The organism is Paraflavitalea sp. CAU 1676 (assembly GCF_029223285.1).
Lineage (GTDB): Bacteria > Bacteroidota > Bacteroidia > Chitinophagales > Chitinophagaceae > Paraflavitalea.
This window is the reverse complement of the sequence record NZ_JARHUJ010000010.1, coordinates 230,686-288,356: the sequence shown is the minus strand read 5'-3', so window position 1 is coordinate 288,356 and position 57,671 is coordinate 230,686. Positions and strand designations below refer to the sequence as shown.

46 protein-coding genes are annotated in these 57,671 nt (G+C 49.8%); 21 read left to right on the top strand and 25 right to left on the bottom strand.

The features are described from left to right. Positions 1–475 precede the first annotated feature (475 nt). Both P2H89_RS30295 and P2H89_RS30290 read left to right on the top strand, forming a co-directional pair. The gene (locus tag P2H89_RS30295; protein WP_275834283.1) at positions 476–919 is read left to right on the top strand and encodes a YqgE/AlgH family protein; all 444 of its coding nucleotides are present in this window, start codon (positions 476–478) and stop codon (positions 917–919) included. A 117-nt stretch (positions 920–1,036) separates the two neighbouring features. Then, entirely contained in the window at positions 1,037–1,198 is a 162-nt protein-coding gene (locus tag P2H89_RS30290) for a hypothetical protein (protein ID WP_275834281.1), read from the top strand. Positions 1,199–1,277: 79 nt separating this feature from the next. Here the strand turns inward: P2H89_RS30290 and P2H89_RS30285 are convergent, their stop codons facing one another. Then, positions 1,278–3,101: a delta-60 repeat domain-containing protein gene (locus tag P2H89_RS30285; protein ID WP_275834279.1), complete on the bottom strand. Its 1,824-nt coding sequence runs from the start codon at positions 3,099–3,101 to the stop codon at positions 1,278–1,280. 324 nt (positions 3,102–3,425) lie between these two features. On the opposite strand from P2H89_RS30285, the gene P2H89_RS30280 reads away from it, so the two are divergent. Beyond that, entirely contained in the window at positions 3,426–3,785 is a 360-nt protein-coding gene (locus tag P2H89_RS30280) for a hypothetical protein (protein WP_275834277.1), read from the top strand. Positions 3,786–3,988: 203 nt separating this feature from the next. After that, on the top strand, positions 3,989–5,197 hold the full coding sequence (locus tag P2H89_RS30275; RefSeq protein ID WP_275834275.1) for a DUF4476 domain-containing protein: 1,209 nt from the start codon (positions 3,989–3,991) through the stop codon (positions 5,195–5,197). A gap of 78 nt (positions 5,198–5,275) precedes the next feature. Here the strand turns inward: P2H89_RS30275 and P2H89_RS30270 are convergent, their stop codons facing one another. Both P2H89_RS30270 and P2H89_RS30265 read right to left on the bottom strand, forming a co-directional pair. Then, positions 5,276–6,355 carry a ketoacyl-ACP synthase III gene (locus P2H89_RS30270; RefSeq protein WP_275834272.1) on the bottom strand — a complete coding sequence of 360 codons (1,080 nt, stop codon included), beginning with the start codon at positions 6,353–6,355 and terminating at the stop codon, positions 5,276–5,278. Between the two features lie 276 nt (positions 6,356–6,631). Continuing rightward, positions 6,632–7,735 (bottom strand): alpha/beta hydrolase, encoded by a 1,104-nt coding sequence (locus P2H89_RS30265; RefSeq protein ID WP_275834270.1) that lies wholly within the window; start codon positions 7,733–7,735, stop codon positions 6,632–6,634. Between the two features lies 1 nt (position 7,736). Here P2H89_RS30265 and P2H89_RS30260 point away from each other — a divergent pair, with 1 nt between their 5' ends. The 4 genes from P2H89_RS30260 to P2H89_RS30245 all read left to right on the top strand — a co-directional run bounded on the left by P2H89_RS30260 (position 7,737) and on the right by P2H89_RS30245 (position 10,361). Next, positions 7,737–7,958, top strand: coding sequence for a hypothetical protein (locus P2H89_RS30260; protein WP_275834268.1), 222 nt, complete (start codon positions 7,737–7,739; stop codon positions 7,956–7,958). An 87-nt stretch (positions 7,959–8,045) separates the two neighbouring features. Continuing rightward, complete coding sequence (locus tag P2H89_RS30255; protein ID WP_275834266.1) at positions 8,046–9,272, top strand: aminotransferase class I/II-fold pyridoxal phosphate-dependent enzyme; 1,227 nt, start codon at positions 8,046–8,048, stop codon at positions 9,270–9,272. Between the two features lie 113 nt (positions 9,273–9,385). Beyond that, a complete protein-coding gene (locus tag P2H89_RS30250) occupies positions 9,386–9,613 on the top strand; it encodes a hypothetical protein (protein ID WP_275834264.1) in 228 nt (75 codons plus the stop codon). A 13-nt stretch (positions 9,614–9,626) separates the two neighbouring features. Beyond that, entirely contained in the window at positions 9,627–10,361 is a 735-nt protein-coding gene (locus P2H89_RS30245) for an MBL fold metallo-hydrolase (protein WP_275834262.1), read from the top strand. A 7-nt stretch (positions 10,362–10,368) separates the two neighbouring features. On the opposite strand, the gene P2H89_RS30240 is transcribed toward P2H89_RS30245, so the two are convergent. From P2H89_RS30240 to P2H89_RS30210, 7 genes are all read right to left on the bottom strand, one after another. Then, positions 10,369–12,492, bottom strand: a complete 2,124-nt coding sequence (locus P2H89_RS30240; protein WP_275834260.1) for a family 43 glycosylhydrolase — start codon at positions 12,490–12,492, stop codon at positions 10,369–10,371. Between the two features lie 42 nt (positions 12,493–12,534). Next, positions 12,535–15,663 (bottom strand): glycoside hydrolase family 2 TIM barrel-domain containing protein, encoded by a 3,129-nt coding sequence (locus tag P2H89_RS30235; protein WP_275834258.1) that lies wholly within the window; start codon positions 15,661–15,663, stop codon positions 12,535–12,537. A 144-nt stretch (positions 15,664–15,807) separates the two neighbouring features. Then, positions 15,808–20,058, bottom strand: a complete 4,251-nt coding sequence (locus tag P2H89_RS30230; RefSeq protein ID WP_275834256.1) for a two-component regulator propeller domain-containing protein — start codon at positions 20,056–20,058, stop codon at positions 15,808–15,810. Positions 20,059–20,094: 36 nt separating this feature from the next. Then, the gene (locus P2H89_RS30225) at positions 20,095–21,282 is read right to left on the bottom strand and encodes a glycoside hydrolase family 88 protein (RefSeq protein ID WP_275834254.1); all 1,188 of its coding nucleotides are present in this window, start codon (positions 21,280–21,282) and stop codon (positions 20,095–20,097) included. A 398-nt stretch (positions 21,283–21,680) separates the two neighbouring features. After that, positions 21,681–22,028, bottom strand: coding sequence for a DUF3024 domain-containing protein (locus P2H89_RS30220; RefSeq protein ID WP_275834252.1), 348 nt, complete (start codon positions 22,026–22,028; stop codon positions 21,681–21,683). A 2-nt stretch (positions 22,029–22,030) separates the two neighbouring features. Further along, positions 22,031–23,086 carry a nucleotidyl transferase AbiEii/AbiGii toxin family protein gene (locus tag P2H89_RS30215; RefSeq protein ID WP_275834250.1) on the bottom strand — a complete coding sequence of 352 codons (1,056 nt, stop codon included), beginning with the start codon at positions 23,084–23,086 and terminating at the stop codon, positions 22,031–22,033. 6 nt (positions 23,087–23,092) lie between these two features. Further along, positions 23,093–23,695, bottom strand: coding sequence for a hypothetical protein (locus P2H89_RS30210; RefSeq protein ID WP_275834248.1), 603 nt, complete (start codon positions 23,693–23,695; stop codon positions 23,093–23,095). 133 nt (positions 23,696–23,828) lie between these two features. Between P2H89_RS30210 and P2H89_RS30205 the strand changes: the two genes are divergently transcribed. The 3 genes from P2H89_RS30205 (at position 23,829) to P2H89_RS30195 (ending at position 26,864) form a co-directional block, all read left to right on the top strand. After that, entirely contained in the window at positions 23,829–24,698 is an 870-nt protein-coding gene (locus P2H89_RS30205) for a hypothetical protein (protein ID WP_275834246.1), read from the top strand. Positions 24,699–24,971: 273 nt separating this feature from the next. Continuing rightward, entirely contained in the window at positions 24,972–25,649 is a 678-nt protein-coding gene (locus P2H89_RS30200) for a DUF2625 domain-containing protein (protein ID WP_275834243.1), read from the top strand. 687 nt (positions 25,650–26,336) lie between these two features. Beyond that, positions 26,337–26,864 carry a hypothetical protein gene (locus P2H89_RS30195; RefSeq protein WP_275834241.1) on the top strand — a complete coding sequence of 176 codons (528 nt, stop codon included), beginning with the start codon at positions 26,337–26,339 and terminating at the stop codon, positions 26,862–26,864. Positions 26,865–26,878: 14 nt separating this feature from the next. Here P2H89_RS30195 and P2H89_RS30190 read toward each other — a convergent pair whose 3' ends face one another. After that, a complete protein-coding gene (locus tag P2H89_RS30190) occupies positions 26,879–29,248 on the bottom strand; it encodes an ABC transporter permease (protein WP_275834238.1) in 2,370 nt (789 codons plus the stop codon). Between the two features lie 351 nt (positions 29,249–29,599). On the opposite strand from P2H89_RS30190, the gene P2H89_RS30185 reads away from it, so the two are divergent. The 4 genes from P2H89_RS30185 (at position 29,600) to P2H89_RS30170 (ending at position 32,078) form a co-directional block, all read left to right on the top strand. Then, positions 29,600–30,208, top strand: a complete 609-nt coding sequence (locus tag P2H89_RS30185) for a hypothetical protein (RefSeq protein WP_275834236.1) — start codon at positions 29,600–29,602, stop codon at positions 30,206–30,208. A 59-nt stretch (positions 30,209–30,267) separates the two neighbouring features. Next, on the top strand, positions 30,268–31,101 hold the full coding sequence (locus tag P2H89_RS30180) for a VanW family protein (protein ID WP_275834234.1): 834 nt from the start codon (positions 30,268–30,270) through the stop codon (positions 31,099–31,101). Positions 31,102–31,184: 83 nt separating this feature from the next. Further along, the gene (locus P2H89_RS30175; protein ID WP_275834231.1) at positions 31,185–31,562 is read left to right on the top strand and encodes a hypothetical protein; all 378 of its coding nucleotides are present in this window, start codon (positions 31,185–31,187) and stop codon (positions 31,560–31,562) included. A gap of 54 nt (positions 31,563–31,616) precedes the next feature. After that, positions 31,617–32,078 carry a hypothetical protein gene (locus P2H89_RS30170; protein ID WP_275834229.1) on the top strand — a complete coding sequence of 154 codons (462 nt, stop codon included), beginning with the start codon at positions 31,617–31,619 and terminating at the stop codon, positions 32,076–32,078. Between the two features lie 737 nt (positions 32,079–32,815). Here the strand turns inward: P2H89_RS30170 and P2H89_RS30165 are convergent. Further along, positions 32,816–33,406 carry an NUDIX domain-containing protein gene (locus P2H89_RS30165; RefSeq protein ID WP_275834227.1) on the bottom strand — a complete coding sequence of 197 codons (591 nt, stop codon included), beginning with the start codon at positions 33,404–33,406 and terminating at the stop codon, positions 32,816–32,818. A 103-nt stretch (positions 33,407–33,509) separates the two neighbouring features. Here P2H89_RS30165 and P2H89_RS30160 point away from each other — a divergent pair, with 103 nt between their 5' ends. Further along, a complete protein-coding gene (locus tag P2H89_RS30160) occupies positions 33,510–34,100 on the top strand; it encodes a CPCC family cysteine-rich protein (protein WP_275834226.1) in 591 nt (196 codons plus the stop codon). A 53-nt stretch (positions 34,101–34,153) separates the two neighbouring features. Here P2H89_RS30160 and P2H89_RS30155 read toward each other — a convergent pair whose 3' ends face one another. Next, complete coding sequence (locus P2H89_RS30155) at positions 34,154–36,352, bottom strand: choice-of-anchor tandem repeat GloVer-containing protein (protein WP_275834225.1); 2,199 nt, start codon at positions 36,350–36,352, stop codon at positions 34,154–34,156. A gap of 1,032 nt (positions 36,353–37,384) precedes the next feature. On the opposite strand from P2H89_RS30155, the gene P2H89_RS30150 reads away from it, so the two are divergent. Beyond that, positions 37,385–38,926, top strand: a complete 1,542-nt coding sequence (locus tag P2H89_RS30150) for a glycoside hydrolase 43 family protein (RefSeq protein WP_275834223.1) — start codon at positions 37,385–37,387, stop codon at positions 38,924–38,926. Between the two features lie 192 nt (positions 38,927–39,118). Here the strand turns inward: P2H89_RS30150 and P2H89_RS30145 are convergent, their stop codons facing one another. Beyond that, a complete protein-coding gene (locus P2H89_RS30145) occupies positions 39,119–39,724 on the bottom strand; it encodes a hypothetical protein (RefSeq protein WP_275834221.1) in 606 nt (201 codons plus the stop codon). Positions 39,725–40,373: 649 nt separating this feature from the next. Between P2H89_RS30145 and P2H89_RS30140 the strand changes: the two genes are divergently transcribed. From P2H89_RS30140 to P2H89_RS30130, 3 genes are all read left to right on the top strand, one after another. Then, positions 40,374–41,168 carry an AraC family transcriptional regulator gene (locus P2H89_RS30140; protein ID WP_275834219.1) on the top strand — a complete coding sequence of 265 codons (795 nt, stop codon included), beginning with the start codon at positions 40,374–40,376 and terminating at the stop codon, positions 41,166–41,168. Between the two features lie 54 nt (positions 41,169–41,222). Next, on the top strand, positions 41,223–42,302 hold the full coding sequence (locus tag P2H89_RS30135) for a hypothetical protein (protein WP_275834218.1): 1,080 nt from the start codon (positions 41,223–41,225) through the stop codon (positions 42,300–42,302). A gap of 345 nt (positions 42,303–42,647) precedes the next feature. Beyond that, complete coding sequence (locus P2H89_RS30130) at positions 42,648–43,076, top strand: organic hydroperoxide resistance protein (RefSeq protein ID WP_275834216.1); 429 nt, start codon at positions 42,648–42,650, stop codon at positions 43,074–43,076. 192 nt (positions 43,077–43,268) lie between these two features. Here P2H89_RS30130 and P2H89_RS30125 read toward each other — a convergent pair whose 3' ends face one another. From P2H89_RS30125 to P2H89_RS30090, 8 genes are all read right to left on the bottom strand, one after another. Further along, positions 43,269–44,351, bottom strand: a complete 1,083-nt coding sequence (locus tag P2H89_RS30125; protein WP_275834214.1) for a nitronate monooxygenase — start codon at positions 44,349–44,351, stop codon at positions 43,269–43,271. Between the two features lie 63 nt (positions 44,352–44,414). After that, the gene (locus P2H89_RS30120) at positions 44,415–45,155 is read right to left on the bottom strand and encodes an SDR family oxidoreductase (RefSeq protein WP_275834212.1); all 741 of its coding nucleotides are present in this window, start codon (positions 45,153–45,155) and stop codon (positions 44,415–44,417) included. Between the two features lie 6 nt (positions 45,156–45,161). Beyond that, positions 45,162–45,380, bottom strand: coding sequence for a 4-oxalocrotonate tautomerase family protein (locus tag P2H89_RS30115; RefSeq protein WP_275834210.1), 219 nt, complete (start codon positions 45,378–45,380; stop codon positions 45,162–45,164). A 25-nt stretch (positions 45,381–45,405) separates the two neighbouring features. Then, positions 45,406–45,924, bottom strand: a complete 519-nt coding sequence (locus P2H89_RS30110) for a YceI family protein (protein WP_275834208.1) — start codon at positions 45,922–45,924, stop codon at positions 45,406–45,408. Between the two features lie 107 nt (positions 45,925–46,031). After that, complete coding sequence (locus P2H89_RS30105; RefSeq protein ID WP_275834206.1) at positions 46,032–46,604, bottom strand: Crp/Fnr family transcriptional regulator; 573 nt, start codon at positions 46,602–46,604, stop codon at positions 46,032–46,034. A gap of 163 nt (positions 46,605–46,767) precedes the next feature. Then, positions 46,768–47,895: a hypothetical protein gene (locus tag P2H89_RS30100; protein ID WP_275834204.1), complete on the bottom strand. Its 1,128-nt coding sequence runs from the start codon at positions 47,893–47,895 to the stop codon at positions 46,768–46,770. A gap of 163 nt (positions 47,896–48,058) precedes the next feature. Beyond that, positions 48,059–48,454 (bottom strand): hypothetical protein, encoded by a 396-nt coding sequence (locus P2H89_RS30095; RefSeq protein WP_275834202.1) that lies wholly within the window; start codon positions 48,452–48,454, stop codon positions 48,059–48,061. A gap of 82 nt (positions 48,455–48,536) precedes the next feature. Continuing rightward, the gene (locus P2H89_RS30090; RefSeq protein ID WP_275834200.1) at positions 48,537–49,412 is read right to left on the bottom strand and encodes a hypothetical protein; all 876 of its coding nucleotides are present in this window, start codon (positions 49,410–49,412) and stop codon (positions 48,537–48,539) included. A 322-nt stretch (positions 49,413–49,734) separates the two neighbouring features. Here P2H89_RS30090 and P2H89_RS30085 point away from each other — a divergent pair, with 322 nt between their 5' ends. Continuing rightward, on the top strand, positions 49,735–50,286 hold the full coding sequence (locus tag P2H89_RS30085; RefSeq protein WP_275834198.1) for a hypothetical protein: 552 nt from the start codon (positions 49,735–49,737) through the stop codon (positions 50,284–50,286). An 83-nt stretch (positions 50,287–50,369) separates the two neighbouring features. Here the strand turns inward: P2H89_RS30085 and P2H89_RS30080 are convergent, their stop codons facing one another. From P2H89_RS30080 to P2H89_RS30070, 3 genes are all read right to left on the bottom strand, one after another. Continuing rightward, the gene (locus P2H89_RS30080) at positions 50,370–53,687 is read right to left on the bottom strand and encodes a M60 family metallopeptidase (RefSeq protein WP_275834196.1); all 3,318 of its coding nucleotides are present in this window, start codon (positions 53,685–53,687) and stop codon (positions 50,370–50,372) included. A 256-nt stretch (positions 53,688–53,943) separates the two neighbouring features. After that, on the bottom strand, positions 53,944–56,271 hold the full coding sequence (locus P2H89_RS30075) for a TonB-dependent receptor (RefSeq protein WP_275834194.1): 2,328 nt from the start codon (positions 56,269–56,271) through the stop codon (positions 53,944–53,946). A gap of 27 nt (positions 56,272–56,298) precedes the next feature. Continuing rightward, the gene (locus P2H89_RS30070; RefSeq protein WP_275834192.1) at positions 56,299–57,483 is read right to left on the bottom strand and encodes a PepSY-associated TM helix domain-containing protein; all 1,185 of its coding nucleotides are present in this window, start codon (positions 57,481–57,483) and stop codon (positions 56,299–56,301) included. Between the last annotated feature and the right edge of the window lie 188 nt (positions 57,484–57,671).

Sequence of the window (57,671 nt, the reverse complement as noted above, 5' to 3'; positions counted from 1 at the left end):
TTTTTTGAATTATGCCTACTCTTTTAAGGCTTTTCGGCATCCGCCTGTCGACATCTTTATACAGCAGCAGGCAATACGGGGCCTGCCCATTTATAATTGAACAATAAATGCATTCCAGGGCATGATTTGCCCGGACAATACTATCAAAGCTGCTTGCTAATCAAAAAAACGCTAATCAGAGAATGCGTATCAGAGGAACCATCCGCTGATCATGATGAAGTTGGTTGGGATCAAATCGTTGCCTTAAACAAGTGAGTGAGTTACAAGAATTGAAGTAACAGGTAGTAAAGCTAAAACATATTACCGATATGCACAACCGGCTTACCGATGAATTATTTTTGAACACTTCGTGCAAAGGACACTGATAGTAGCATTGCTCCAGATTTCCAGTATCGCAAAGCGTGAGCCAATCTTAAGCCCGACCTAAAACCAGGAAATAATCGAATTACGTAATACTACGTTAACTTTACAAACTATGAAGCCCGGCATTTTTTTACAGAGCACTGACTTATTGATCGACACTTTTTTTGACAAAGCGCTAATATTTATTACCGAGTACAACGAAAAGGGCGCCATGGGCTTTGTGGTCAATAAGGAGTTTGCCAGAAAGTTTAATGAACTCGAAGAGTTTAAGCACAACATACCCTATCCACTTTATGAAGGCGGCCCGGTAGACCAGGAACACTTGTTCTTCCTTCATCGCAGACCCGACCTGATCAAGGGTGGAGAACTGGTATCGGGCAACACCTATGTGGGCGGCGACTTCCAGGAAGCCGCAAAGCTCATCAGTAACAGGACGCTTACCCAAAAAGACCTCAGGCTCTTTATCGGCTATTGCGGATGGGATCACCAGGAGCTGGAGGCTGAAATTGCTGAAGGAAGCTGGATAGTACTGGAAGAGGCCAGTTTATTCGACTAAAGACTGCAGACACCCCTTATCCCGGCAGGCGCGCCTGAAATGGCCTCTTCCTGCCCGAAATTCCGATCCGGCGCGAATCTCCACTTATTTGCGTAACTTTAAAGGAATGCCAAAACTATGAACAATAAATTCATTTACTGGATCCCGGTAGTTGGTTTTATCGTCTGCATTGCCCGGTACGAGCAGGAAAACGATATGAGCCTGGGTTGGGCCTACTACCAGGCTGCCATGGTCATCGGTTTTATTTCCCTTGTTTCTATTGTCACCTACAATTCCTGAACAACGCCCGTATCCGGCCATAAAGTTAGTAATCCCGGCTACGAGGAGCCGGGATTACCAAACATACAAACCCTCACTATTATGGAATATGGTTCAGCTTTGACACCATTACTACATTGCCGGCGCGATCCCTTACCCGCAGCACCAATGGCTGGCTACCGATAGCCGGCATATCGAACTGGTTGACTTGCACACCTGCGTCGATACTGCGCTGCCATGCTCGCAAAAGAGCGCCCTTCAGATCATACATCTCTATTGAGCATACTGTTGGTTTCGACAAGTTGGATCGGAGGGATAAAACGTTACTGACAGGATTGGGATAAGCCATGAAGGAACCGACAGCACTACCCGACACATTCACGCGCATCAGATTCGAGTAAACCCGTCCTCCTTTTCCTTCGATCAGGATGCGGTAATACACTACACCCTCAGTTGATGATGCATCTTTGAAAGCATATTGACCCGAAACGCCGCCGTAGGAGGAAAGGATGTTTTTGTTTAAGGCATTAAAGTGAATGCCGTCAACACTTTTTTCGATGGTCACTACGGAGAGAGGATCAATACCGTTGGCAGACCAGGTGATTGACACGCCATCGCGGACCGGATTGGCCTTGCCGTTTACCTGCCTGCCATCCAATGTCATCTCTGCTACGAGGCGCATAATGGCGCCCTGGTATTCCAATTGATACGTTTTAAAGTAACCACCAGCCACGATCTTCTCTTCGCCCGAAGGCTGCTTTTGTAGCCTTACTTCAAATACACAATCATTAAATCCGGCGCCGAAGGTGGTGGAGGCATCTACCGAACCATTGGCATCCAGCTTCACGATATGGCCGCAAGGGATATCATTAAACTTCGTAAAGTTGCCACCGGCAATTATAGAGCCATCAGTCATCACCTTCACACTCCTCACTTCAGTACCCTGGTCATAGACAGAGAACCCGTCCGAAAATCCTTTTCCAGTATTAAAACCCATATCTAATGTTCCATCCAGGTTAAAGCGCGCCAGCCCTCCTCTATTGACATTATTAACTTGTTTAAAATACCCGCCTGCCAACAGCTTACCATCGGAATTCAGGAAAAGGGAAGTAACGGAACTATGTGGTCTGTTCCATTCTGTAGGTCCTATTTGATAGCTATTATCCAGGGTACCATTCGGGTTCAGGCGAGCCAGACGGCACTTCCTGATTCCATCCACTTCATAAAACTCCCCCCCTATATACAATTTATCAAGGGCTTTATCGTACACCATATCATAGATCATGTCACCGGGCATGGTAACCCTGGGCTTATACGACTCATCTAATTTTCCATCCGTGATGCCATCCAGATAAAGACTAACAACACAACCCATGGGTTTTCCATTGAACTCCGAAAAATCGCCGCCAATAAAGATCCTTCGCTGGCTGACTGTTGTTGGCTCCTTTACTTCAATCGCCCATACACGCACCGTTCCTAATGAAGAGGTACCGCCGATGCCACCCAATGGATCAAAAGTTGGATCCAATGAACCATCCGTGTTCAGACGGGCGATCCCCCTTCTACCTACTCCGTTCACCGTCGTAAATGATCCGCCGATCAGTATCTTCTGATCGAATTGTTGAACTTCGATATCATCGACACGACCATCTAGAGTGATCTTTTTGAAAGACATATCGAGGGTCCCATCGGGATTGAGGCGACCACCATAACTGATCGAAACTCCACCGCCCGTACCTGGCCCGTTGTAGTATGTATTGTCTCCGAAGAACAGGATCTTATTATCAGCCTGCAGTGCCACACAACGCGTGCTGGAGTTAGCCGTCGTGTCGTTGTTGTTGAAAGTCATATCCCGTGTAAGAAATTGTGCAATACCGGGCACACCTGGCAATAACAAAGCCAGCAAGACATAAATTGTCTTCATATGTATGGATTTAGGTGAGATGAAACAACACCACCATCAGCGGTATCATTTCGCCACCAAAATACAGCGGCTTTCAACCGGCCGCTACTGAATTCGCACGAAGACGCAAATCCGAAGAGATAACTGTCACATATGTGTAGTGAAATACAATTCGTCCCAAACAATAAATCATCACGTTCGGCGATCTACTATATCATTATTAGCCCAGGTACGTAATTATCCTATCGTAACTCATCAAAGGGCGATCGAAAAAAGAAAGTTTTCTTAACATATCGTTGCTTGCGGGGTTGCACTATTCTTATTATATTGTATATACCTACCTATATGAATACCATACAACATTCCAAACCCGAATTCGATAAGCACGGCATCTGGAACCTGTCCTACGTGCTGGTAACTGCCGGCCTCTTCCTGTTCCTGCTCAGCGTATCAGAATTCTACCTTGTCGCCTTCAGTGATGCTGGCAATGCCTATCCCTGGGGACCCATCAATGAAAACCCCTGGTACTACCGTACCTCCACCACTTATTCAGCCTACCAGTTCATTTGTGCTTTCCTGTCTCTCACATTAAGCGTTGTAACGCTGCGGGCAACCATCCGCAAAAACCAACCGCTTACCGTCAAAGGCCTGGTAACCATTGCCTGTTTCTTCCTCGCCAGCCTGGTCAGCGCCAACATCCAATAATATTTAAGCTTTTTTTTACACCCTGTCAGCAATGTTTTAACCGCGACTGAACTGTCATATACCGGCAACGAACTACTCCCCACGCTGTTTCAACTGACACAACCTGCCACCAGCAAGGATTCACCTCACTTACTGTAACACATTGCTTATTGCAAAACCTGCGTTAGATAGGTAGTTTGACATTATCATTTAATACAAATCTTATGAATGCAAAAGCTCTACTCAGCATCCTGTTGCTATTTGCAACCCCTTTACTGGCGCAGGAATCTTTTCTGCTGAACATCAAAACAGAAGACAGATCGAAGTTCACTGTGTACGTCAATGACGTGGCTCAAAACAGCCGGCCTGTCAACGCGCTCGACTGCCCGATGCGCCCCGGCAAAGCCATCGTGAAGGTTGTATTCGTCGACCCCTCCATACCGCCTGTGATCCAGGAAATGGATTGCCAGGAAGCGCCGCCACCACTCACGCTCCGCAAAAAGAACAAGAGATACATCATGGACGGCTTTCCTGCAGTTGCCCTGAATGTTGGCGTGGGCATACAGCTCAATACCAATGTGGAAGTGGTCGAATCGTACAGCAGCTCCAGCAGTTCTTCAGGCAGGGGCAACGGCAACAACAATGGCAATAATCGCCCCCCACGCGATTCCGATAACGACAACCATCCTTACCCACCCAGGCAAAATCCTTACCTGCCCAACGGCACCCTTTGCCAGTCGCCTACCCTTTCGGAAGTGGCCTTCCTCAATATCAAAAAGAAGATCAGCGACGAATATTACTCCTACTCCAAGGCCAAAGTGGCACTGCAGATCATCGAGAGCCACTGCCTGCTGGCAGAACAGGTAGCGGCGATCGTGAAAATGATCAGCGCTTATACCAGCGAGCAATTCGAAGTAGCGAAGAACGGCTACCTCCACATGTACAATACGGAGGACTTTGACATTGTGATCGACGCGGTGGGTAGCAAGGATCACCAAAAGAAATTGCGCGAGTTTGCAGCCACCACCGGCGGTACCCGTCAACCCGCGCCTCATCCCCACCCTTTTCCGGAAACGGATGACAGACCCCGCAACCCCAGACCCGGCCCCTCCATCCCCCGCTGCGAACAATCGAGCTGCAGGGGTTTTTCCATGAACAACCAGGACTTTGACCAGGCACTGGAATCCATCCGCACCAGTACATTTGAAGATACCAAGCTGGAACAGGCAAAACTCATTACCCGCAACAACTGCCTCTCAGTAGCGCAGATAAGGTCGATCATACGCCTCTTTACTTTCGAGGAGTCTAAACTGGATTATGCGAAGTTCGCTTACAACAAATCGCACGACAGAAAGAACTTCTACCTGGTAAACCAGGAGTTTACTTTCGATATGAGTAAAACGGAGCTCACCGAATACATGAACAGGAATTAGTATCTACGCAAGGCCATAAATGAAAAAGCCCGGAGCCATTCAATGCTCCGGGCTTTTCTATCTATTAATATAATCAGGTTAATCTATCCATTGGTAACAAACGGCATTGATGTTCATGCCCGCTCCCACCGAAGCAAACAATACGATATCGCCCGTTTTGAGTTCGTGCTGCTCGTAATTACCTTTCTTCACCAGGTCGAGCAAGGTGGGGATCGTTGCCACGGAACTATTGCCCAGGTATTGAATGCACATGGGCATTACCGCAGCCGGAGCCTTGAGATCGTAGAGTTTATAAAAAGCGTCTAAGATAGCTTCATCCATCTTTTCATTGGCCTGGTGAATAAAGACCTTCTTCACGTCGCCGATCGATACACCGGCCTGGTCAATACATGCCTTCATCGCCAGCGGTACATGTTTCAAAGCATATTCATATACTTTACGGCCTTTCATCTTGAGCAGCTTCGCATCTTCGTCGTAAGCCGGATTGTTTGAAGCGCCCATGTACAAATAGCCCACTTCTTCTTTGCAATGACTGGCCGACTGGCACGACAAAATACCCCCGGCTGCGTTCTCTTTCAATTCCAGTATCACGGCACCGGCGCCGTCGCTGAAGATCATACTGTCCCTGTCGAACGGATCATACACCCGTGAGAGGGTTTCGGCACCAATGATCAGTGCTTTTTTAGCCATGCCCGATTTAAAGAAGGCCTCTGCCTGGATAACGGCCATGATCCAGCCGGGGCAGCCAAAGAGAATATCGAAAGCAATACAACCGGGATTTACAATACCCAATACTGATTTTACCCGGCTAGCCAGGGCCGGCACCATGTCTGACTGCTGTCCCGCACCCGCAACATCTCCGAAATTATGTGCTACGATCACGAGGTCGAGCGTTTCCGGATCTACCCCGCTATCCTCTATCGCCAGTCTGGCAGCAATAGCCGCCATGTCGGAAGTTTTTAACGTCTCATCGGCATACCGCCTCTCCTGGATGCCGGTAATGGCCTGAAATTTATCGATGATCACCTGCTTCCCGTTCTTGATTGGCTGGTGATCTTCACCATAAAAATCCTGTTCCAGGAAATCACTATTGGGTTTAATGACTGCCGGTAAATAACTCCCACATCCCGTAATAACTGAACGCTTCCCGAAACTCATAGTCAAATGGATTTACAACTATTTGATCAGCCTTTGATACCCTGCTTTGCAGGGCCCAGCGGCTGTACCAGCTTTAAAAGTGATAAAATATGATAGCCTTGAGGACAGAGATGGTTTGATAAGGGCAGCAAAACGCATCAGCATAACCTGACTGGCATTTCATTGATGACCAAACTGCCTCCTTGCAGTTTTACCCCGAAAAATTAAGGTATTTGCACCACAAAACTACTTAATTCCCAAAGAAATCCACCCGTGAGGGGGCCTAATCGGCTCCGGCTAGGGATTCTTTAACTTTTTGCTCAATCGCATGAACAAATTGTACTCTTTACTCAACACTTCCTGGTTGAAACCGTGGGCTGCATGGGGCAATAGGAAATACTCCTTTGCTGGCGCCTTGATACGGTTGAACCAGGCTTTGGTAACGGATGCGGGCGTCAAAAGGTCATGCACACCCTGTATCAGGTAAACAGGCACCTTAAATTCCAACTGATCGACGGAAAATTGGATCCCCGCACGCATGGCGGGCACACCCAATACCTGGTCGCCTACAAAATTCACAAAGGAATAGTCATCACCGTCACTCCGGTGCAGGCTGTCTGCTGTACCCGTATAGCCCGGCGCCTCTACAAACCAACCGGGCGGAGGCGGCGTTGAGCTGGCTGCTTCATACTTTTTAACCACCCGCCAAAGTCTTCCCACATCACGTGCCCTGCTATAAGGTGGTTTACCAAGCGCACGCAACACCGACAGGGCAGCGGTATCACCTTTCTGCTGCGCCATTTGCCAAACTGTATCGTACAAGCGTCTGTCATCCCGCGGGTCCACTACCTGCGAATGCCCCACATAGGCATAAAAGAGATCGGGCCGGCGGCTGGCGATGGTAACGCCCAGCACCGAACCCCAGGAGGTACCGAACAGGAAGATCTTTTGTTTTTTAAGATGCTCTATCAGGTATTCCGCCAATGCGATACCGTCTTTCGCCAGCTGGTCGATGGACAACGGGTTGGCCTTTAAAAAGGCAGGCGTCAATTCTTCCGGCGCCATTTTGCCATAGGTCTTTCCCGCGCCACGCTGGTCCCACTGCACCAGCAGAAAATCTTTCTCCCAATCCTTTAAGAGAACATCCGCATAGGGGCTCATCGTACTGCCCGGCCCGCCATGCAGGAATAAGATAACCGGCCTGGCTGGATTCCCTTTGATCGTAACCCATTGCTCCATGCCATTGATCGTTACGAAACGGGCTTCCTCCACCTTGTTTTTTGAAACAGTATCCTGGAAGGGGCGGTGACCGGTTGTTTCACCAATGGCGTTTGCAGCCACTAACAGCGCCCCCATCGAAAGCATCGCACTAGTGCAGAAAGAAAGAAATCTGATATGCATAATGGTGATAATGATAATGCCGTGTAGTTGCCAGGCGGCCGCGAAGGTAAGATTTCCCGCCATTCAGGCCACCCCTGCAGTAGCCCGGTTTGCAAGGTTTATCGAAAACGCTATCTTTGCTCCGCACACTATGCGGCCCGATTATCCATACAAACGTTTCCCCGACAACAGGAATAGCTACATCTTCCTGGTGCTCGCATTGGCCGAGAACAGCCTCCATTAGATCTCTCCTTTTACGGTCTCAAATCTTGCGCCGGCAGTCTCCAACAAAACTGCCTTGCGTATCATTCATTCATCCAACAATTATTTTATGCAACTCTCCCAACTGGCTGAGAACCTGCCCGGTTCTGGCATTCTGGCTATCAGTGCAAAGATCAAACAAATGATCGCCGATGGTAATAAGGTCGACAATTTCACCGTGGGCGATTTCGATCCCCAACTCTTCCCCATTCCTGCTGTGCTGGAAGAAGGCATCGTGCAAGCCTACCGGGAGCATTTTACCAATTATCCAGCTGCAGAAGGCAATGCCGACCTGCGCAAGGCCATCGCTCAATTCATCAGGCAACATCAGTCGCTGGACTATACGACCGACGAAATACTGGTTGGCTCAGGAGGCCGTCCGCTCATTTACGCACTTTACCGCGCTATTGTCGACAAAGGAGAAAAAGTGATCTACCCCGTACCGGGATGGAACAATCAATACTATGCGCAATTTGTAGAAGCGGAGCATTGCCCCGTAGAAACCTCGGCCGATAATTATTTCATGCCAACGGCCAACGATCTGCGCCCACATTTGAAAGGCGCTACCTTGCTGGCCCTTTGTTCGCCACAGAACCCTACCGGCACCTGCTTTACCCGCGAAGGATTGCTCGACATATGCGAACTCGTACTGGAGGAAAACAACCGCCGGGCACCGGGTGAAAAAAAGCTCTATGTATTCTTTGATCAGATGTATAGCCTGTTGCTGCATGGCAACACGCTGCATCACGATCCGGTGAGCCTGTTGCCAGCTATGCGTCCCTATACCATTTACCTCGACGCCATCAGCAAAGGATTTGCTGCCACCGGCGTGCGGGTGGGCTGGGCATTCGGACCGGCACCGGTACTCTCCAAAATGAAAGCCATCCTCTCACACGTGGGCGCCTGGGCGCCCATGGCCGAACAAAAGGCAGTGGCCAGCTTCCTGCCACAAACAACAGCCGTCGACGAATACCTCAACAACTTCCGCCAGGAGATCAACCTGCGCCTGAAAGCGCTTTACAAAGGCTTTAAGAGCATGAAAGAAAGCGGCCTGCCCGTAGATGCCATCGAGCCACAGGCAGCCATCTACCTTACCGTAAAGATCGATTTACCCGATGCCCATTCCCTGTTGCTGAATAAAGCAGGGATCGGCATACTGCCGTTTGCCGTGTTTGGCGCGCCAGCCGGTTCCCCCTGGTACCGCATCAGTGTAGGCACTTTCGATATCAGCCGGACTGATGAGGTCATTACCAGGCTGGAAAACGCACTCGTAGAAGAAATGGCCCTGGCACACTAAGATCATCGCCCACCTATAGCTAAAGCTCTGCCGGCAGGCAGGGCTTTTTTATTATAGCCAGATGCCCTACCTTGCGCCCTCTGATACACTAATCAACACGTTCCAACCAACCCATGAGCAACGAAACAGCAGCACAAGTAGCGGCGCTAAAGGCATTCTTCGAGCAGCAACAATTCCCCAAATCCGTCGTCATAGGTCCGGCAGAAACCATCACCGATATACCCAAGTTTCTCGATAGCCATTTCCATATGATCGAATCTTACGACGACCCTAAGAAGTTCGACGTATTTCTGTTGCGTTTGATAAAACTGAAAGAGAAGCTGTCGCAGGCTGGGCAATAAATACACGCAGCCGATGAAGATCATACCGCTGAACGAAGGCGTTTATACAGTCGACAAGCAAAAGGTATTTACCACCTTATACGAAGGCGATGCTTATTCGCCGGCCAGCAAACACCTCAAAATGTCGGTGTGCCCCTTCCTGGTTGAAATTGGTAACGAACTCATCCTGCTCGATACAGGCATTGGATTTTTCCAGGATCAGCAGCCTTTCATTCACTACTACCTGGGCAGGCATGGCTACGATCCCCACGATATCACAAAAGTGCTACTCTCCCACCTCCACAAAGACCATATCGACGGCGTCGGTTATGATAAAGACGGTCGCTTCATGTCCAACTTCCCGCAGGCCGCTATCTATCTCCAACAGCGCGAACTCGAGTTTGCCTATACCCAACCAGCTAATCCCTCTTTCAGCAAAACCACGCTCGACGGTTTATCGAAACTGCCCAACCTCCATTTTCTACATGAAGACCAGGGTTACATCACAGAACACATCCGCTTCGAATTAACAGGCGGGCATACGCCCTTCCATCAAGTGTTCTGGATACAGGACCAGGACGAGATGGCCTTCTATGGTGCCGATAACCTTCCGCAAAAAGGCTACCTCAAATATCCCTTTGCTTATAAAAGCGATTATGATGGCAAGAAAGCCATGTCGCAGCGCCTTCAATGGCAACAAAAAGCCCAGGCGGAGCACTGGGCGATCTTGTTTTACCACGATATCAAAAACAATGTCGTTAAATACTGAGCTTCCGTTATAAGGTTGGTTTAACTGGCTCGATACTTCCGTCCGGGTTAAATACCAGTTTATCGATACACACTTCGCGGTTGTAGCCCGCCGCGCGGCCCCAATTGATACCATGGGGATAGTTGAACCGGTGATAGATCATGTACCATTCGTCTTTACCCGGTACCTGCAATACAGAGTTGTGCCCTGTTCCATAAATACCCTGCGCTGCATCCTTCGCCAGCACCAGGTTATTCTCCGGTAAGCGGATAGGACCCAGTGGTGCATCTGCCATTCCATAACGAACGCGGTAATCGGCATCGCGGGTATCGTTCTCCGACCAGAAGAAGTAATATTTACCATTCCGGTAAGCGACTTCGGTTCCTTCCCGGAAAGTTGATCCAGGTTTCAGGATGGTGAGCGTTGCTGCTTTCACAGAAACCATGTCTTCATTCAATTCCACACCAGCCATATAGCCATTGCCCCAATAGAGATAAGACTTGCCGGTTTGCGGATCGGTAAACACATCGGGATCGATCTCCTGTCCGCCTTTGATGCCTTCGGGCCTGCGGTCGATGAGGGGTTTGCCCAGATCGCGGAACGGACCGGCAGGGTCATCTGCTACAGCCACACCGATCTTCTGTGCGGCTGTGAAATAATAAAAGTATTTGTACACGCCGCCGATCTTCTTTTCGATGATGCAGGGCGCCCAGGCATTGCGCTTTGCCCAACTTACATCCTTGTTGAGGTCGAGGATCACGCCTTCGTCTTTCCAATGCACCAGGTCGGTGGAAGAAAAAGTTTTGAAATACGTGCCCGACCAGTTGGTAAACCCATCGCTGGTAGGATACAGATAGTATTTGCCATTCTTGTGCGAATAAATGATCTCCGGATCGGCATAATAACCTTCCAGCACCGGGTTCTTTCTCTCCTGTACTGCCACAGAAAAAGTCTGCTTGCCGCGTCCTTTAATATCAACTGTAATCTGCTGCGCACCGGCCCCATAGTTGGCCGCCTTCGGGCTAACCGTTACGCCCGGGTATTGCAGAAACTGTGGGTCGAAGGCATTCAGCGCTGTGCCTACGCGTACCGGCAAGGCAATTCTTTGTTGCGTAGTATCGTAAGCAATATTGCGTGCTTTGATAACAGGCGCTGTGGAGCCTAGCAATACGTCTTCATAAGGCAGCCATTTCGCCGTCAGGCGCTCCATTTCTTTGGCTGTTACGGAGATCACTGTTCCATGCCGGGGATGAAAGTTCATCGACACATCCTGATCGATCACCGCAAAATGCTCCAGATCGGCCGAACGAGTAAACTGATACTTTCCTTTCGTATACAGATCATACATGAGGATATAGCCACTGTTGTCGTTTAGCTTGAAAACACCCGATCCTTCTACAGGGTCGGTGGTTTGCTGTACAAAACGGTCACGCAGCACATACCCTTCCGTCAGTTTATCCGATGTAGCGATCTTTAGCCCTGCACCGGCATCTTCTGTTTTAAAGAACAGGTGAAACTTACCGTCCTTCTCCACAATATCTCCATCGATGCAGGCCCCGCCTGATGGATTGAAGAACAACTGACGTGGCGCGGATTCGAGGTCCGTAAAATCTTTGTTGGCATAGGCATAATAAATCTTATCGGCATCCTTTCCATGCTTCATGGAAAAGTAGATCATGTACTTGCCTGCCTTGGCATCGTAGATCGTTTGAGGCGCCCACACGCGCAGTAAACTATCATTGCCCGGAAATCTGGTTTGGATATTCACTACACTCGATGTCCAGTTGACCAGGTCGGTGGACTTCAACAATACCATGGCACGGTTCGAGCTCCAGCCCTTGGCCGATACCATATCAGTTACCACCATATAGAAGGTCTTGCCATCTTTACCGCGCAGGATATGCGGATCACGCACCCCGCCGGTACTGCTGATCGTCTTCGACAACAACACCGGCCGGTCACTGTTCAGCGCCCGGTAGCGGTAACCATCCGTACTGATCGCAAAACGGATCGCTTCTTCATCTCCGCTGTTGCCGGTAAAATACACAAACAGGTATCCCACATAGGGCGCTGTTTTCTTTTGGGCCGACACACCCATCATCATCAAACAGGCAGCGGCTAGCGCAACACATTTCTTCCTCCAACTATTCATCGTTAAGACTCTTTACAGTGAAAAAGATAATCAGTCCGATTGTTATCGACCGGTTCCTCCGATCAAACTGATCGTATAGCTATAGCTGTATTGCTTAGCCAGCAGGCGGTATTGCTCGTGCGGCAAAGCTCCCCAGCTATCGTCACCACCCACGCCCCGTTGTGCCAGGTCGATGTGAAGGTACACCTGTCTGGATGGCGGCAGATCGGTAGGATGTTGCTGTTTCTTGGTAAGGCCTGGATCAAGGTCTTCTACCGAATGATGCGTGGCGCTGAAGCAAAGTGGCTGCTCACCGGCAACACGGATGCCTACGCCGTTATCGGCCGTCAGGGTCAACCAGCGCGCATCGGTCTTATAACCGCTTTCCTGCGGACGAATATAGCCTGCATAATATTGGTTCACCACTTTGTCGCTGTACACACCGAGGAGTGCCGCTTCCTTGCGGTCGCTATAGTTCTCCCAGGGTCCGCGGCCATAGTAGCGCAGGTCTTCAAAACGGCCGGGCAACTGCAGGCGCATACCAAACCGTGGTAGCTCGGGCAATTCACGTCCCGTCATATCGATCGAAGCAGTAACCTTGATGGCGCCATCCGGCTGCACCAGGTATTCTACGGCATAAGGCACCTGGATAGCTGTCAACATATATTCAACTTTGATGCGTACACCTTCGGCATTTTGCTCGCCCACCGTAACGCGCTGTACGGCGCGGTTGATGTGTGCGGAACGCCAGATGCCCAGGGCTGCCGGCATATTATTGCCAAAATCATTATCAGTAGGGGCACGCCAGAAATATGGCTCCAGGTTTTGCACAGGCACCCGCTCCTTGTTCCAGGCATAGGCAACGATACGACCATTGCGCGTATCGATCTCGCCACTCACGGCACCCGCCGTAAACTTTAACAGATTGCCATTGCGTTCCGTCTTCAGGTCACCACTGGCAGCAGCCTTGCGTGCAAAATAATTGCCGGCTACTACAAACTGCTCACGCGCCACTTCATGGCCTGCCGGCACCAGCGCAGTAGCCTGGCGCGTATAGGCCAATACATTGCACAGTATCTCTCCGCCTGTTGTATCGAATGAAGGTATTTGTATATCCTGTTGGGTATGCGGTAACGCATTCACAGCGAGCTTACCCGATGCGACCTTTACGCCATCGCGCAATACTTCATACACGATCTCATATTCCTCCAACCCTGTAAAATCAAAACCATTGCGTACGGAGATGATACCCTTTTTAATATCTTTTGCAGTGAAGCGAATGTTCTGGTATCCTTTCTTTACTTCGTACAAGCCGGGGTCGGGTGTTCTGTCGGAAGAGAGCAAACCATCTGCTACGCCGTTCTCGTCGTGCTGCCAATAGAAAGCACCGAGGTCGCCGCCATAAGCCCAGAAGGTGCGGCCGTTGGCATCGCGGGTACGCAGTCCCTGGTCAACCCAATCCCAGATAAAGCCGCCCTGCATGTGCGGACTGCTATTGATGATATCCCAGTAAGCACTGAAATTGCCATTGCTGTTGCCCATGGCATGCGAAAACTCGCACATGATATAAGGCCTCTTTTTGTCCTTGGCATCAGCATACCGTTTCATGTGCTGTACGCGTGGATACATGGGACATACAATGTCGGTATTCCAATCTTCACCAGCCTGCTCAAATTGCACGGGGCGTGTATCATCCCGTTCCTTCATCCAACGGTATCCATCGTGAAATACTTTTCCATTACCGCACTCATTCCCCATCGACCAAATGATCACCGAAGGATGGTTCTTATCGCGCTCTACCAGCCTTTGCATACGATCCATATGGGCTGGCGCCCATTCGGGCAGATAGGCAGGATGGCGTGTAGTATCGAACCAGGCCTGGAAGGTGGCTCCCATGCCGTGTGTTTCGATGTTGGCTTCATCCACTACATACAAGCCATATTTATCGCACAATTTGATCCAATAAGGATCGTTGGGGTAATGCGAGGTACGCACGGCATTGATGTTGAATTGCTTCATGAGGCGGATATCGGTGAGCATGGTCGACTCCAACGGCACATGCCCTTCCACATCATCGTGCTCATGCCTGTTCACCCCTTTTACCATTACAGCAACACCATTCACCAGCAGTTGAGCATTTTTGATCTCCACTTTACGGAAACCCACTTTAGCACCTGTATAGGTAACGGGCGCTCCATCGGCCGTCTTTAAGGTGATGATACAATCGTACAGGTTCGGTTTCTCGGCACTCCATGTCAACACGCGGGGTACCACGCCCTTTACGGAGATGGTCTTTAAGCTATCGCCGCCCGCAGGCACTTTCTGCGTTTGGGTAAATACTGTTTTGCCCTGGGCGTCGAGTAAGGTTACCGTTACATCGCCGGCAGGAGCGGCAGCGCCGGCAAACCTACGCAATACAATATCGCCATTGAATACCCCCTGCGTGTATTTATCATCGAGGCCGGCTTTCAGGAAAAAGTCCCAAACCGATACGGCAGGCACACTATACAGACAAACATCTCGCTCGATGCCGCTCAGGCGCCAAAAGTCCTGGTCTTCGAGGTAACTGCCATCGTGCCAACGAAACACCTGCACGGCAATTGTATTTACACCGCTTTTGAGATAGGGAGTAATATTGAACTCGGCCGGCGATTTCGCCGCCTTCGACATACCTACTTCTTTCCCATTCACGTACACGAAGGCACAACCACTGATGGAGCCGAAATGCAACAGCACGGGCTTGCCCTGCCATTGCTCCGGCACGGTAAAGGTGCGTCGGTAAGTGCCCACGGGATTGTCTGCGCCAATACGGGGCGGCGTTTTTGGATGCGGATAAACGATATTGGTATAAATGGGAATCCCGAATCCCTTCATCTCCCAGTTGGACGGTACGGGGATCTCGCTCCAGCGGCTATCGTCGTAACCGGGTTGGTAAAAGTCTTTCGGGCGATTTTCGTGCCGGTCTACATACGAGAACTTCCAGCTACCGTTGAGCGATTGGTAGAAGCCCGACCTGCTGTAATCATCAGCCACCACGTCTGCAGGTGAGCTGAAGAGCATAAAACTGGCGTGTGGCTTTTCCTTGTTCCGTTCGTACAGTGACGGATTCTCCCAGTCGTTGTTGAGTTGCTGGGCCATCACCGTTTGGGTACCGATCAATGCTGCCAGGCAGCACCATGTTTTCATTTTCATTCCTGCGCGTTTTAATTACCTCCACCTGCAAAATAAAGATTGAACGTCCCGGGGGGCGGGGCAAATCAAGAATAAAGGGGGGCATTCCGGGAAATCACCCGTCAGCTAACCAATTGAATCAGGAAGGATTATGAAAAGCACTCCTTACTCCTCGCCATCATCTGTAGCGGCAGCCCTGCCGCCACCTTTGCGATAGGCTTTTACATACTCTGAGGGGCGCATGCCAAAGAGTTTAAAGAATTGCTCGCGGAAATATTTCATGTCGTTGAAGCCGGCATCGAAGGCGGCTTCGTTGATATTGTAATTGGTTTCGATGAGGGTCTTGGCCACCTTCCGCAGGCGGATGAAGCGGATGAAGGCGCTGGGCGACTGGCCCGAGATGGACTTTACCTTCTTATAGAGGTTCGACTGACCCATGTTCAGTTCCGTGGCCAGCATCTTGATGCCAAAGTCGGGATTGTCGAGGTGGGCTTCCACCACGGCGATACAGTTATCTAGAAAGCGCTGGTATTCGGGCGCCACTTTATAGGTGGTTTTGCCGAGGGTCACTTCGTTGAAGAAATACTTTTGCAACGAGGTACGGCTTTTCAGTATGTTCAATACCCGGGCCATCAGCAACTCGTTGTCGAAAGGCTTCATGATATAGTCATCGGCCCCGCCTTCGAGCCCTTCCAGTTTGGTTTCCTGGGCTTCGTTGCCGGTGAGGAGGATGATGGGTATATGGCTTAGCCCGGCGTCATCTTTCATGGCGGTGCAGAATTCGATGCCCGTCATGCCGTCCATATTCACGTCGCTGATGATGATATCGGGCACGTGCTGACCGGCGAGTTTGAGGCCATCCAGGGCATTATCGGCCTGGTACACCACGAACTTATCCGCAAACAATTGGGCGAGGTAACCCCTTACCTGACCGTCATCATCCACGAGCAGTATCGACTTTTTCTCGTTGAGCAGGGCATCCAGCTCCTGGGCTTTGCTACGTTGTACCGGCACTTTCGCGGCATCAGTGGGAGCAACAGCGGCTACCCCCTTTGACTCCACTTCCACTGCGGTGTTCTTTTCCTCTACCAGCTCTTTGAAGATCGTTGGCTCGGCGGGCTGATCGTCCACGATAAGCTCATCGCCAAAATGCGTGCGGCCTTTCAGCAGTTCGATATAGAAAGTAGATCCTTTTCCCTCTTCGCTCTTGTACCAGATCTTCCCTTGCAGGCTTTCGACGAAATGCCTTACGAGGAAAAGCCCGATACCGAAACCAGCTTTCACCGGAACACCTCTCTTTTGCACCTGGTAAAAACGATCAAAGAGTTTATCCCCTACATCTGCCGGAATGCCATAACCGGTATCCTGTACGGAGGCAAGGGCCGCATCGGCGCCATCTTTCACGGTCACAGTAATGGTGCCACCGGGCGGTGTATATTTAAAAGCATTGGAGAGCAGGTTGAAGAAAGCGATCTCCAGTTTCTCGCGGTCGGCATATATTTCAAGATGGTCTACGGCCGGCTGAAACTGGTATTGAATATTGGCCGCCAGGGCATGTTGTTCGAAAGCGAGGTACACTTCACGACAAAGGGCTACGAGGTCGAGCTTCACGATGCGAAGGCGATCGGCCCCGGCTTCTGCCTTACGGAAAAGCAATAGTTGATCAACAAGGCTCAGCAATCTTCTTGCATTGCGGTATACCAGCCTGAGGCCCGTAAGGTCTTTCTTTTTCGCATCGGGTTGCAGCAAAAGTTCTTTGATCGGGTTGATGATGAGGCTGATCGGCGTGCGGAATTCGTGCGATATATTGGTGAAGAAGGCGAGCCGGCGGTCATTGATCTCCTGCTCTTTCTCCGTGACGACCTTTTCCATGGCGCGCTCGGCAGCCTGGGTTTGCAATACGGCCTCTGTGCGTTCACGCTCGGCTTTTTCTTTGCTGGCATTGGCTTTGGCGAGGGCCACTTCGTAATGGAGGCGCGATTGGTTGGCGCGGTACCGTTGGTACAGGATGATGGCACTGATCACCAGGGCCGCATACAATCCGTAGGCCCACCAACTGCGGTACCAAGGCGGCAATACGGTAACGAGCATCCTGAACTCGTTGCCAGTCCAGGCGCCACTGGCGTCGGTAGCTTTGATACGCAGGGTATATTTTCCTTCGTTGAGTTTGGTATAGGTGGCGGTGCGCAATTTGCCACTGTAGTTCCAGTCTTTATCCCAGCCTTCGAGGAAGTAAGCGTAGGATATTTTATAGGGGGCAGCAAATTCCAGGGCTGCAAAATCGACCGACAAAGCTCCATCACTATAAGGCATTTCGATGGAGCGGATGCGTCCATCTTCCGTGGTCCGGATATACTGGCCGGCCTGCGACAGGGGCAGGTTGTTGATGCGTATGCGGGTAAGCAATACGGGGGCGGCTTTGCGGGTAGCACTCACCAGTTGCGGGTTGAATATATTGAAGCCATGTATGCCGCCAAACAACATTTCGCCCGAAGAGAGTTTCAACGCGGCGGCATAGAGGAATTGATTGCTTTGTAATCCATCGTCCTGGAAATAGTTCGTGAATACGCCCTTCGCTACATTAAACTGTGAGAGGCCATAGAAGGTGCTCATCCACAGGTTGCCTTGTTTGTCCTCGAGAATGTTGAGCACGGCATTATTGGCCAGGCCATCGTTTACGGTGTAGCGCTTACGTAACTGACCGCTGTGGCGATCGAAGAGGATGAGGCCACCTCCTTCGGCGCCGAGCCAACAATTACCCGGCTTGTCTTCATAAATGGCACGCACGGGTTTACCGATCTCGTACCGGATATGTTTTTTACCAGCCCGATCTATGCGGATGAGGTCATGCGCCGTGCCACCCCACAGGGTACCCTGGCGATCTTCGAAGATCGACAGCAGATCTTTGATCTCCTGGCTAAATACCTCGAAGCGATCGCTGGCGGGATCATAATAATACAGGCTGCCGTCGCCGAAGGTGGTGGCCCACAAGCGATGCTGACTGTCTTCATACATGACCCATACGTTTACGTTCTCTACGCCGGTTTGGGTATTGATGCAGGGGTATTGTTGAAAGGTGCGCGTGGCTGCATTGAAACGGTTGATGCCGCCGCCGAAGGTGGAGATCCAGATATTGCCCGAGCGGTCTTTCAGGATACTGCTCACCTGGTTGTGGCTCAGTGTGCCGGGCCGGCCGGGTTCATGGCGGTAATGATAGAAGCGGTTGGCTGCACGATCCCAGGTGCTGATGCCGCCGCCATCGGTGCCGATCCAGATCTTATCGGGGTTCTCCTGGAGAAAACAGGCGGCAAAATTGCTGACAAGGCTATTGGGGTTAAAAGGTTCGTGTGCGTAGGTGCGAAAGAAGGAAGGTGTGGGCGCTATGATATTGATGCCGCCATTGAGCGAGCCCATCCATTTTCGGCCTTCGCGGTCTTCGAAGATGGCTGAAACGGTTTCGGCCGAGAGCTGCCAGGGTTCATCGCCGGGCCGCACGTGCTGCACGGTGTGTTTTCTCGTATCGGCAATGGTAAGTCCGCCGCTCTTGGTGCCGATCCATAATTTTCCATCGGCTGCGATGGCTAAACTGAAGATTGAATTCGACAACAGCTGACTATCTTCTTCAGTATACATCAACTGCAAACTGTCGCTTGCTACGCTATACCGATACACCCCCATCGTAGAGCCAATCCAGATATTACCATCGCGATCGGGTTCGATACAGGAAGCCTTATCAAGCTTCTCCAGTACAGGTATGATCTTTTGTTGTGCTTTATCAAAATAACAGAGGCCGATGGCTGCGATGAACAGCCATACTTTATCATTGCGATCCACTTTAACAGACACCACGTTGAACCAGCTGGTGGCTCTGCCGTTGCGCTGAATGGAGATCTGACGGGCTTCGGACTCGCCTTTGCTTTGCGCCATGAGTCCGCCGCCGTTGGTACCAATGTACACGGCGCCTTCGCGGTCAACGGCGATGGAGTTGACGTTGCTGCTGATGCGCAATCGCTCGCCGCTGGCGGCTTGTTTATAAAAAGCCGGCTTAAAGCGACCAGTAATATTGCTGTAGATGCCGATACCCTGGCCGGTGCCTACCCAAATATTGTGATCGTTGTCTTCATTGATGGCATAGATAAAATTGTGTGGAAGGGAGTTGCTGTCTTCTAGGCTATTGCGGAAGATGCGGAACTCATAGCCATCGTAGCGGTTGAGCCCGTCGTAGGTGCCAAACCAAAGGAAGCCGTTGTGGTCCTGGAAAATGCAGCGTACGGAGTTGTTGGATAATCCTTTTTCGATACCCATGCGGGCTATACGCATGGTATCGGCCGGAAAAGTGGAGAGGCTGGTGATCAGCAAGGTGAACACCAGGACTATACGCGACAACAATGCACTGATATGAACAAATCCAGTCAACCGAATTGATTAAAGTGACAGGTTCTTTCCAGAACGCTAACGCAAGTTGCTTACCAGCCGGTGCATTTCGCAGGCGGCGAGCAGAAAGGCGCCAACGCCAAAGTTAGCGGTTGAGCGCATATCAACCACCTGGCCGGGAATGGCCCTTTCCCCGATGGGTTGCACATACCCAATCCGGCCGTCGGGCTGCAGCGCAGTGTTCGTGAGGTACCTCCACGAACGTTGAACGGCAGGCAGGTAGGTGGCTTTGTCGAGGAGACCGTGGTTGATGCCCCACCCGAAACCGTAGGTAAAGAACGCGGTGCCGCTGGTTTCGGGACCGGGCGCGTGTTGGGGATCGAGCATGCTGCGCGTCCAGTAGCCTTCGGGCTGCTGGGCGGCTTTGATGGCGGTGGCCATTGCTTTGAAACGATCGATGTATTCCTGGCGGTAGGGCGCGTTGGCGGGCAGGTCGTGGATCACTTTGGCGAGTCCGGCAAATACCCAGCCGTCGCCGCGGGCCCAGAAGTCTTTACCGCCGTTGGCGCTTTTATGTTTGGGGAATACGTATTTGGCGTCGCGGTAATAGAGTTGAGCGGCGGAGTCGTACATAATGCTGTTGGCATAGGTAAGGTACTCATGCAGCTTCTCCAAATATTGGATGTTGCCGGTAGCCTTATAGAGTTTGGTCATTACGGGCATTACCATGTAAAGGCCGTCGGCCCACCACCAGTAATCGTTGCGTGGTGTGCTCATTTCGTATTCCATCACTTCGCGGGCGCGGGCTATCTTTTTGTCGTCTTTAACGGCGTCGAGGTTGTACAGATCTATATAGGTTTGGAAGCAGATCTGCCAGTCGCCGAAGAGAACGAAGTCGTCGGTTTCGCCGTAGCTGTATTTCCAGCGACTACGATCGGTGCTTTTGGCGCCCATCCATTGGTTTTGGATGGCCCAGCGTTCGGAATAGTTTTTATAGGCTGTGTCTTGGGTGAGGCGGTAGGCTTCCATGTTGCCGGTGTGGTAGGCGGCATTGTCCCAGAAGGCGTTGCCGGGGTTGGGCTTTTGCGCCTGCCAGTAGTTGTTGGCCTGGCGAATGATGGCCACTACGGAGTCTTTGGCCGGCAGGCCAGACTGGCTTTGCCCTCCTTTCTGCGAGCGGCACGCGGGCAGCAGGAGTGAAAGCATTACTACACTGGGAATAATGGAATTACGGATCGTATGGCAAATTACAGGCGTCGTGTTCATAGTGGCGAATATCAGCGCGCCAAATGTATGGATATTTGTCGATATGACATTTAATCGAATATCATCTGGCGTATTATACAATGGGGCATGACAGGAGTAAATATCTTTTAGATTGCTAAAACAAAGCCTGTTGAGGAACAGGCGCCAGCTTTCCCTCCGCTTTTGGTGTAAGAGGCACTGTTTCAAAAGTTGTGCTATTTGTACGGGACCGGTACGGGAGCGGTACGGAACGGGTACGGGAGCGCTACGGGCCGGGTATCCACCACAAACTTAACACTGAAAATGCCCGGCTGACAGGTTTTGCTGGATGTATTTGGAGGCATGTCAGGTAATGTCATGACATAATATGACTTAACATGACATGGGTAACGAAATGGTATAGAGAGTGGGTCCTCTCCTTACCCCTTAAAACAATGGTATTTGTCTTCTTCTACGAGGCTGATGAATTCGTGGAGGTCAGCTACTTCGGGCATTGGCTCGTACCCCTGCCATTTGCCACTCGCCCGCATCCAAAATACTTTCCAACGACGGGCAGTTTTTACGTACGTAGCTTTTGCATAACAGCATTCCAATTTTTCGTCGGGAGATTTGTAGGAAGGTCTGATCTCAAATAGAATTACGCTTTGGTTATCTATCTTGTAGGAGATATCAAGTTGATCCCGGATGTTTTCCTCTGGCCTGATGTCCTCCACATAATTCTCCATTACCTCGATAATGTCAACGATGTTTGGTAACTCTAGTGCCATAGTCAGATTTTTCCAGGTTTATCCCAATACAGCGGCCCAAACAATCTCTTCAAAAACCCTCGCTGGTATGAAGGTACTGCTTCCTGAGAAATTGGCCGTATCCTGGCGTCAAATGCCTGATCCGGAATGTCATCTGTCTGCTGACCTTCCTGCGGGTTTATTGCAAGATCAGCCAGGAGACCAGACTCATAAAAACCCGCTTTCCTGAATGCCGCCAATACCTGTTCTTTAAATTTAGCTAAACGTTCGGGCAGCTTGTTGACATCTGTGATATTTACTGCTCTATCTTCCCAGGCGGTCGGATACCTGACATATTCGTCCTCGTGCCTCCAAGAAGTCCATAGTTCATCCAAAGGAATATGGAATGTAAGAAGTCTCCAATCACCATTCAGGAGATATCGAAGTCTGGCGGGGTCGGCGCCATCCATCGCACATTCGTTTTGCAACGCCACCATGGAGGAATGCAATACTTCGGATGTAAAGGAAGGATGCTCTACGAGATGCATTAGATCAAAAAGGTCTTTGAACCGAAGCCTGACCAGCGTTTGGTGCAGCTTCCAGGATACCTGTAACGCAAGTGGAGCGGTAAACGGTATCGTAAATGAGTTTCCGCGGACTGGTGTATACACCAATTCTACGGGCGGCACATCTACCGGCAGGTTAAAAGAAACATCAAAGCCAAGGGGATAAATTGACTCGCCGTCCACCTTACAATCAAGGTCGGTGTTTACCGTCGGGAAATCTTCATCCATCGCATAGTCGATCATCCGCCAGAAAGCATTCTCCCGGAAACTTCTGAACTGAACGCCATCGTGCTCTTCGCCCTCACTGACCTGGATCATCCACTCGTTGAAAACTTTGGTGGCCACCTCCGTATTCTCCAGCCTTTCCAGGTAAACCCAGTCAAGGTCATTGGGAATTCTGTCTTCCGGGTTGGCAAAATACGGCCGGGTCACGTAGCTCCCTTTTAGCATAAAAGGCAGGTTCAATGCCGCCGCCCGCCGGATGAATGCCTCATAGGCAATAAACTCTTTGTATTGATCTCCTGATAAGGCCATTATGCATTAATTTGAAAGCCAACCTTTGTCGAGGTAAACATTGTTATCGTACACACAATACTCCGACACCTCCTTGATCAAGGGCCATCCTGCGCTATCAAGGGCGACACCTATAGCACCCACCCGCTGATCGAAAACCTCCTTATCACCATACTCCCGCAGGGTAATGAACCGATATCGCTCTTCTTTCTTTAAAGCGTTGATGGATAAATGAGCCTGATGCCCTTCGCAAATCTGCAACAAGGTGTGCGTTGGATCGCCCTGTATCTTTCCGTGCCACTCGAAATAACAGGGAAATTTGTTGACGCTTTTGTCCCAATCACCGGCATGATTAGCCGGGATCTCGATCTTAAGGCGTTGTACGCGCCAGTGCCGTGTGTTTAATAACTCTGAGAGAAAGTTGGCAATATCTAAAGCCTGCTGAAGTGACCGGCATTTAACTACTTTATTCAGCATGGGTTGTTGAATGTATTCTCCACGCGCCAGCTCTATCAATAATGGCTTAGACTCCTGCTGCCGGCAGAAGTCGGTAAACTCGATCGCTTGATCTATACCAAACGTATGGGTAGTAAGGTGCAGTTCAAACGGAATAGCCGGGCGGGTAAACATGTTGCATATTAGAGAAAGAATGACCAATTGCCAAATAAGCCTCTCCACCACACTTTAAAACATTTCTTTATACGGCAAGAACAACTATACGCATACCCCTTGCCGCTGGAAGTAATTTGTGTATTTTAGGGCTATGAGGTACCTGCTCCTGATTGTTTTTACTTTCTTCTACGTGGCATCAAATGCCATGTGCAGTTTTGCAAGCATTTCTGTGTGGCCGGCTCGGGCAACTATCTCCACCAATTCTATATTTGTCATTGAAGGCTATGGTGCCTCCCAAGCCCTGATCAGGCAACTGAACAAGAAAAACAGGATATATTTAATCAGCGGACCAGAGATCGTGGAGATTGCGGTTGTAAGGATACTCGAGGGACAGTTTCAACTCACACAGGCCCTCCTAAAACCCCAAAGGGAGCTTACCCCTGGCAAGTCTTATCAACTAAAGATCGATAGCCTGAAAGGATTTGACAAAAGTGCCTACAAGGTTTCAACCTGGACGGTTAAAGCACAAGCCGACAAACAAATACCTGCCTGGCTTTGCGAGCCCGTATTTACCGGCAAATCCTATACGGAATACGGATGCGGCCCGGCCCTATTTGCTCATTTTTGCGGAACCGCTGCAAATGACTCCTCCACGTTGATATACGCAAAGGTCTTTAACAAAACCAACAACACCACGCGCGATTATTACCTGAAACCTTACAAAAAATCGATTAATATAGGGCATGGCATGTGTTCGGGTGCGTTCACCTTTGAAGAGAACAGCCAGTATGAAGTTCAGTTCGGACTAATGGACGCCAGCGGCCATGAATCAACCCAATTAACGAATAGCATTGCATTCACCAGCCCAACGCAACATGCCCCATCAGACAAAGCTGAAACCTGCAACTGCAACCCTTTGGTCAGCAAGCATATCAACCGATCAAACTATTTGTTGTATGCTTTATTTGGCGTTTCCCTTGCGGGCGTGGGCATATTGCTGTACAATATAAAAAAGGCATAATAACCCGGCTGTAGCCAACAACCCTGTCAATGACAATCCTGGCAAAAAGATTCTTCGGAAACTGTTGACCGCACGATTTGAAGTCTGGCCCAAACCCGACAACGGTACCGGAACGAAAGCTGTTGACGAAAAACTATATGATAGAGGGACGGATGAGGTAAAGTACATTGCAGCAATAAACTCCTTTCGATTTTGAACCAACGAGTCATGACAAGAATTTCTATTTTATTATTACTTCTCCTATTCCGCCAAGTTGCTACTGCGCAAACAAAGATGCGTACAGTTGATGAACTGATCAATAAGTCGGACCCCGGCTGGCCGATCGTAAAACAGTGGATCGACAAGGCCAAAAATAAAGTTGATATATTACCCGTCGATACTGCAAGGGCGAAAGCTGCCCTATACAAGAGTCAGGTAACTACCCGCTCCCCGATGGGCGCCATTGTATTCATGACGGGCGGACTGCTCATCGACAATGGCTGGATCAGGATACTTGGATCGGGCAGTGCAAAACTCACCAGAACACTTCCCGATTGGAATAAAGGGAAAGCATTCAAAGAATTTGGACAGCCTGCACCTTTTTTGCTGATCGCCGACGATGTTTTAGGCGGCTTTTTCCTGTTGAATGGCGGGGAATTTGATAACGATATCGGCAAAGTGTATTATTTATCACCGTTTAATCTCGAATATGAATCGCTCGGCTTGTCCTATTCGGAGTTCTTAAGCTTCTGCTTTAACAATAACCTGGAAGAGTTTTACAAAGGCTACCGGTGGACCAATTGGAAGAATGATGTGGCGGCCATTAGCGCCGATCAGACATTCAACTTCTACCCCATGCTATGGTCTAAGGAAGGCAAGGACATCAACAAATCGGCCAGGAAGGCCGTACCTGTTGAAGAGCAATACAAGCTGAATATTAGCTTCCGGAAGCAACTGGGGCTAGAGAAATAAGCAAAAAATGAGTCCTATTATGCAAACTTTAGATTGGGGCCATGTTACCCCTGAGGCATTCGACATAAGCAAAAATGAATACCACTATATTCACAATCATGATCTTTCAACACCCGAAAAAGTAGAAAGGACGATTCGATTTATTATTGGACGACTTAGACACTATGAAATCCACCTTCCCTATAACCCCAAACACCATGTCAAGATCGACGCCAGAGGGCAACAAATCACAGAAGCAACCTGTGATCATATAAAGCATGAGATATTGACCCGCCACTCAATCAGCAACCAACCCATCGTAACTATCATTAAGTAGCAGCAAATGGCATTCCATATCATCGCAGAAACAAGCAGGAACCTTTATTTCAAAAACTTGCACAAATCGATTTATACCGAAGGGCTCAACTTTGACTTCATTCCAATGCCGGGACTTGGCATAAGAGGAGGAGATGCATTAGGAATTTGCGTTCCACTAAAAAACGTAGATGACCAAGTATGGATACAACTGAAACCCATTTTGAAAAGGCTAAAGTTCAGGTTCAGATGTGACGTTTACGACTTGTATGGAGGTCAAAAGCTTGGCCTTTTCAATATCAAGTCATTCAAAAGAAATTTACTTACCCCTTAAAGTCCGACACTAGCGTCAAGCCAAATGGCTTTCTGAAACTTTAAATTTCGTCCTAAGACATGACAGACTACCCATCCTACAGTTTCGACACAGCTTCGGGCCCACTAACCCTTGCCTGTATCGATATAGACGAACCCAACAACGGGCGAATGCTATATAAGGTGACACTAAAATTGGGAGAATTGGATGTTACTGAAAAATACTTTGGCGGTTGGAACTACATAAACTTTAACCTCGACCAATATCAACCTGTTTCTCCGGACCAAACATGGATCTATATACCACAGGAAGGAGATCATTTTCTGATCAATGCTAACACACTCGAAAAGATACTGCTAGCCTATGTTCCGCTTTCCGCTGCTACTTTTAAAAGCAATCATTTTATTGAGAACACCTTATTGATAATAAACTCCAATAAGATCATTGCAAAAAACCTGGACACAGGCAAAGAGTACTTGTTGGAGCAGCCCGATAATTCCACTTATTTTAAAGCGGCTAGCATCCTTGATCAAAGAAAGATCCAGCTGCTTATAAGCAACGGAACACAAATAATAGTTTCAGCACACACCCTTATCACCGTCGACTAAATGTGCTACAGGCCTTACTCCGTCCGCAGGCTTTTTACCGGATTTGCCAGCGCTGTTTTGATGGCCTGGAAACTGATGGTGATGATAGTGATCACAATGGCTGTCACGGCTGCTATCAGGAACACCAGGGGTTGGATGGAAATCCTGTACTCGTATTGCTGCAACCAGTCGTGCAGGTAATAATAGGTGACTGGTGCGGCGATCACACAACTGATCAACACCAGTACTATAAAGTCTTGGGATAGCAGCAACCACAATTGCGATACCGATGCTCCCAATACTTTGCGGATACCAATTTCTTTAGTGCGCTGTTCGGCGATATAGGCTGCCAAACCAAAGAGTCCCAGGCAACTGATAAAGATGGCCAGGCCAGCAAACAAGGCCGACAGCTTGCCGATCAACACTTCCAGTTTGAATTTGAAGGCATAACCCTGGTCGGCAAATTCATATTGGTAAGGATAGGCCGGGTTGTATTTATTAAAGATGGCGGTCAATTGTGCAAGGGCGTCGCTCGGGTTCATACGAGGCGACAAGCGGTATAGCAGGTTGTCCTGTACACCCGGATCGATCACAAACATCGTGGGATCGGCTGCCGCAAAAGGCGAGATCATTAAAGCATCTTTTACCACCCCAGTAATTTGCCGTGCCCTGCCTCCCCAACGAATGGTTTGGTTAATGGGGTCTTTGATGCGTAAGCGGGCGATGGCCGCTTCATTAAAGATCACCCGGTTTGAATCGGCCAGGCCTGCAAAATCGCGGCCCAGTGCTATTTCCATGCCCATTGTTTTAAAATAGTCTTCCGATACCAGGATAATTCCCATCTCCACGGTTTCATCAGCTTTTTTGCCAGGCCACTGTCCAAGATTAGAATGCCAGTATATATCTGTAGCCGGACTGCTGGCGGTGGTCACACTGCTGGCAATGCCATTTGCAATCAATTCATTTTTCAGTGCAGTATAGTTGCGCGACAGGTCGGAACTGGATTGCGTTAGTACCAGGCGGTCGAGGTCATAACCGCTAGGTCGGTTTTTGGCATGTTGTACCTGTTGGTATATAATGACAGTACTGATGATCAAAGCAATGGAACAGCTGAACTGCGCTACGACCAATATTTTCCGGAAAGGTGAACTGGATCTACCGCTGCCGATACTGCTTTTCAAAACTTTCACTGGTTGAAAGGAGGAAAGATAGAAGGCTGGCCGGCTGCCTGCGATGAGTGCGGTGACGATTACACCAGCTAATACCAGGACCCAGAATCCAATATTACCAACAGGCAACGCCAGTTGGCCTTCTGTAAGGGTATTAAATGCAGGTAATGCCAGTTGTACGAAGATTATGGCAAACACAAAGGCGATCAGGGTCAGTACGAGTGATTCAGCAAGGAATTGAAGAATGAGGTCTTTCTTGCGTGAGCCAACAGCTTTCCGTACGCCTACCTCTCTGGCCCTTTTTTCAGAACGGGCTGTGGTGAGGTTGATGAAATTGATGCAGGCGATCAATAGCACCAGTACACCGATCAGCGTAAAAGTGTTCACATATTCGAGAAAGCCAGCCGTATCCTGTCCGTTTACATATTTTGAATACAAATGCCAACGCTCCAGGGGTTGTAAGGTAATGTACGAGTTCATCGCATTGTTACTCCCTTTTTCGATATGCTCAATATTCCTGATTTTGCCAGCCACCTGCGCAAGGGTTGCGCCAGGCTTCAGTTGTACAAATATCTGATATCCGTTATTGTCAAAAGTGGAGCGGTTTTCTTTTACGTTAGGATCGATCTGCTCCAGGTAGCTGAAAGGAACAATAAAGTTGAATTGGAGGGTGGAATTGGACGGTATATCTTTCAGCAGGCCGGTCACTTTCAGGTCATGCTGGTTGTTGTAGCGCACCATCTTGTTGATGGGGTCTGCGTCTCCAAATAAGGCTTTGGCAGTGCTTTCAGTCAATACAATGGAATAAGGATCGCTGAAAACCGTATTGGGATTGCCTTTTATCAGCGGATAGCGGAACATCTTGAGGAAATCGCCACCGATCTGGGCGCCCCGGATGATCAGTTTTTTATCTCCCACCATCAACCCGCGCGGGCTCATCCAATCGCTGATGGCCACATGCTCAATTTCAGGGATATCATTGGCCAGCGCAATGGCTAGCCTGGGCGAAGTGGTCCGGAATGTAAGCGTGTCTCCATTGCTGTTGAAGTTGCGTTGTACCCGGTATAACTGCTGGTAACCCGGTAAGAACCGGTCGTAGGAGTATTCATTGTATACCCACAGGCCAATCAACAGGGCTACGGCCATACCGGCCGCCAGTCCCAGTACATTGATCGCACTATATACTTTATTTTTCAGCAGGTTCCGCCAGGCTGTTTTCAGGTAGTTGCGCCACATAGTGAAATGATTGGGTTGATGTTTGGATATAGACAGCTATAGAACACATACCTCATGCCGTTTTCGAGACACCCTGACAATCAACTTATTAACCCAAACTTATCGGCAGACGATGTCCGGTTTTGACACAGTGGATGTCCTGTTTCGAAAACCTTACTTCCAGGAATTACTGCAATAGCCACCATTTTCAGCAGGTAGTTGGGATTTACCCGGTCCGGCAACAAATGCCCTGGCATAGAGTGGAGGTTTTTCCATCTGGCATGGTCATACGTGAAAAAAAGTTCTATATTGTTGGGGCCCCGCAGCATTTTAATCTGTCATGGGTGCTGCCATAATTTTCCATCTATGCCATTGGACATTAACGCCCTCAAACCGGAAAAAGGAACACTCGGTTGTCACCTTTGGGAAAACAAGCACATAAGACTTCCATTATCCCTGTTTTATGCCATCGAAATTCCGCTTTCACCGTTCGATTCAGGACATGACTATGTACCACAGCCAACCGAAACGGCGATTTTGATGGATTGGCTAAAACTCACCCACGGAGCAAAAGGCACCAACGAAAAGAACTGGAAACATCTCGCAGGAAAGGAGTTTTTCATCGCTGACGCAAAAGATACCGGCTCAGGGTCGATCTATTTGGGAAGTGAACACTGTCCGTTCGATGCCAACCTTAAATTCTTGTCGCTTGAACATACAACTTTTGATATTGAGCTTACGCTGGCAGTCGACTTTAATATCGAAACAATCAATCTGGATCCCAATGGTAAATTCACCATCAGGACAAAGGTCGACTTTGAAGGATTCATGTTATGGGACAACGAATCGCTGCCAACCGTGGCCAAAGTACAAGACCCGATGAAACTATTACCCGAATTCATTGACCTGGCTGCTTACCATAATAAATTGGATGGGCATAAGCAAAGGAAAAACTGGAGGCAGCTAACACCTGTATTTTAATCGCTTCCGGCAACTTTTACCCAAGCTGGTAATCAATTAACTTCATTTCCTAAACCGGTATGAAACCAAGAAAATTACTCAGTCAGCGCCATCCGGCATTATATTTCCTGGCCGTTTGGGCGAGGCGTGTAAGGCGTTATACAGACTGGTATTTCGACAATAACCGTTACGCTAAAAAAAAGACGACCGACAAACTTCCCTTCAGAATAAAAAAGCATCAATCCGTTCTGCTCAAGAAACTCGGCGAAAGTGACCGTCAGTTACAGATCAATAAAGTTACCAACCTACAGATTGCGGCTAAACAAATAGACGGGATCATTATCCGGCCGGGCGAAACTTTCTCCTTTTGTAAACTGGTGGGCTTGCCCACCAAAAGCAAAGGATACCTATTGGGGATGGAGTTGTCGTTTGGAGAGGCGAGAGCGGGAATAGGTGGCGGCATCTGCCAAATCTCTAACCTCATCCACTGGCTGGTGATCCATAGTCCGCTGACTGTAACAGAACGTTATCACCATTCCTTCGATCCTTTTCCCGACGATGGGCGTGTATTGCCTTTCGGGAGCGGCGCCACTGTATTCTACAACTACAGGGATTATCAGTTTACCAACAACACAAAGCATACCTTTCAGATCAACCTTTGGTTCTCCGACAAATGCCTGGAAGGAGAACTGCGGATCGATTCTGAACTTGACTATGCTTATCACGTTATTGAAAGAGATCATCAGTTCCTAAAAATAGATGACCAGTTTTTCCGGAAAAATGAGATCTGGCGGGAGAAGATCCTCAAGTTCAAAAGCGGTCAGGTCGTGGAAACCGAACTGATCACCAAAAATTTTGCTCGGGTCACTTATACGCCGGAGGATTATATTGAGCAACCAGGCAAGGTCGATTAGAGAAGATTGTCTTCCCTCAACGACGTCCACACCGTTGTTTTCCAGGAAACATTTCCTTATCATTGAACCTTAAACCCCTAAACATGACCATTGACCGCATAAATCAACTATTTGAAAACGGACATATTTCCGCTGAGGAGCACAACGAGCTAATAAATCAGTCTGTAGCGGTAGTAAAGAAAAATTCCACGTATAGTTATTGGACAATTGGTTTAGGACTGACCGGATACCTGCTCATGTTGACTTTCACCAAGAACGGCCACGAATTTTCCTTACTCGGAAATGGAACACAAAGACTGTGGGCTGGCACTATCTTCTCTCTGTTGGGTCTTTTTACTTTCCTCAAGGCAAGAGCGGAAATCGAGGCTCAGCAATACAAACAAAACCTTGCCTATATTGGCATTGGAGTCATTGCGGCGGTACTTATGGTTTCAATTCCTGTTCACCTGATGTCGCTATAGGGCTGACCGACAACTTCATCGTATAATTGCTACACTCTCACTAAAGACATACATATGGGAATGGCCACCAGGGTCTACGGCTGCATTGTTGAATATGGTCTTTTACAAGGCCTTCAGCAACGATTTGTATACGATCACAACGAAACCGTCATAAACGAGCTACCTGTTATTGATGAATATCCCCTCCTCATACGGCCCATGTTTGCCATTACCCCAGCAGAAACTATTGGAGCATATCTTTCGTACGGCGGCAGGATTATTCATTTCGGCGGCAATTTCAAATCTTTCGAATATGACTGGAAGGAATGGAAAAGAAAATTCGAAGACCTGTTGACCAAACTATTGTGGACAGAAGCAGATGTTCACTTCCAAACAGAGTATTCAGACATTCAAACTTTCACCTGGCACATTGACCTAAAAAAATGGCATATTGCTGCAGGTGAGCACATAGAACCGATAAAGCCGGAATATTGGGAATATGAAGGGAGCAGTTTTTGGGAGAACATCAACGAATAACAACTAATCAGGCTATTCGCAATCCGTCTACGGCTCAGGGATACACCACCTTCTTTGCCTCAGAATGGTCACCCAATTGGTGCAGAATGGGAGCGGCATGCTCTAAACATGGCACAGAACCTGTACAGGACCCTTACAGAACCCCTAGTCTATTAGACCAGTCCCAGACCACTCTCAGGCAAGTCTTAGACCACCCCTAGAGCATACTTCTCCCTTTCCACTACAAGTTGACGCTCACTCCCAGGCACAAAACCTCGCCTTCACAGCAACGGCGCACCATTCAGCCCCAGACACCCCCGTATAGCTCATTACAGACGCAATAGCGTCAAAAATCAAAGCCAGCCACCCAAACATCACCCAACTCAATCCGGCGCCCCATGAGTCGCTAAAAAGCTTTACCGACCTCCACTGTTCGGATCACACTAAAATCATGGATCAGGTGCGCCTTAACTCGGCATTTTTCCTCATCATTTCCCTGGTGTTTGCCTGGTAGTTGTCTGGTGTTTCCCTGGTATTTGCCTGGTAAAGTCCTGGTCAGAGCCTGGTCGGGGTTTGGTGCCTCTCTAGTGAGGGTCTGAGTACCTCCTGGGTAAGCCCTGGGTAAGCTTTGGGTAAGTCCTGGTCAGGGTCTGATTATGATCCTTCGTCCTGAAATAGCTTTACAGGTAAATAATTCGTCCTGACCGGACTTTACAGATAAGCTCCTTATTACTGGGAGGGCTTTACACCAAAAACATTTAGATCACCGCCACCAACCCCGCCAGCCTTAACTGCAGGTGCTGCAGCAACATGATCGTTTTGGCGTCTTTGATAGCCCCGGTGGCTACCATGCCCAGCGCTTCGCCCAGGCTCATTTCGATCACTTCAATATGCTCCTGCTCTTCTTCCAGTCCGCCCCCTTCCGATATCTTCATGTCTGTTCTGTAATGCGCCAGGAACAGGTACAGGATCTCTGTTACCGATCCGGGCGACATATACGCTTCAAATACCTTCTCCACCTGCTCTACCCGGTAACCTACCTCCTCCTCCACTTCGCGCCGGATACAGTCTTCCGCATTGTCCCTGTCCAGCAAGCCGGCACACACCTCGATCAACATCCCATCGGCATTGCCGTTAATATACGTTGGAAGCCGGAACTGCCTCGTCAGCAATACCGTATGTGCCTCAGGATTATACAGCAGGATCGCCGCCCCATTACCCCGGTCGTAAGCCTCCCGGATCTGCACTTTCGTGGTACCATCCGGCATTTCCATTTCATACGTCACTTTATTCAGCGTATACCAGTTGTTCGAAAGCACCTCCGTATTCAGCAGCCTGATCTTTGACATAGTATTTTCGTTTAATCGGCTAAAGATCAGAAATTTGGATAAAACCCCGGATATTTGTCCGCACACTTTAACAAATAAGAACCTACTTGCGTTACCCATTAAGATGAAAAACCTCCTGTCACTTGCCGTGTTAACCATCCAGTTCGGCTGCGGACAGTCCCAGCAACAGGCTAACGCCAAAACCGTCACCACTATGGAACCAGCACAACACGAAACCTACGACACCACCAAATTCAACACCAACGACCGTAAAACGCTGGCAGCCTTTTATACCCGCCGCAGTATCTTTGATCAATACGTAAGTGAGCACAAATCAAACTTGTTCACGTGTCCCGGATGTGGTTACCCCACCCTGGAACAAAGAGGCTCTTACGAGATCTGCGATGTTTGTAAGTGGGAAGATGACGGACAAGATGAAAAAGATGCGCACAAAGTGATGAGTGGCCCCAACCACGAACTATCGCTAACGGCAAACAGGCTTCAAATTGGCCAAGTGTTGGCCAACAAGGCAGATTCGCTGAAATCAGCTGTGAACCTCGATCCTGCCTATGTGCTGCAGGCGCTATTACTCCATAAAAAGAAACAGGAAGCCATTGCTCAAAAAATGAATGGCACTGAAAAACCCAACGATCCTTTGTGGCAGGCATGGGCTGAGTCCACAAAAGTCCTGCATATCGCTCTATGCCGCCGATAATATAAAATGCCGCACCATCGTGCAGCCCCTCAATGAATTATTGGGTGACATTCCTACCTCTGCACAAACCCTACCCGTTGCTGGTAACGCTCATTGCCCACCACCAGGTAATAAGTACCGCGCGATAAGGATGCGCCGTTCAGCAAATGCGTTTGCCGGCCGGCCTGCAGGGTGAGGTCTTCCCGCAACACCAACTGGCCTGCTGCGCTGTAAACCGTCATGGTCACCGCCTGCCGCTCGGGTGATACCACTCCCACACGAACCGTTCCGCCTGCCGCGTCATCGTACACCATTACTTCAAGGGTAGGCATGTTTAGCGCAACCTTTTTGATCAACGTGGTACTGCCTGCACCCTCCCGGTTCACCATTTTCACCCGGTAATAGCCTACCGGCAATGGCTGCTCATCATACCAGGTATAAGTCTGCTGTCCTTTCCTGTTGATGGCCGTTACAGCGCCCACCTGCGTAAACTGACGCATATCAGCGCTTCGTTCAATGATGTACTGCCCAGTCGATTCGTCCTCCACCGCCGTCCACTGCAATAGTGCCCGTCCATTTTTACCCAACGCATCAAAGCCGGTAAAATAGGTATTCAGCAACATGAACATCTTGCCCGAAAAATAAAAACTCGACAACTCCGTCACGGACGCATTGAGCACATAGTCGTCCTTAGCCCAGGTAACACCTGTATTTGTAAGCGAGGGTGCATCTGCCGACAACAAAGGCGAGCACGGGCTATTGTTTCTGTACACCCCAATATCGTCCACACTCATCACGCTGGAGGGCAGGCCCACCGAACTCACTGCGGTACGCAGTTTATCGAACTCCACCCCACGTATATATAAACGCAGGCTCACTGCACTGGCAGGGGCAAACTGCGGTGTTATCGTCAAATTCCGGTCGAGGTACATTTTATGGGCTTTATCTTCCCGCGCTGCACCGCTATGTATAAAGACCGTAGCATTTATCGTACCCAGGATATTGCCATTGGCATTGATCTCCGCCACTGCATTACCCTCCGCATCGGTGATCGCTACCCATTGATTCGCATTGCCGGCATTGATGGTAACGACTGGCATATCAGTACAAGTGCCGCTGGCGGCTGGTGCCACAGGCGCCTGCACCTTCGCCAGGTTCACAAAGGATGGGTGCGCACCATTGAGTGTGTAATGCAGGTCGGCCTTTTTAGCATAGGCGCCTGAAACCGGATCATATTCCACCACCGTACCCGAAGAATTACTGCCCATATCATTGGTCAATATATATAGCTTACCATTGTTGACTGTAACGCCGGTCGGATACACGCCCCATGAACCAGTAAAGTCGATGATCTTGCTGAAAGAGCCGGACGACAAATCATAGGCATAAAAAGTACCGTTGTTATAGGTACCGCCCCTCGAGGTAACGCCGTACAGCATTCCGTTATAAGCGACCAGGCCATTTTGTGCACTGGCCGGATCTGCAAATTGCTGCAATACCGTGAGCGCATTCGTAACCGGGTTAAACTGGTACAACGTTCCCTTTCCAAAAGCGCCTGCACCTACTGTAGTACCATAGATCATGTTGTTGTAATAAACCAGGTTGCCGCAGGGAGCCATTCCATTAGTGCCGTTGAAACTGGCCCTTAACTGGTAGGCATTGGTAGCCGGATCGAAGGAGAACATCGCGCCTGCATAGTGCAGGCCGCCACTAGCCGCAGTACCGAACAGCAAACTACCGGCGACCACCAGCTCGGAAGTGGGAGAACCACCGGTAGATAAAATCATATCTCTTCTTTTCGAATAAATACCCGTTACCGGGTCAAAGGAATAGATCACCCCCAGGTTCGAGGCGCCGCCATAACGGGTTACGCCGTAAATAAGATTATTGTAAAGTACAGGGCCCAGTTCGGGCTGACCGCCTGACGCGCCGTCAAAGTCGAGCTTTTTTACCAATGCCTTGGTATAGGGATCAAACTCAAACAGTGATCCGTTATCCGAAGGTCCGCCATACCGGCACACGCCGTACAGTTTTTGGTTGAAAAGTACCAGGCTGCCCACCGGCCGCATTAGTCCAAAATCTCCCAGAGAAGCACCCAATGATGGTTTGCTTCCATCCTGTTGAACGTTAAACACCGTGCCGTTATTGGTGTTGCCGCCGGCATAAGCGCTGCCCCACAATTGGTGGATGCCCTGGCAGTAAAGGCTGGTTACCGGAAGCATGCCGAAAGTAAAGCAGCCGATAGAAAAAAGAACACGGTGATACGGGTTCATAAGGGTACGTATTGATCAAGGCGCCAAAATAGTACCGCCCCCGGGGCCTTGCAATCACTTCCGGCGCGGGCCAGCATTTACACCGAATGAACAGGTGAATATGCAGCGTGTATGGAAAATAAAACTAAGGCCGGCGAAAACAGGAAGCATAGTTCTTTAGGACAGTAAAAATACTATTCAGACAGCTCGTCTGCGGTTTAGGCTGATTTGCATTGACATCGGAGATTGCAGGCTGTAACTTCAATGTAATAATTCGAAAGATCAAAAAGATTAGATAGGCATATACCAATAGTTCAGTCACAAAAGTCCAATAACCTTCACTCGTCATTAATTCGTATTCCAGACTCCTTAACCCATTTACCGTAGATTAGTCGTACCCTGGTGTACAAGGTCCGTAGCCCCGTTGTGCCAATATCCTTAATCCGTGGCCCTGGTATAAGTCCGGTACCCATTGTCCGAAGCCCTAAGTCCGTATCGTTGAAAGCCGATGTCCAATATCCACCGTCTTTAATCCGTACGCTTAGATCCAATGTCCTGTGCGAAAAAACCATATCTGATGAAGAACCAGGAAAACGTTCATGATGCGCCTTGAAGGTAGAAGAAAGGTACAACAACCGCTCCGCGAAGAGCGGTTGTTTTTTTGTTGGTGCCCTTAGAAAAAGGCGATGTGACCCTGTCGTACAAATAATATCTTTAATGAGCGAGTATTCTAGATCTTCGTTGTTATCGTTGCCGTTAACGAGAACAAAAGTATAGCCTGGCACATAGGTATACAATAGGCATGAATACTCATTTACCGTGTTCTAACATTGATCTGGGTATCAATTCTACTCTACCCAGTTTCCTGATTGAGACGATAGAACCAATAATCGAGACATTCAAGCGGCAATTATTTCCACTGAATTGCCATATATTTGATTGTCACCTTTACACTTATTAAACCAACGCAGCAAAAACTGCCTTCCTTTTTGTTTTATGAACTGTTTCTTTTTTACTCCGAAGCGTAACCCGCTGTGTATCCTTGTTTTAACATTGACCCTTTCCGTGGGTTGTTTGCCTGCCGCCTACTCCCAGAAAGCCATTAATCCTATCATTCATGCCGATGTGCCCGACCTGTCGATGATCCGCGTGGGCGACACCTACTACATGAGCAGCACAACAATGTACATGAACCCGGGCGTCCCCATCATGAAATCGAAAGACCTGGTGAACTGGAAACTGGTGAGCTATGCCTATGACATTCTCGACGGCACCGACGCGCTCAATCTCGATAATGGCAAAAATGCCTACGGTGGCGGCTCCTGGGCCAGCAGCCTGCGCTACCACAAAGGCACCTGGTATGTATCGACCTTTACCGGCACCACCGGCAAAACGTATATCTATACCACCAAAGACATTGAGAAAGGTCCCTGGAAAAAGATCTCTTTCAAACCCATGATGCACGACCACTCGCTGTATTTCGACGAGGATGGGAAAATTTATATGCTTTATGGAGGCGGAAAGATCATGATCGCCGAACTGGCCGACGACCTCAGCGGCATCAAGCCGGGCACAACGCCCAAGGTTCTCATCGAAAACGCCAGTGCGCCGGCAGGCAATAATATCGGATTGGCTGCGGAAGGGTCACAACTCTTCAAAGTCAACGGAAAATTTTACCTGTTCAACATCACCTGGCCGCGCGGCGGCATGCGCACCGTCAATATTCACCGGGCCGACAAGATAACAGGCCCTTATGAAGGACGGCTCGCCTTTCAGGATAAAGGCGTAGCACAGGGCGGATTGATCAGCACGCCCAAAGGCGATTGGTACGCCTATCTCTTTCGCGACTTTGGTTCGGTAGGCCGCATCCCGTATTGGGTGCCGGTGAAATGGGTAGATGGTTGGCCCATACTTGGCATCGATGGTAAAGTACCCGATACCCTCAATTTGCCGGCCAACCGGTCGCTGATACCCGGCATCGTCACTTCCGACGAATTCAGCCGCAAAAAGAAAGATGCCCCCCTGCCCCTACCCTGGCAGTGGAACCACAATCCCGATAACGCCCATTGGTCAGTTACGGCACACCCCGGCTTCCTGCGCATTACAACGGGGCGGGTAGACAGTTCTGTGTTGGCAGCCCGCAATACGCTTACACAGAGAACTTTTGGACCTACCAGTGCTGCCGCTACGGCAATCGACGTGTCGAATATGAAAGATGGCGACTGCGCCGGCCTCATCCTGCTGCAAAAGAAATTTGGGTGGGTAGGCGTGAAGATGGAAGGAGGCAACAAATACCTCGTGATGGTGAATGGCGAGAAGGCTGCTCCTGAAGAAAAACAAAGGATGGCTTTGACGGGCAATAAGGTGTATGTAAAAGCCGAAGGCGACTTCCGCAACAGGACCGATAAAGGTTACTTCTATTACAGCACCGATAACAAAACCTGGACGAAGATCGGCAACACCCTGCAGATGGAGTACACCCTACCCCATTTCATCGGCTACCGTTTTGGTTTGTTCAACTGGGCCAGCGCAACAGCTGGCGGTTCGGTCGACTTTGATTGGTACCGCATCAGCGATCAAATTTCAATTTACTGACGGTGCCTACACCATCAACAACAAAAAGCTCGAGAAAATCTTCACCACACTCACCTTTGCTGATCATCCCGAGTTGAACCAAAAAAGATCAATGGTATTCCAATACTAAAGAAGCACGATGGGCCTGCAAGACTGAAATAAATAATAGACCACCCCACCTAAACCTCATCCCCGCATCCGGAGCTGCAATTTTCAAGGCAACTCCCGCAGAAAAGCATTTACATATTGCTCCAGCGATTTGATCACAGCCTGCAATTGATTGATCATGGCTGCACGGTCGCGCAGGTCACCAGCAGTGTAATTCCCGCCTTCGGTAAAGCTAACAGAAGTCGCAGCCATTTCGGCATCACCATCAAACTGGTACCGGATCCAGCGGTGTTTCAAGCTATTCAACAAGGAACTGTCTCCCACTTTGTTGACCCGCTTTTCCGTAAGCATAAACCATACGAACGATGGAATATCCTGGTTATCTTCCTGCAACCACACATCGCGCAACAGGTTCCGTTTGTGTATCAGTTCTACCTTTTCACCTTTCGGGTTCAGGGTAGCAATACCCAATCCCACAACCGCCACACCACCCCCTATTGCAATACCTTTGTTCCAACTTGCGTTGCTCACCAACGAAGTAGCGACGCCAGATGCCGCGCCGACAACAATTGAAGCCACCGTTAAGCGGGTAGTACGTTTGGCGTTTTTACCTTCGATGTATTTCGCAATCTGATCCATCCGTTCAACTTCACAATCCAGTTCGGCGGTGATGGCGCCAATCCCCGCATTAGCTAAAAGTATCTTATTCATAATTCGTTGCCTTAGCTGCATTGCTCCCAAGAGATTGCTGGAGTCATTCTTTAACTCTACGATCTGATGTACGTCACCCAATACACCCAATGCATGCATCAGCAATATACTGGGCGTTGCGAAACGTTGAGCAAGAGCATGGTTAGCGTCCAGCAGTGAATCGATATTGTGAGATAAAGGATAGTTGTCCCAGGCAACTGCAATGGATGGACTGCAATAACTTTCTTTGGTAATTTGTAGCTGGGTCGACTTTCTGGAAGCCGTGCATCCGCTCAAGCAGAAAACCAATAGGAATAGGAGTAATATCCTCAACGGCAAATGATCAGGCATAGTACCAAAATCCCGCATAGAGGTTCGATTATAATTTAACATTCACTCCAATATCCGAACCGCTTCTAAAGGTACAGAATAGTCGTCAGCATTACTTCAATCTGCTCTTGATCATCCATACTTCGCTTCAGTGTCGTCGTATCTCAAGGGATATAAGGTCCCGTCGACTCCATCTTCCCGTTACCGGTTGGTTGCGCGAAAACGTCTGCCTTGATGAGCAATAACAGCAGGAGCGAATAGCGTTTTTTTTTCACGGCTGCAATGTAAAAGAAAATCATTGTTTAACTTCGTCAATACCCATCCGGTTTAAATATTAGCCATGAACCGCCTCTTGCAAGAAGGAGAATATTTTGGCGAAAGCCTGCGCACCGGTGATAGCGATACGCTCACGCTATCCCTCACTGCTTACGGACCGGACTGCTCCATCGAAACACATAGCCACGAAAATCCCTATATCAGTTTGCTCACCAAGGGTCAATACAGGGAAAACACCCATGGAACTTCGGCAGAAATACTGCCCGGCACCCTCCTGTTCAGGCCTGCTCATTATCAGCACGGCAACGAATTCCAACCCACGGGAGGGCATTGCTTCAATATTGAATTCAAACACGACTGGCAACATTGGACCGACAAACAACTGCTGCTTCCGGCCAATTGCCGTCAACTCAATGCAACGCTGTTACCAGCCATCTACAAGACACTGGCCCATTTCAACGCCCACCAGCAGGTCGACATGGAAAACATACTCTATTGTCTGGAGCAATTCACAACACAACCTGCTACCCGGCGCGACTTACCCTGTGTGCAAACCGTAGCGGCCATCATCACCGGCGAACAGGAGATCTTTCATACACTAAGTTCCCTGGCAGCCAGGGCGCATGTTCACCCTGTTTACCTGTCGCGCATATTTCGCCAGGCCAAAGGCTGCACCATTACCGATTTCCAGTTGCATACAAAAGTGGCCAGTTCGTTGCCATTGCTGGTACGCAGCCGCCTCCCCATTTCCGACATCGCCTTTCGCTTTGGCTTCTTCGACGACGCGCATTATATACGCAACTTTAAGAAACTCATGGGTTACGCTCCCCACCGTTTCCGTCTCTTGTGTAAAAGTTAATTCCATACAATTTTTACCGGGCTGCGCCGCGTACCATTGTAAAAAGTGATAGCCATGAAAGCAGTTGCCCTGTTTTGCACGATCCTCCTTTCACTCGCCAGCCAGGCGCAACAGATCGATAGTTTCCACTTCAATCAGCGGCGCATCATGTCCCTTGCCCTCGATGCAAACATACCCGCTGCCCTCAAAGCCATGAGTTGGGATGGACAACAGCCTCTCGCAGTGAAAGATGCAACTTTCAAAGCTGCCTTCGAAAACCGGTTCTTCTATGCTGAAGACAGAAGCGATTACCTGGCAGGCCGCCAGGCCGGCATCGATAGCTTGCTGCTGTTGTTTCGTGACTACTGGCGAAAAGCCCTGCTCGATACCGCCACCAATTATGATCAATACTTCATCGACCGGTATAGGCAATTCATCAAAGCGCGCTTCCCGCAGGTTACCGATGCCGATCTCGACAAAGACAGTACGGATCAATACCTGCAGCAATACCTGGCCGCCAAACAGCTCCATACGACCAATGGCATTGGCAAAACGGGAAAACTGTTCGATCTGCTATTATGGAAACAGGAACAGGATACCACGTATAGTTTTGCATTGCCGGGAGAAACCATTGCTACTCCCGTCATATTCCTTACCGATTTTGTATCACTGGGATGGGAAGAATATGCAACCCTTGGCCGGTTATTTCCTGGCGGCTGGACCACCCGCAAAGGCATCTATTGCGTTAAACAGTCTTACAATCTCCAAAGCGAGCAATTCCTGATCAGTCTGCTGGCCCATGAAGGACGGCATTATAGCGACTATAAACTGTTTCCGAAATTATCCAGCGCCGACCTCGAATACCGCGGTAAACTCACCGAACTCAGTATGGCCCGCACCACTTTGTATGATCTGCTTACGTTTTTCATCAACAACGCCAACCGCGCCAGCAACAACGGGCATTCGGTGGCCAACTATTATGTGATCCACGACCTGTCGAAGGTCCTGTTCAACAAAGAATTTGAAAGTGATGTAGCGCTATGGAAACAATTGCCTTCAGACAAACTCAATAAAGCTGCCTTACAAGTCTTGCAAACCAATACTAATGCTTTAGGCGCCCGCGGTAAAGAGGCCACGACACTCTTCGGGCGATAGCGTTTTGCCCGCGTTTAAAGGAGCCACGTCACTGTTGTGGCGATAGACCCTCTGCCGCCGATCGACGCCAGCAGCTTTTACGACATTAACCTATTAATATTGAGCGGCTTATATTGAAGCGCCACCTGCCTGCCCGCAAAGGGTGGGCAGTTCGTCTTTCTATGCGTCACCGCCTTCCCCAACCATCCAGGCCTTCAGCGGCCGCCCGGTAAAACCTTCCCGGTTCGCATTGTCCACTTCGCCCCCCGGTTCGTCCAGCACGACTACTTGTTCATTGACCTGGGGCCCGCACCGGTTTAATTTTACACCATCATTCAAACATTATAATCATAAAAAACAAAAACAATGTCAACAGTAACTCAAGCAGCAAAGGTCTTGTACACAGCAAAAACACACACAACAGGCGGTCGCGAACGAGGTATCTCTAAAAGCTCGGATGGTAACCTCGACATTAAATTGTCTACCCCCGGCACCAAAGGCACTGGCACCAATCCCGAACAATTGTTTGCAGCTGGCTGGTCGGCCTGTTTCGAAGGAGCACTCGGCATAGCCGCCCGTAAGAGGCGTATCGATCTGCCAGCAGGCACTGCCATCGATGCAGAAGTAGATCTGATCAGTGATAACGGTGGCTATTTCCTGGGCGCACGCCTCAACGTTAGTTTGCCCGGTCTCGATAAGGACATCGCATACGAACTGATCACTGAAGCATCAGAAACCTGTCCTTATTCAAAAGCCATCAAGGGCAATGTAGACGTCGTGTATAACCTCGTATAAGTAAAGAAACAACAGGCAGGAGCAGATCAACAGACAGGAATAGGACAAATAGAAAATACAAAGAGCCCCGGAATACGTTCCGGGGCTTTTACATTTGCTGCCCAGGTATATAAACGACCATCCCGCGGAGGACTTCTGCGGGATGGTCGTTTATCTTTTGGTACTCGTCATCATCAACTATCGGAACTTCTCTCAAGCGCGATGCTCCAAAAACTTCGTGGTATCCTCCACCAGCGAGCGCATGAGGTCTGCCGCTTTGGTATGGTGCAACAAGGGGCCGATCTGTCCGCTCCAGAAGAAGACCAGGTCCCACCGCTGCTTTTCGATGGCCGCTTTACGCAGTGACGATATAAAGGTCGTTTGCAACGGAAAAGGCAATATGCTTTTTTCATGACCCACAACATCTTTCGCTATGGGGGTCATGATGCCACGGCCCAGCCGGCCTGTAAATGCCCGGGTCAATATGGTATTTTTAGCGGCGCCTGATAACAACATTTCGCGGTGTATGGGTAAAGCGCCCGATTCTTCTGTTGCCAGGAAGGCAGTACCCACCTGCACCGCATCGGCATCCAGCGTGAGAGCAGCCGCAACACCACGGCCGTTGGCGATACCACCGGCAGCGATGACCGGCACTTTTACTTTCTCTTTGATCAGTTGCAACAATACAAAAGTACCCATGGTCGATTGCTCGGCCGGCGCCAGGAAGGAAGGGCGGTGACCACCTGCTTCAAAACCCGAAGCAATGATCATATCAACGCCTGCAGCGTCGAGCGCCAGTGCTTCGTCGAGCGTGGTAGCCGCACCAGCTGTCAGGATGCCCAGCCTGCGGCTTCGCTCCAATACATCGGCCGATGGTATACCAAATACAAAGCTGAATATCTTCGGTTTGGTGTCGAAGATCACCTGCAATTGATTCTCGTAGCGCGAGATAAAAGGGGCCGGCTTTGCAGGAAAGGGAATGCCCGTTTCATCAAAATAGGGTTTGAACAACGCCTTCGTGGCTTCGTATTGTTCATCGGTGATCGCCACGCCGGGCGCGTCCGAATCCGACACCCATAAATTGACATTATAAGGTTTATTGGTGAGGGCATTGATCTGCTTTACCGCATCGTAAATCTCCTGCGGACTGAGTGTATAAGCTCCATAGCCGCCAACGCCACCGGCATTGGAAACAGCCGCCGTTAATGCGGCGGTAGAAAAGTTGCCACCAAAGGGTCCCTGCATGATCGGATAATCAATGCCCAGCAATTGAGTCACTTTTGTATTGGTCCACATAACAAATCGTTTTTTGTTTAATGTCGGTCATCATTTTATTCAGGTCTTCGGGCGGTTGTGAAATTACGACAGAATCAGGTTGTAGCCCGCACTGATACCGCCATCCACGTTGATGATGGCGCCATTGATGAAATTGCTTTTTGCCACGGCATATACCATCTCGGCCACATCTTCCACTTCACCTACCCTGTTCACCAGGTGCAGGGCAGCACTCTGATCGGCCTTTTCACCATGCATCGGTGTACGGATGGTACCTGGCGCTACCGTATTGACCCGTACATTGAAACGGCCAAACTCGGCGGCCAGTTGCAGCGTCAGTGCATGGATAGCGCCTTTGCTCGTCATCGGCGCTGTAATCGGTACGCCGCCCAACGCCTGGTTTACCAAGGGGGTACCGATATTGATCACTACCCCGTCGTGTTGTTGCAGCATTTGCGGTATTACGGACTGCGTGGTGAAATAAGTGCCCTTGAGGTTGGTATCCAGGAAGCGGTCGAGATAAGCTTCGTCTACTTCGAGGAAAGGTTTCGTTTCGAATATACCGGCATTGTTCACCAGCACATCAACAGAGCCAAATTTCTCCAGTGCAACCGCCACCAGTCGTTTGCCGGTTTCCTTATCCTTTACATTGCCGGCCACCATGGCCAGTTGAGGCCCGGCGCCCAGTTCTTCATACACTTGTTGCAATTTGCCCTGCGTAGTTGAATTGATCACTACGTTATCGCCCCTGTCGAGGAAATGTTTGGCTACTTCTTTGCCGATGCCCGATGAGGCGCCGGTTACAATCACTGTTTGTTTTTTCATGATGCTTTATTTTTTATCGGCTGTGATGCCTTTTTCGCGTAATACGGATACCTGTTCTCCTGCATATCCCCAGTTGTCCAGTTCTATTTCCTGGATGGCGATGTGCGTAAGGTGGGGGTCCTTGTTGAGGACTTCAGTAAAAAGGTCTGTGATGCCTTTAATCAATTGTTGCTTTTGTTCGCGGGTGACGCCTTCGCGGGTCAGCTCGATCTTAATGAATGGCATAAAAAAGGTTTTGAGCCAAAGCTGCTTAAGCAGCCTTGGCGGTGATGTTAACGATCAGATCAAAATCATTGTAGATAAGGGTATCGCCCAGGTTCTGGAAGAAATTGCCGGAGCGGAACCTGATACCGTAAAGCGTGCGGTCTACCACCAGCTTTCCGGAAGCGGTGAGCGTATCGCCATTGACATGTACGTTTGCATCGAAGCCAATGGGATGCGTAATGCCCTTGATGGTCAGCTTGCCTTCTACATGGTTATTGACCACAGCGGTGATCTCAAACTGCGCTTCGGGGTATTGTGTAGTTCCGAAGAAGTCGTCGGAGGCGAGGTGACCGGCAAACTGGGCATTGGTAGCGGGGTCGGTCACGTCGAGGATCTTAATGGAATGTACGTCGATGACGAACGCACCACCGGTTAATTTACCGTCGGCAACCGACAGAGAACCTTGTTTCAGGTTGATGGTTCCAAAATGCGAGCCGGTAACTTTCCGGCCTGTCCAATCGATATTGCTCTGAGCAACCTCGATATTGAATGTTTGTTGTTTCATTGCTTTGTGTTTTTTGACAACACAAAGATGCAACGTAGCGGGGGCCCAATCGTGTGACCTACGTCACACCTGGAGCCGGAATACACGATTGTGACCTATGTCACAAATCAGGGATTGTACAGGCGGCTGAGGGTTTCGCGCGATACGCCCAGGTAGGCGGCGATCAATTGTTTGGGAACGATATTGTAGAGTTCGGGATACTGTTGCAGCAATTCTTCATAGCGGTGTTTGGCATCGCTGTTCATGAACGACAGCAGCCTTTTCTGCAGGGCTACATAGCCCCGGTTGGTACGCCAACGGAAGAAATATTCAACGCCGGGGATCTCTTTGCACAGCTTTTCCCGGTCGGCTCCGGAGAGGCGCAGCACTTCGGCATTCGTGATACAGTCAACATTGATGGTGGCCCGGTTGCCGCTGTACAAGGCATTGTAATCGGAGGCCCACCAGGTGGGCATGGCAAACTGAAGGATGAACATCTTCACCTCGTCGTTGATGAAGAATGATTTGAGGCACCCTTCCAGCACGAAGTATTCATAGTCAACCCGGTCACCTTCCGAGATGAGGGCCTGCCCTTTTTTGAACGACTGTTGGGTAAAATGCGAAAAGATATATTCGAATTGCTCGGGGGAAAGAGAAACCGTTTTGGCAATATGAGCTTGCAAGATGGCGGATGCGTTCACGGAACAGGTGGTTTTGCGTTGATACGATCGGCCAAAAATAAGGAACTTGCCATAAAGAGAGGGCACTTGTTGAATTCCAATACAAAGCGCCCTGAACAGGAACAACCAAGCCATGATCCGGTTGCCTGAACAGGGCGCAAACACCCCCAGTTTGGTTTAGGTCTTAGTAGGTGTAAACGGTCTTTGTCTTATACATTTCCTCTTTGGTGAGGTAATTCTTGTAATACTTGATCAACTCCACGGGATATCCTTCTTCATCATACTTATACTCGAATTTGTAAGGTTCAGCAACGGGGAAGCCGCCGGAGTAACCTTTTTGTTCATCGATCAGGTTATTCTTCGACAGGTGCGTGAGGTAGGTATTCGGCATGTTCATGTGCGCGAATGGATTGATGTTGAGATCGTACTTGTAAGTACCCCCTTCGCCGCCGCCCCTGGAGGTAACTGCTTTATCGGATACCCTGTTGCCGCCTTTGAATTCCAATTTGTATTCCATCGCCTGGCCATTGTCGAAAAGATAGTCGATGGTGATCTCAGCGCCGCCACCGTTCCCGTAATCGTAGGCTACCGACGAATAGGTTTCACCACTTTGCTTTACTTCGTGCATGTTGACGATCTTATTGCTGGCGCTGTAGTCGAAGGTGGTATATCCGATCTGCTTGTTTTCTGCATTGGTTACTTCTATGCGGGTTACGTTGTTGAACGCATGCGAGTAAGTTTGCTTCTGGGTGTACTGAAGTTCGGCATGTTCCGGAAACTTTTGATAGTACTCAGCGAATGCCAGCCCCTTGCTAGTGTAGTTGTAATTGACCTTGCCTTTGGGCTGATAGGCACCCATTACATATAGGAAAGTCTCTTCTTTCTTCAGCAGTTTAGCGGGTTTGCCGCCACCGAGCGTATAGATCACATCCTGCCTCAGCTCGTCTTTCGAAAGAGTGATCGCATCGGTGATGCCCCATTTGTTTACCCTGAAGGAATAGCGGCTATGTCCCTTGATCACGGGCACTTTGTTTACACCTGGTGCGAGCAAGGTGTCTTTTGAATGGGGCACATTGTCGGCATCCCAGGAGATGATGCGGAATTCGGCAGGAATACTGTCGTAGTTGATGGAGCCAATGGTGATGACCGCCTGTAGTTTGACATCGATGTATTCGACAGGCGCCTTATCGGGCACTGGCGTGGTGGGATTGGGTTTGCCGGGTACCGGCAGTTCGATATCCCTTCTGCAGGCTGTCAGTGCTACCAGGGCCATCGCCACCAGGAAAACGGGTTGAATAAAGATCCTTTTCATTTTCATGACTTTTTAATGATTCGGGATCAAAATTCAACCGGGTTTTCTTAAAAAGAAGTCAACGGCCACCGAAGCAACGAATTCCTTGCATGAATTGGAGGTATTGGTGCATAGACCGGCTTCATACAACTGACACACCTCTACAAACCTGCTAACCAGTTGTTTACCGGCACTTCACCATGATCAGCATTTCCACGTCGTCTATGTACCACTCCACACAATCGACCGTTGGGTCGTACCGGGCATCCTGCATCAATTGACCAAAAATATCCTTGAAGCTGTCGATCTTCGACATCCAATCGGTTACCTTTTCTGCCAGCCAGTCGCCTGCAGGAATGGTAAAGGCATTGTAGCCGTATTGCGCAGCCTCGACTGCGCTGCCCGCAGCCGCTGCTTTGTAGATCACGTTGCCAGCATCGTCCATATGGGAGATGCCATAAAAATGCCGTCCCGCAAAGTGGCTGTATAGCTCATCAAACGCATCTTTGATGCCCAGCGGAAAAGTGGGCACCTCCTTATACAACACAGGAATGTCTGCTTCGATCTTTTGTATGAACATAGATTTAAATTTTCAACAAACATACCAAGCCCAGCCACTTCAGCAGCGGTACCGTTGCGACAAAATAAGGGCGGGATGCGCCTTATTTCCTTCTGTAATAATTCAGTGACGGAACGACTCCCATGAGCCTTTCACTCAGGGTATAAAAACCTTTATTATCGACGCGGAATGTAACTGCTTCCCCCTGTAGTTCGAGTTTGTAATCCAGTGTGGCGGGCGCCTTGGAGAGTCCGGCAGGTATGGACTGCGTTGGTTCTTTCGTATAGTAGTATAACTTGTTATAGGTTTTGAGGATGATCTCTTTTGCATCGATCGACAGGGTTGCGCTCACCACACCCGTATAAGGAAGACTGCCTATCAACACCGCTTCATTCCACCCTGTATAACTTTGCGGGTAGGCAATCTTATAGATCTTCGAGTTGTCTCCCTGTTTGGTGATCACGAATATATCTTTCGTAGCAGGATCCACGAGGAATGCCTCCGCATCATGTGCGCCATCTGCATATTTAAAGGAGATCGTTTTGAAGATGCTAACCTTTTTCGTTCCAAGGGCTGGTTCGGTCATCTGGTAAAACCTGTACTCGCCATATGCGGCCAGGTTATCACCAATATCACCTATGTACAATTGATCGCCCGCAAGAAAAATATCTTCCCAATCCTGGTTGGTGGAGCCTTCGATAAATATGGAATCAGTTAAAGTTCCATCGTGTTTGAGGAGGTAGATATACGTCGGATTGCCCCTGTCCTGCTCCACCCATAAGTAACCCGCATTCCTTTTGCTGTCGGCAATACCAGATGCTTCGGGCACCATGCCATTCTTTATGGAGATCACTTCGGGCGATTTTTCGAACCCTCCCGCCGCCACCGTATCGGGAATTACCGGACCTGCAGGAACATCCGGACCTAATGAACGTTGGCACGCTAACAGCCAAAAGATGATCGGCAAAAGCTTCACCATAATAAGCAGTTGTACCATAATTTAAGCAAAAACCGGCTCTTCAAAACTTTAATTGATATAAAGCAATGGCGCCCCCGCCTTCCCATATTCCATGCCAACCCTTGCTTTTTGGCCCCCATGCGCCCTACAGCCCTGCGGCAATCACCCTACATAGCGGGTCTTTTTCGCTATCCTTTTTGGGTGATTAAGCCCCTTTTATCGGCCTCCGGATATAGAACCTTTGCTGAAGAAATCCGGCAGCTGCCAACAAGGACGTTCATTCAATAGGCGATGCAGTGCTGCCGATCTCTATTCATTTTTGTAACACGTTAAAACATCAGCCATGAAACAGATCCACAGGGTTTTCGGCCTGGCGGTGATCTTGCTTACCGCACACGGATTCACACAAACACAACAAACCCAACTCAACAACCTCACGTCTGCAGAATACCAGACACAGTTCAATAAACTGGTGTCGCATGGATACCGGCCCATCAAGATCTGGTCGAAAGCGTTGCAGGTGATCGATTATCAACCCGGCGAAACACCCCGACTGGGATTTTGGGGGAGGTTTGAAAGAGTTCCTTCTACTACGCCCTGGGTAGCCCGTCATGGCATCACCGGCGGTGCTTACCAAAGAGAGTTCGAAACCTGGACACGCCAGGGTTATATGCCCACAGATATCAACGTGGCTTATCTCAATGGCCGGGCCAGCTATTGCGTCATTTTCGATAAGGTCGACAACCAACCCGCCTGGCAGGCACGCCATGGTTTAAATTATTCGACCTATCAAAACATCAACACCAGCCTCATCAACCAGGGCTACAGAAGGCGCATTACCAGCTCCTGCCCCACCCCACTTGGTCCCCTCTATGCAGCACTTTGGGCTAAATAAGCCTATCCCGTATTCCAACCTTCGTACCCAATAAAGAACGGGTGCCCTCGTCGGGCACCCGTTCATCATGATAGTAAAAGAGATTATTGTTTCACCAGCCTGATCAGCTTGCGCTCACCGGCTGCCCATACTTCCGCCACGTACATTCCTGCTTTCCAGTCGGCACCGATCGTTAGCGATTGCCCACCTGTTACCCGGTATTGCTGCACCAATTGACCAGCCACATTTCTCACAACGACCAACACAGGCTGTGCTTCCGTTTGCTGAATGTTCAACGTAAACTGGCCGGAAGAAGGATTGGGAAATACCTTCACCCCAAACGCGCCGGCCGCTTTGCCAACACGTACTTCAGCGATCGTGCCTCCTTCCTGGGTGGTTCCGGTTATTATAGAACTTTGTGCTGTTGACCAACTGCCGATCTCCTGGTATTCACCCGTCACCGTACGGGTAATTTGAGCAACCTGATGACCCATGGCGGGAGATAACAGGAACTGCTCGCGCAGGAAGTAATATTGACCATCGGGATATGCCGGCGTATAACGATGCAAACGACTACCGCCTTTACCGTAGGTGGAATCACCACCATACCATAAGTTGAATTTAAAATCCTTATTGCCCGCTTTGCGCGCCAGCACCTTCAATACGATCTCGTCGCCCGGTGTATACGCCACACTATCACCAGTCAGGGGAATCGTCAACTCGCGCGCTACCGGCAAGCCACTTCCCGCAAACGACTGACTGAGCAGCGCTCCACTGGCTACCAGCTCTCCATTGCGGAATAATTGAGCCTGCAGGTCGACCTTTCTATCGGGTGCATGAGCAGCGCTTGCCGATACTGTAACGCCGCTGAACTTACTTTGGGGAATACGCACCGTGATCAGCTGCGTGGCCGTAGCCGTATTACCACTAAAGTCGGTCGCCGTCCAGGTTACTGTGGTAGTGCCCGGTGAAAACACCCCTGGTGCGTTGCTGACGATACTGGCTATTCCGGTATTGTCTGCCGCCGTCGCCATACCCGTTTCCACAATCGCCGTTGTACCAAAAGGCAATGTATAGACGGTAAGATCAGCGGGTGCCGTGATCTGCGGCGCAGCCGTATCCTTCAACAGCAATACTGGCCGCAATGCAGGAACAACCGATTCCCGCGCATAGAAGGATGCATCATTGGTTTGTCCGGCAACGGCCGATACAACCGCCAGCGTCAGCAACTTATCACCTGCCAGCTCAGTTGTTACCGCACCGGTGAGATCCCATTCCGCATAGCCGGTCTTCTTGCCGGGTGTTGCCGCCAGCAGCGATACGGTATCGGGTTTATTATTCCAGGTAATGCCGGTCTCGGTCCAGTTATCATTGGCACAACGATACACCAGCCATTGCGTGTTCGTGATCGTATTGCCGGCACCGGCCAGGTTGAGGCGTAAGGTGGCCACACCTGGGTTCACAATACTATCGAGGTTGAATTGCAGGTAACTAATGCGGCTGAATCCGCTATTGCCATCCTTCTTCACCACGATCGTGGAAGCAGTGCCGTAATTAATGGCAGCGTAACTGGCATCGCGCACATAAGCGTCTGCCACCGGAAACTTACCACCCACAACAATGCCGGCACCTGATGAACGGACCGTATCGCCCTGCAGGCTGATCGCCAGCGCCGTCAATTGATAGGTACCGGGAGCGGCCTGCCAGGCAAAACTGAAGGGCGCCGTTGATGAAGAACCGATCAATACACTATCGGCATAGAAATCGACTTTTTGTATGGCGCCAAATGCGTTGGCCTGTAAAGGCACCACAGCTCCTGCTGCAAACGAACTGTTGTTGACTGGCGAAGTGAGCGTTACTGCTTCGACCGTAATACTCACGGCAGGTGAGGTCACCGAATCGCCATTGGCGGCATAGGCCTTTGCCGTGAGCGAATAGCTGGCCGGAGGTGCATTGTTCCAATCCAGGGTAAACGGCCTTGTGCTATCTTCTCCAATCAATGTATTGCCCTGGTAAAAAGCTACTTTCTGAATAGACGAGCGTCCAAATGCCGTTGCGGCGAGCGACACACCTGAGCCGGCAGGATAGACAGCATTGCTGGCCGGTGTGGTGATCGTAGCCACCAGGTCTTCGCGCAAGGTGGATGGATCAACCGGTGGTGCAGGATACCCCAGCGCATTCAGTTCATCGTATACCGTTTCATTCACATTGAGCCCCCAGTTGCGAAAGAACTGGCCCAGGTTGTGACCGCTGATCTGGCAGGACATCAACATGAACAAACGCATCTCCGCCGCATCACCGCTAGGCGCAGGCGCTTCTTCGCGCACCCGTTTGTGCAGGGTATGGTAAAAACCATCGCCGTAGGCAAGCCACAACTGGTTGAACATACCCAGCCGGGTAAACAAGGCCACACTACTGGCATTGAAATTCTTCGATGCCTGCGGTAAAGCCAGGTATTCCATGATCGTATTCCAGTCACTTGCGCTGGCGCCTTGTTGGCCAGGATGGATGGCCCGCTTGGCAGCCAGTGAATAAATATTTACTGTTACTTCAATACAGGTAGACCAGCTCCAGGAAAATTGCTGATGATGGTGGCCCAGTTCATGGAACACACCCCACCCACCCGAATTAAGGATATAAGACGGTGAAAGTATCCAGTTGATGCTGCCGGTGGGGATGCGTACGCGGCCCAATGAAGTGGCATCGGGATTGCCGCTTGCCTTTTCCAGCATCATGATCTTGTTGCGCAACATGGGTGCATGTACGGGTGAACTATTGTCGAGCCCGCTGATCGCGTTCTCCGCTTCCATGACCCTGTCCATCAACCGCAGCAGGGTATCCTGGTTCTCATTTCGGTATTCAACGGCCTTTATCCGAGATACCACGATGAATACCCTTTCGGAGATCAGGGTGGCATTGGGTGAGGTGGTATCGGCCGCCAGCATGTTCAACCAATCAGTATGCGTGGTAACGCCCTGGATGTACAGCGGCATTAGCTGGTAGCCCGATTGAAAAGTGACGCGCACCTTGTTTTGGGCCGAGGGCGTGGCGGAAGAGAACTGCAGGTACAGGTCGCCGCCGTTGACATTGGTAATGGTATTGACGCCGGCCGTCAACGAATAGGTTGTCACCGTTTGCCGGTCGTAGGTACCCATGATGAGCTTGGGAAGGTCGGTTCCACTAAGTTGTTCTACCAAAATGGTGAGCGTGGTATTAGCGGTGGCCCGTACGCCGGTGGGCTCAAAGTCGGCCACCTGCAGGGAGAATTTCAACCGGCCTGTTTCGGTGGCAATACCGGGCACCTGGGTGAGTTCCCAGGTAGTGCGATTGATCATGGTGTTAGGGGGATCGGCCTTGGCCTGCAATCCCGTGAGGCAACATAGCAATACAAGCGTTAGAAAGCAATTAGTAGCGCTTTTCATTTGTCAGGTTTTGGTTAAAAGATGTCGCTAAAGCTACCTTCTACACCTTTTACACCTACCCGACAAATCGGTCGATTATACTGGATAAATCGTCCAGCCCGGAGCTGCCGCTTCCACGCAACCGGTTGTTCGGGGACGTCAACAAATCTTTTCGCGTCTTCCACCTGCCACTATGCTGGCAATCGCGATCAAAAAACAAATGCCCGCTACCAGTCGTGCAACCGGCAGCGGGCCATTCGCCACGCCTGCATCAGCGTTAAAATTTATACCCTATGCTCAGGTTCAGCCTCGCGCCATTGCCCTGTACATATTCCAGGTCCTGTACACGGTATTGGCTTCGCGGCGGATAATACGATTGGTTGAACAGGTTCTCGACACCCACCGCCAGGTTAAAGGCGGAGGTAATATTATACCCTGCGTTGAAGTTAAAATAGGTAACGTTTTTCACCGGTCCTTCACTCAGTCCGTATACCCCATTGCTGCGGGGCACAAACCGATTCCGGCTGCCGGTATGTACGGTAGACAGTTGCAGGTTCAACGCCGTAATAGGCTGGTAATTGATGAAACCCGTTGCTTTGGGAGGAGCTATGCGCTCGCCATTCATGTACACCTTGGTGCCGCTGGCGTTTTCGGATTTGCCCTCCACATAGGAGTAGCTGCCACCCACCCGGAGGTTATGGAGCACCTTTGCCTCTGCTACCAATTCGTATCCATGTACACGCTCCGGCTCACGTTGTGTTACAAACATGCCGTTCTCTTCGACCAGGTTGGCGCCCAGTTTCGAAGTACTCACAAAATAAGAGGCCGTAAAACTTACGGGTCCCCACTGGTTGCTGAAACCCGCTTCGTAGTTGTTGGTCACTACTGGATCGGTGGTGATCTGATCCAAGGTGTTCTCCTTAGCTGTGCGCAATACACGTCCCAACTCGTTCAGGCCAAATGCCTGCGAGAAGCTGGCAAAGGGACTGAAGAAGGCCCATTTATTGTAGCGCATGCCCACATTGAACATGGTTGCGTTGTAGCTCAAGGTGCCGCCTTTAATGGCGATGCTGCCTTCGCCGTTAGCGCCCTTAGCGATGGTACTGAAATCTTTTACTTCAATGATAGCGTTCTCGTAACGGATACCGCCTTTGATCACCAGGTCATGGAAATCGGCCTTCACCTGCGCAAAAGGAGCCACGTTGTGCATGCGCATATCGGGTACAAAAACGCGACCGTCGGTGAGCACCTGGTTGGTACGATCTTTCAATACATCCAGCCCGTAGGTTACATCGCCCGAGAGCCACTTGGTTTTCCAGGGCGTGTTGAGGTTGGCGCGAACACCTTGTTTATAAGATTGAATATACGTTTGACCCGGACCATACCAGCTGTTCGATTTCTCCACGTAGCGGTTCAATGATTGAAAGCGGTGATCGTATACAGTCAGCTCCAGGCTGCTCTGCAAAGGCAATTTTGTTGCGCGGTACGTGAGGTACATGTTATGGCTGTGGGGCGTACCGGCCGGATCGCCGGGATCGTCGCCCTTTTCACCGTATGCAGGATAGACTCCATACTTGCCAGCCTTGTTAATGTATTCCGCATACTGACGGCTGCGGAAGAAGTTGTATGAGAAGGTTACCGATTGATGGTCGGTGATCTGGTAGCTCACTTTACCGAAGCCGTTAAAGAGTCTGGTTTCGCTCAAACCATCGGGCTGCGCGATCACATTACCATCTGCATCCTTCAAAGCGCCCGTACGTTGATAAACGCCGCTCACTACATAGGAGAACTTTTTGATGGTGCCATGAAAGGTTTGCGAGAAACGGTAACCGAGGGTATTGTCACTATGGGCGAGGTTACCATCACCACCGATGCGGGTTTCGCCGCTGATGGCTTTGCTGCCTTCGGCTTTTTTGGTGATCAGGTTGATGATACCACCGCCCGATCCATTGCCATAGATAGAGGTGGCGCCTTTGATCACTTCCACCCTTTCAATGATGGCGGGGTCGATGGAGCGAAGGTCGCGGCTGCCATTCATCAGCGGGGTAGATTGCGGAATACCATCGATCAATACCAGTACGGAGCGGCCGCGAAGCGTTTGCCCCGAGTTGGTTGCCTTATTGGTAAAAGTGCCCAATCCGGGCACCACGTTACCGAGTATAGAAGTAATGGAGGGGTTGATGGCTGCCTGTTCCCGGATCTGCTTTGCCTGCACGATGGTAACAGAGGACGGCACTTCGCGGATACTTTCGGGTTTACGACCAGCGGTAACCACCACTTCGTTGAGGAAACCTTCGGCGCTTAATTGTATGCCAATGAAAGCTTCTTTGCCTTCCTGTATCTGCACCGGAATGGTGCGGGTTGTGTAACCGGCAGCGCTGATGATGAGCGTTTGCTTACCGGCCGGGACGGACTTCAGTTCAAAATAACCGGCAGAATCTGTCATCGTGGTAGCGCCCTGCTTCAGCACCACGGTTGCGTGTGGCACGCCACCACCCTGTTCCCGCTGCACCTGGCCGATCACCTTACCGGTTCGAACGTCCTGGGCAGTCATTTGGAGTGTAGCACTCACTAAGAGCAGGAACAACATTACTCGTTGCATCATACTAAATCTATTATTGGGGTTCTATTCCTAAGCCAGTTCCACTTCGCGCACCTGCTGTATGGCTGGCGATTTGCGGGCAGCAGGCTTGCTTTGTTTTTTCTTTTTACCCCACCAGATGTAAAAGCCGGTTACAGGAAGGGAAGCGGTCACCAATGCAGCAAAGAATACAATGAGCCGCAGGGGTAATCCACCGATCATGCCGGTATGAATATCGAAGGTCATGCGGTTGGCCTTTTCACCGCCATTGGCCTCTTCGTATTTGCCACGGGCGGCACCCGGCAGCTCGGCCGCGGTGTATTGGTTGAAGGCGAAATAGTCGCCGTTGAAGGAACGTTTTTCTTCAGGAAACATACGCACGGTGATCACACCCTTGTCGTTCGCGGGCAGCAGGTATTGCATGCGTGCGGGATTAGGATAGCGGGCGTTCATTTGAGCGGCTACCTTATCCAGGGGATTATCAGCCAATGCGACTGCCGGTTTTATAGATTTCGCTTTATCGGCGGCGGGGAATGTTTTGCCACCGCTGAACATCCAGTATTCTGTATTTCGGACCGACTCGAAGGCCCAAACGAGGCCAGTGAGCACCACAAACAACATGATCCAGGAAGCGTAAAATCCTAGCACGTTGTGGAGATCGTAGTTGAGGCGTTTGGGTGAAGCATCCCATTTTACAGAGAGACTTTGCTTGCGCGCTGCCTTGCTCCATTTACGCGGCCACCACATGACGATGCCGGTAACGATGATGAGTCCGAAGATCAACGTGCTGAAGGCAACGATGTTTTTACCGATGGGATCGGGCAGCCACAAGTGCATGTGACCGTTCAACACCTGGCGGAAGAAATCGCGGTCCATGTCTTTTACCTTGATCACCTCGCCGCTATAGGGGTTCATGTAAACGATGTAGTAGTAGCCGGCCTTTTTGTTGTTGAAGCTCACCCCTACCGAATGGTCGCGGCCAGCAAAGGAGATACGGCTTATGGTTTTGCCCGGCAGCTCGGCCTCTGCTTTTTCTTTGAGGACAGATAAGGCTACGAAAGGCTTTTCCTGGGCCTTAACATGCAGGTGCGAATAAAATGCTTCAGACAGTTCGGGCTGCCACGCATAGATGGCGCCGGTAAGCGCGATGATGATGATGACCAGGCCCGAGGCCAAACCCATCCACAGGTGAAGTACGCCCGCCGGTTTTTTGAAAGTGAATTTTTTAGCAGGCACCGGCAACAGTTTGGATAGGGAAAGAAATAGGGTGTGAAGTTGCGCTGTGAACGCTTGAAAGAACCCGTTTTGAACCAACCATGCTTGCCTGACGAACCATAACCATTACTTTGAGGCTGCAAAATTGTTCCGCAAAGCGGAAAAGTGGCTACGAAATCGGGAATTTCTGCTTACGAGATGCGGATAAA

What these genes read in the sequence shown, in the direction of transcription:
- P2H89_RS30295 (WP_275834283.1), top strand. Translation starts at nt 476, where the DNA reads ATGAAGCCCGGCATTTTTTTACAGAGCACTGACTTATTGATCGACACT.
- P2H89_RS30290 (WP_275834281.1), top strand. Translation starts at nt 1,037, where the DNA reads ATGAACAATAAATTCATTTACTGGATCCCGGTAGTTGGTTTTATCGTC.
- P2H89_RS30285 (WP_275834279.1), bottom strand. Translation starts at nt 3,101, where the DNA reads ATGAAGACAATTTATGTCTTGCTGGCTTTGTTATTGCCAGGTGTGCCC.
- P2H89_RS30280 (WP_275834277.1), top strand. Translation starts at nt 3,426, where the DNA reads ATGAATACCATACAACATTCCAAACCCGAATTCGATAAGCACGGCATC.
- P2H89_RS30275 (WP_275834275.1), top strand. Translation starts at nt 3,989, where the DNA reads ATGAATGCAAAAGCTCTACTCAGCATCCTGTTGCTATTTGCAACCCCT.
- P2H89_RS30270 (WP_275834272.1), bottom strand. Translation starts at nt 6,355, where the DNA reads ATGAGTTTCGGGAAGCGTTCAGTTATTACGGGATGTGGGAGTTATTTA.
- P2H89_RS30265 (WP_275834270.1), bottom strand. Translation starts at nt 7,735, where the DNA reads ATGCATATCAGATTTCTTTCTTTCTGCACTAGTGCGATGCTTTCGATG.
- P2H89_RS30260 (WP_275834268.1), top strand. Translation starts at nt 7,737, where the DNA reads ATGGTGATAATGATAATGCCGTGTAGTTGCCAGGCGGCCGCGAAGGTA.
- P2H89_RS30255 (WP_275834266.1), top strand. Translation starts at nt 8,046, where the DNA reads ATGCAACTCTCCCAACTGGCTGAGAACCTGCCCGGTTCTGGCATTCTG.
- P2H89_RS30250 (WP_275834264.1), top strand. Translation starts at nt 9,386, where the DNA reads ATGAGCAACGAAACAGCAGCACAAGTAGCGGCGCTAAAGGCATTCTTC.
- P2H89_RS30245 (WP_275834262.1), top strand. Translation starts at nt 9,627, where the DNA reads ATGAAGATCATACCGCTGAACGAAGGCGTTTATACAGTCGACAAGCAA.
- P2H89_RS30240 (WP_275834260.1), bottom strand. Translation starts at nt 12,492, where the DNA reads ATGAATAGTTGGAGGAAGAAATGTGTTGCGCTAGCCGCTGCCTGTTTG.
- P2H89_RS30235 (WP_275834258.1), bottom strand. Translation starts at nt 15,663, where the DNA reads ATGAAAATGAAAACATGGTGCTGCCTGGCAGCATTGATCGGTACCCAA.
- P2H89_RS30225 (WP_275834254.1), bottom strand. Translation starts at nt 21,282, where the DNA reads ATGAACACGACGCCTGTAATTTGCCATACGATCCGTAATTCCATTATT.
- P2H89_RS30220 (WP_275834252.1), bottom strand. Translation starts at nt 22,028, where the DNA reads ATGGCACTAGAGTTACCAAACATCGTTGACATTATCGAGGTAATGGAG.
- P2H89_RS30215 (WP_275834250.1), bottom strand. Translation starts at nt 23,086, where the DNA reads ATGGCCTTATCAGGAGATCAATACAAAGAGTTTATTGCCTATGAGGCA.
- P2H89_RS30210 (WP_275834248.1), bottom strand. Translation starts at nt 23,695, where the DNA reads ATGTTTACCCGCCCGGCTATTCCGTTTGAACTGCACCTTACTACCCAT.
- P2H89_RS30205 (WP_275834246.1), top strand. Translation starts at nt 23,829, where the DNA reads ATGAGGTACCTGCTCCTGATTGTTTTTACTTTCTTCTACGTGGCATCA.
- P2H89_RS30200 (WP_275834243.1), top strand. Translation starts at nt 24,972, where the DNA reads ATGCGTACAGTTGATGAACTGATCAATAAGTCGGACCCCGGCTGGCCG.
- P2H89_RS30195 (WP_275834241.1), top strand. Translation starts at nt 26,337, where the DNA reads ATGACAGACTACCCATCCTACAGTTTCGACACAGCTTCGGGCCCACTA.
- P2H89_RS30190 (WP_275834238.1), bottom strand. Translation starts at nt 29,248, where the DNA reads ATGTGGCGCAACTACCTGAAAACAGCCTGGCGGAACCTGCTGAAAAAT.
- P2H89_RS30180 (WP_275834234.1), top strand. Translation starts at nt 30,268, where the DNA reads ATGAAACCAAGAAAATTACTCAGTCAGCGCCATCCGGCATTATATTTC.
- P2H89_RS30175 (WP_275834231.1), top strand. Translation starts at nt 31,185, where the DNA reads ATGACCATTGACCGCATAAATCAACTATTTGAAAACGGACATATTTCC.
- P2H89_RS30170 (WP_275834229.1), top strand. Translation starts at nt 31,617, where the DNA reads ATGGGAATGGCCACCAGGGTCTACGGCTGCATTGTTGAATATGGTCTT.
- P2H89_RS30165 (WP_275834227.1), bottom strand. Translation starts at nt 33,406, where the DNA reads ATGTCAAAGATCAGGCTGCTGAATACGGAGGTGCTTTCGAACAACTGG.
- P2H89_RS30160 (WP_275834226.1), top strand. Translation starts at nt 33,510, where the DNA reads ATGAAAAACCTCCTGTCACTTGCCGTGTTAACCATCCAGTTCGGCTGC.
- P2H89_RS30155 (WP_275834225.1), bottom strand. Translation starts at nt 36,352, where the DNA reads ATGAACCCGTATCACCGTGTTCTTTTTTCTATCGGCTGCTTTACTTTC.
- P2H89_RS30145 (WP_275834221.1), bottom strand. Translation starts at nt 39,724, where the DNA reads ATGAATAAGATACTTTTAGCTAATGCGGGGATTGGCGCCATCACCGCC.
- P2H89_RS30140 (WP_275834219.1), top strand. Translation starts at nt 40,374, where the DNA reads ATGAACCGCCTCTTGCAAGAAGGAGAATATTTTGGCGAAAGCCTGCGC.
- P2H89_RS30135 (WP_275834218.1), top strand. Translation starts at nt 41,223, where the DNA reads ATGAAAGCAGTTGCCCTGTTTTGCACGATCCTCCTTTCACTCGCCAGC.
- P2H89_RS30130 (WP_275834216.1), top strand. Translation starts at nt 42,648, where the DNA reads ATGTCAACAGTAACTCAAGCAGCAAAGGTCTTGTACACAGCAAAAACA.
- P2H89_RS30125 (WP_275834214.1), bottom strand. Translation starts at nt 44,351, where the DNA reads ATGTGGACCAATACAAAAGTGACTCAATTGCTGGGCATTGATTATCCG.
- P2H89_RS30120 (WP_275834212.1), bottom strand. Translation starts at nt 45,155, where the DNA reads ATGAAAAAACAAACAGTGATTGTAACCGGCGCCTCATCGGGCATCGGC.
- P2H89_RS30115 (WP_275834210.1), bottom strand. Translation starts at nt 45,380, where the DNA reads ATGCCATTCATTAAGATCGAGCTGACCCGCGAAGGCGTCACCCGCGAA.
- P2H89_RS30110 (WP_275834208.1), bottom strand. Translation starts at nt 45,924, where the DNA reads ATGAAACAACAAACATTCAATATCGAGGTTGCTCAGAGCAATATCGAT.
- P2H89_RS30100 (WP_275834204.1), bottom strand. Translation starts at nt 47,895, where the DNA reads ATGAAAAGGATCTTTATTCAACCCGTTTTCCTGGTGGCGATGGCCCTG.
- P2H89_RS30095 (WP_275834202.1), bottom strand. Translation starts at nt 48,454, where the DNA reads ATGTTCATACAAAAGATCGAAGCAGACATTCCTGTGTTGTATAAGGAG.
- P2H89_RS30090 (WP_275834200.1), bottom strand. Translation starts at nt 49,412, where the DNA reads ATGGTGAAGCTTTTGCCGATCATCTTTTGGCTGTTAGCGTGCCAACGT.
- P2H89_RS30085 (WP_275834198.1), top strand. Translation starts at nt 49,735, where the DNA reads ATGAAACAGATCCACAGGGTTTTCGGCCTGGCGGTGATCTTGCTTACC.
- P2H89_RS30080 (WP_275834196.1), bottom strand. Translation starts at nt 53,687, where the DNA reads ATGAAAAGCGCTACTAATTGCTTTCTAACGCTTGTATTGCTATGTTGC.
- P2H89_RS30075 (WP_275834194.1), bottom strand. Translation starts at nt 56,271, where the DNA reads ATGATGCAACGAGTAATGTTGTTCCTGCTCTTAGTGAGTGCTACACTC.